49 protein-coding genes (2 of these 49 running past the window's edge) are annotated in these 57,671 nt (G+C 69.0%); 32 read left to right on the top strand and 17 right to left on the bottom strand.

Features of this window, described 5'->3' with window-relative positions:
* Positions 1-1,007, top strand: the 3' portion of a protein-coding gene (locus OG555_RS09165) for an NAD-dependent epimerase/dehydratase family protein (RefSeq protein ID WP_329482381.1). 1 nt of this gene lie to the left of the window's left edge; the window shows 1,007 of its 1,008 coding nt (coding positions 2-1,008); its start codon straddles the left edge of the window (only 2 of its three bases are visible, at positions 1-2); its stop codon occupies positions 1,005-1,007.
* The gene (locus OG555_RS09160) at positions 1,000-2,094 is read left to right on the top strand and encodes a lysophospholipid acyltransferase family protein (RefSeq protein WP_329482380.1); all 1,095 of its coding nucleotides are present in this window, start codon (positions 1,000-1,002) and stop codon (positions 2,092-2,094) included. The genes OG555_RS09165 and OG555_RS09160 overlap by 8 nt, the downstream gene beginning before the upstream one ends.
* Before the next feature lie 522 nt (positions 2,095-2,616).
* Here OG555_RS09160 and OG555_RS09155 read toward each other — a convergent pair.
* The 3 genes from OG555_RS09155 to OG555_RS09145 form a co-directional block, all read right to left on the bottom strand.
* Positions 2,617-3,426 carry a MerR family transcriptional regulator gene (locus OG555_RS09155; protein WP_329482379.1) on the bottom strand — a complete coding sequence of 270 codons (810 nt, stop codon included), beginning with the start codon at positions 3,424-3,426 and terminating at the stop codon, positions 2,617-2,619.
* 89 nt (positions 3,427-3,515) lie between these two features.
* The gene (locus OG555_RS09150; protein ID WP_329482378.1) at positions 3,516-4,559 is read right to left on the bottom strand and encodes a DUF5667 domain-containing protein; all 1,044 of its coding nucleotides are present in this window, start codon (positions 4,557-4,559) and stop codon (positions 3,516-3,518) included.
* A gap of 253 nt (positions 4,560-4,812) precedes the next feature.
* The gene (locus tag OG555_RS09145) at positions 4,813-5,385 is read right to left on the bottom strand and encodes a sigma-70 family RNA polymerase sigma factor (protein ID WP_329482377.1); all 573 of its coding nucleotides are present in this window, start codon (positions 5,383-5,385) and stop codon (positions 4,813-4,815) included.
* Positions 5,386-5,739: 354 nt separating this feature from the next.
* On the opposite strand from OG555_RS09145, the gene OG555_RS09140 reads away from it, so the two are divergent.
* From OG555_RS09140 to hemB, 7 genes are all read left to right on the top strand, one after another.
* Positions 5,740-7,185: a class I adenylate-forming enzyme family protein gene (locus OG555_RS09140; protein ID WP_329482376.1), complete on the top strand. Its 1,446-nt coding sequence runs from the start codon at positions 5,740-5,742 to the stop codon at positions 7,183-7,185.
* A complete protein-coding gene (locus OG555_RS09135; protein WP_329482375.1) occupies positions 7,182-7,421 on the top strand; it encodes a glutaredoxin family protein in 240 nt (79 codons plus the stop codon). Before OG555_RS09140 ends, OG555_RS09135 begins: the two co-directional genes overlap by 4 nt.
* A gap of 114 nt (positions 7,422-7,535) precedes the next feature.
* Positions 7,536-8,291: a redox-sensing transcriptional repressor Rex gene (locus OG555_RS09130; RefSeq protein ID WP_328525889.1), complete on the top strand. Its 756-nt coding sequence runs from the start codon at positions 7,536-7,538 to the stop codon at positions 8,289-8,291.
* Entirely contained in the window at positions 8,288-9,604 is a 1,317-nt protein-coding gene (locus OG555_RS09125; protein ID WP_329482374.1) for a glutamyl-tRNA reductase, read from the top strand. The genes OG555_RS09130 and OG555_RS09125 overlap by 4 nt, the downstream gene beginning before the upstream one ends.
* The gene (hemC, locus tag OG555_RS09120; protein ID WP_329482373.1) at positions 9,601-10,485 is read left to right on the top strand and encodes a hydroxymethylbilane synthase; all 885 of its coding nucleotides are present in this window, start codon (positions 9,601-9,603) and stop codon (positions 10,483-10,485) included. The genes OG555_RS09125 and hemC overlap by 4 nt, the downstream gene beginning before the upstream one ends.
* Positions 10,482-12,239 (top strand): uroporphyrinogen-III synthase, encoded by a 1,758-nt coding sequence (locus OG555_RS09115; protein ID WP_329482372.1) that lies wholly within the window; start codon positions 10,482-10,484, stop codon positions 12,237-12,239. Before hemC ends, OG555_RS09115 begins: the two co-directional genes overlap by 4 nt.
* Before the next feature lie 3 nt (positions 12,240-12,242).
* Positions 12,243-13,229: a porphobilinogen synthase gene (gene hemB / locus OG555_RS09110; RefSeq protein ID WP_329482371.1), complete on the top strand. Its 987-nt coding sequence runs from the start codon at positions 12,243-12,245 to the stop codon at positions 13,227-13,229.
* A gap of 153 nt (positions 13,230-13,382) precedes the next feature.
* On the opposite strand, the gene OG555_RS09105 is transcribed toward hemB, so the two are convergent.
* The 3 genes from OG555_RS09105 to OG555_RS09095 form a co-directional block, all read right to left on the bottom strand.
* Complete coding sequence (locus OG555_RS09105; RefSeq protein WP_329482370.1) at positions 13,383-13,907, bottom strand: dihydrofolate reductase family protein; 525 nt, start codon at positions 13,905-13,907, stop codon at positions 13,383-13,385.
* Between the two features lie 25 nt (positions 13,908-13,932).
* Positions 13,933-14,772 carry an alpha/beta hydrolase gene (locus OG555_RS09100; RefSeq protein ID WP_329482369.1) on the bottom strand — a complete coding sequence of 280 codons (840 nt, stop codon included), beginning with the start codon at positions 14,770-14,772 and terminating at the stop codon, positions 13,933-13,935.
* Positions 14,773-14,965: 193 nt separating this feature from the next.
* Positions 14,966-16,717 (bottom strand): hypothetical protein, encoded by a 1,752-nt coding sequence (locus tag OG555_RS09095; RefSeq protein ID WP_329482368.1) that lies wholly within the window; start codon positions 16,715-16,717, stop codon positions 14,966-14,968.
* A 190-nt stretch (positions 16,718-16,907) separates the two neighbouring features.
* Here OG555_RS09095 and OG555_RS09090 point away from each other — a divergent pair, with 190 nt between their 5' ends.
* Genes OG555_RS09090 through OG555_RS09070 form a run of 5 tightly spaced genes read left to right on the top strand, consistent with a single transcriptional unit; the run spans position 16,908 to position 22,153 of the window.
* Entirely contained in the window at positions 16,908-17,867 is a 960-nt protein-coding gene (locus OG555_RS09090; protein WP_329482367.1) for a carbohydrate ABC transporter permease, read from the top strand.
* Positions 17,857-18,741, top strand: a complete 885-nt coding sequence (locus OG555_RS09085) for a carbohydrate ABC transporter permease (RefSeq protein WP_329482366.1) — start codon at positions 17,857-17,859, stop codon at positions 18,739-18,741. The genes OG555_RS09090 and OG555_RS09085 overlap by 11 nt, the downstream gene beginning before the upstream one ends.
* 19 nt (positions 18,742-18,760) lie before the next feature.
* Positions 18,761-20,086 (top strand): ABC transporter substrate-binding protein, encoded by a 1,326-nt coding sequence (locus OG555_RS09080; protein WP_329482365.1) that lies wholly within the window; start codon positions 18,761-18,763, stop codon positions 20,084-20,086.
* A 25-nt stretch (positions 20,087-20,111) separates the two neighbouring features.
* On the top strand, positions 20,112-21,242 hold the full coding sequence (locus OG555_RS09075) for a Gfo/Idh/MocA family protein (protein ID WP_329482364.1): 1,131 nt from the start codon (positions 20,112-20,114) through the stop codon (positions 21,240-21,242).
* Positions 21,239-22,153, top strand: a complete 915-nt coding sequence (locus OG555_RS09070; protein ID WP_329482363.1) for a PmoA family protein — start codon at positions 21,239-21,241, stop codon at positions 22,151-22,153. The genes OG555_RS09075 and OG555_RS09070 overlap by 4 nt, the downstream gene beginning before the upstream one ends.
* Positions 22,154-22,253: 100 nt before the next feature.
* On the opposite strand, the gene OG555_RS09065 is transcribed toward OG555_RS09070, so the two are convergent.
* Complete coding sequence (locus tag OG555_RS09065) at positions 22,254-23,678, bottom strand: sensor histidine kinase (RefSeq protein ID WP_329482362.1); 1,425 nt, start codon at positions 23,676-23,678, stop codon at positions 22,254-22,256.
* Between the two features lie 64 nt (positions 23,679-23,742).
* Positions 23,743-24,660 carry a phosphotransferase enzyme family protein gene (locus OG555_RS09060; protein WP_329482361.1) on the bottom strand — a complete coding sequence of 306 codons (918 nt, stop codon included), beginning with the start codon at positions 24,658-24,660 and terminating at the stop codon, positions 23,743-23,745.
* 202 nt (positions 24,661-24,862) lie between these two features.
* Here OG555_RS09060 and OG555_RS09055 point away from each other — a divergent pair, with 202 nt between their 5' ends.
* The gene (locus OG555_RS09055) at positions 24,863-25,348 is read left to right on the top strand and encodes a hypothetical protein (protein WP_329482360.1); all 486 of its coding nucleotides are present in this window, start codon (positions 24,863-24,865) and stop codon (positions 25,346-25,348) included.
* A gap of 3 nt (positions 25,349-25,351) precedes the next feature.
* Positions 25,352-26,323, top strand: coding sequence for a hypothetical protein (locus OG555_RS09050; protein WP_329482359.1), 972 nt, complete (start codon positions 25,352-25,354; stop codon positions 26,321-26,323).
* A 58-nt stretch (positions 26,324-26,381) separates the two neighbouring features.
* Here OG555_RS09050 and OG555_RS09045 read toward each other — a convergent pair whose 3' ends face one another.
* From OG555_RS09045 to OG555_RS09035, 3 genes are all read right to left on the bottom strand, one after another.
* Positions 26,382-26,957: a cytochrome P450 gene (locus tag OG555_RS09045; protein ID WP_329484790.1), complete on the bottom strand. Its 576-nt coding sequence runs from the start codon at positions 26,955-26,957 to the stop codon at positions 26,382-26,384.
* The gene (locus OG555_RS09040; protein ID WP_329482358.1) at positions 26,900-27,445 is read right to left on the bottom strand and encodes a hypothetical protein; all 546 of its coding nucleotides are present in this window, start codon (positions 27,443-27,445) and stop codon (positions 26,900-26,902) included. Before OG555_RS09040 ends, OG555_RS09045 begins: the two co-directional genes overlap by 58 nt.
* 302 nt (positions 27,446-27,747) lie before the next feature.
* Entirely contained in the window at positions 27,748-28,833 is a 1,086-nt protein-coding gene (locus OG555_RS09035; protein ID WP_329482357.1) for an aldose epimerase family protein, read from the bottom strand.
* 154 nt (positions 28,834-28,987) lie between these two features.
* Between OG555_RS09035 and OG555_RS09030 the strand changes: the two genes are divergently transcribed.
* The 3 genes from OG555_RS09030 to OG555_RS09020 all read left to right on the top strand — a co-directional run bounded on the left by OG555_RS09030 (position 28,988) and on the right by OG555_RS09020 (position 32,771).
* Positions 28,988-29,587, top strand: coding sequence for an isochorismatase family protein (locus OG555_RS09030; protein ID WP_329482356.1), 600 nt, complete (start codon positions 28,988-28,990; stop codon positions 29,585-29,587).
* Between the two features lie 7 nt (positions 29,588-29,594).
* Positions 29,595-30,521 (top strand): GlxA family transcriptional regulator, encoded by a 927-nt coding sequence (locus OG555_RS09025; RefSeq protein WP_329482355.1) that lies wholly within the window; start codon positions 29,595-29,597, stop codon positions 30,519-30,521.
* 108 nt (positions 30,522-30,629) lie between these two features.
* Entirely contained in the window at positions 30,630-32,771 is a 2,142-nt protein-coding gene (locus OG555_RS09020; RefSeq protein ID WP_329482354.1) for an MMPL family transporter, read from the top strand.
* Between the two features lie 4 nt (positions 32,772-32,775).
* Here OG555_RS09020 and OG555_RS09015 read toward each other — a convergent pair whose 3' ends face one another.
* Positions 32,776-35,916, bottom strand: coding sequence for a glycoside hydrolase family 3 N-terminal domain-containing protein (locus tag OG555_RS09015; protein WP_329482353.1), 3,141 nt, complete (start codon positions 35,914-35,916; stop codon positions 32,776-32,778).
* Between the two features lie 96 nt (positions 35,917-36,012).
* Positions 36,013-36,681, bottom strand: coding sequence for a hypothetical protein (locus tag OG555_RS09010; protein ID WP_329482352.1), 669 nt, complete (start codon positions 36,679-36,681; stop codon positions 36,013-36,015).
* A gap of 173 nt (positions 36,682-36,854) precedes the next feature.
* Between OG555_RS09010 and OG555_RS09005 the strand changes: the two genes are divergently transcribed.
* The 3 genes from OG555_RS09005 (at position 36,855) to OG555_RS08995 (ending at position 44,373) form a co-directional block, all read left to right on the top strand.
* Positions 36,855-38,708, top strand: coding sequence for a S8 family serine peptidase (locus tag OG555_RS09005; protein WP_329482351.1), 1,854 nt, complete (start codon positions 36,855-36,857; stop codon positions 38,706-38,708).
* A gap of 127 nt (positions 38,709-38,835) precedes the next feature.
* Positions 38,836-39,798 carry an LLM class F420-dependent oxidoreductase gene (locus OG555_RS09000; protein WP_329482350.1) on the top strand — a complete coding sequence of 321 codons (963 nt, stop codon included), beginning with the start codon at positions 38,836-38,838 and terminating at the stop codon, positions 39,796-39,798.
* Positions 39,799-40,734: 936 nt separating this feature from the next.
* The gene (locus OG555_RS08995; RefSeq protein WP_329482349.1) at positions 40,735-44,373 is read left to right on the top strand and encodes a S8 family peptidase; all 3,639 of its coding nucleotides are present in this window, start codon (positions 40,735-40,737) and stop codon (positions 44,371-44,373) included.
* A gap of 107 nt (positions 44,374-44,480) precedes the next feature.
* On the opposite strand, the gene OG555_RS08990 is transcribed toward OG555_RS08995, so the two are convergent.
* On the bottom strand, positions 44,481-45,821 hold the full coding sequence (locus OG555_RS08990; protein ID WP_329482348.1) for a lytic transglycosylase domain-containing protein: 1,341 nt from the start codon (positions 45,819-45,821) through the stop codon (positions 44,481-44,483).
* Between the two features lie 244 nt (positions 45,822-46,065).
* Between OG555_RS08990 and hemL the strand changes: the two genes are divergently transcribed.
* From hemL to OG555_RS08945, 9 genes are all read left to right on the top strand, one after another.
* On the top strand, positions 46,066-47,388 hold the full coding sequence (gene hemL, locus OG555_RS08985) for a glutamate-1-semialdehyde 2,1-aminomutase (RefSeq protein ID WP_329484789.1): 1,323 nt from the start codon (positions 46,066-46,068) through the stop codon (positions 47,386-47,388).
* A 43-nt stretch (positions 47,389-47,431) separates the two neighbouring features.
* Positions 47,432-48,055, top strand: coding sequence for a histidine phosphatase family protein (locus OG555_RS08980; RefSeq protein ID WP_329484788.1), 624 nt, complete (start codon positions 47,432-47,434; stop codon positions 48,053-48,055).
* Positions 48,055-48,624, top strand: a complete 570-nt coding sequence (locus OG555_RS08975; RefSeq protein WP_329482347.1) for a TlpA family protein disulfide reductase — start codon at positions 48,055-48,057, stop codon at positions 48,622-48,624. The genes OG555_RS08980 and OG555_RS08975 overlap by 1 nt, the downstream gene beginning before the upstream one ends.
* 17 nt (positions 48,625-48,641) lie before the next feature.
* Positions 48,642-49,385, top strand: a complete 744-nt coding sequence (locus tag OG555_RS08970) for a cytochrome c biogenesis CcdA family protein (protein WP_329482346.1) — start codon at positions 48,642-48,644, stop codon at positions 49,383-49,385.
* A gap of 1 nt (position 49,386) precedes the next feature.
* On the top strand, positions 49,387-50,970 hold the full coding sequence (gene resB / locus OG555_RS08965) for a cytochrome c biogenesis protein ResB (protein WP_329482345.1): 1,584 nt from the start codon (positions 49,387-49,389) through the stop codon (positions 50,968-50,970).
* The gene (gene ccsB, locus OG555_RS08960) at positions 50,967-51,947 is read left to right on the top strand and encodes a c-type cytochrome biogenesis protein CcsB (RefSeq protein WP_329482344.1); all 981 of its coding nucleotides are present in this window, start codon (positions 50,967-50,969) and stop codon (positions 51,945-51,947) included. Before resB ends, ccsB begins: the two co-directional genes overlap by 4 nt.
* Position 51,948: 1 nt before the next feature.
* Positions 51,949-52,200: a DUF4229 domain-containing protein gene (locus OG555_RS08955; protein WP_329482343.1), complete on the top strand. Its 252-nt coding sequence runs from the start codon at positions 51,949-51,951 to the stop codon at positions 52,198-52,200.
* A gap of 395 nt (positions 52,201-52,595) precedes the next feature.
* Positions 52,596-53,201, top strand: a complete 606-nt coding sequence (locus OG555_RS08950; RefSeq protein ID WP_329482342.1) for a TetR-like C-terminal domain-containing protein — start codon at positions 52,596-52,598, stop codon at positions 53,199-53,201.
* A 59-nt stretch (positions 53,202-53,260) separates the two neighbouring features.
* The gene (locus OG555_RS08945; RefSeq protein WP_329482341.1) at positions 53,261-54,844 is read left to right on the top strand and encodes an MFS transporter; all 1,584 of its coding nucleotides are present in this window, start codon (positions 53,261-53,263) and stop codon (positions 54,842-54,844) included.
* Positions 54,845-54,914: 70 nt separating this feature from the next.
* Here OG555_RS08945 and OG555_RS08940 read toward each other — a convergent pair whose 3' ends face one another.
* Genes OG555_RS08940 through OG555_RS08930 form a run of 3 tightly spaced genes read right to left on the bottom strand, consistent with a single transcriptional unit; the run spans position 54,915 to position 56,772 of the window.
* The gene (locus tag OG555_RS08940; protein WP_329482340.1) at positions 54,915-55,397 is read right to left on the bottom strand and encodes a GNAT family N-acetyltransferase; all 483 of its coding nucleotides are present in this window, start codon (positions 55,395-55,397) and stop codon (positions 54,915-54,917) included.
* Positions 55,397-56,419: a M48 family metallopeptidase gene (locus tag OG555_RS08935; protein WP_329482339.1), complete on the bottom strand. Its 1,023-nt coding sequence runs from the start codon at positions 56,417-56,419 to the stop codon at positions 55,397-55,399. Before OG555_RS08935 ends, OG555_RS08940 begins: the two co-directional genes overlap by 1 nt.
* Positions 56,416-56,772 carry a hypothetical protein gene (locus OG555_RS08930; protein WP_329482338.1) on the bottom strand — a complete coding sequence of 119 codons (357 nt, stop codon included), beginning with the start codon at positions 56,770-56,772 and terminating at the stop codon, positions 56,416-56,418. Before OG555_RS08930 ends, OG555_RS08935 begins: the two co-directional genes overlap by 4 nt.
* A gap of 82 nt (positions 56,773-56,854) precedes the next feature.
* Here OG555_RS08930 and OG555_RS08925 point away from each other — a divergent pair, with 82 nt between their 5' ends.
* On the top strand, positions 56,855-57,671 hold the 5' portion of the coding sequence (locus tag OG555_RS08925) for a PLP-dependent cysteine synthase family protein (protein ID WP_329482337.1). 308 nt of this gene lie beyond the right edge of the window; 817 of the gene's 1,125 nt are visible here — the first part of the coding sequence; the start codon lies at positions 56,855-56,857; the stop codon falls past the right edge of the window.

Here is a 57,671-nt window from a genome sequence, read left to right as displayed (position 1 = left end):
TGGCACAGGTAGTGATGGTGACCGGCGTCTCCCGGGACGCCGGCGCTCGCTGTGCGCGCAGGCTGGCCGACGATCCGTCGATCGGCACCGTGCTCGGCATCGACGTGGTGCCGCCGCGCGCCGAGCTGGGCCGGGTCCGGTTCGTCCGGGCCGACATCCGCAACCCCGTGATCGCCAAGGTGATCGCCGCCGAGGACGTCGACACGGTCGTCCACACCGGCGTCGTGGCCACCCCGGGCAGCGCCGGCGGCCGGTCGTCGATGAAGGAGATCAACGTCATCGGCACCATGCAGCTGCTCGCCGCCTGCCAGAAGGCACCCGGCGTGGCCAAGCTGGTGGTGAAGTCGTCGACCACGGTGTACGGCGCGGGTCCGCGGGATCCGGCCATGTTCACCGAGGAGATGGCGCCCCGCGCGATCCACCAGACCGGGCTGAGCAAGGACGCGGTCGAGGTCGAGGGGTACGTGCGCGGCTTCGCCCGGCGCCGCCCCGATGTCTGCGTCACCACGCTCCGGATGGCGAACTGGATCGGCCCCAAGACCGACTCCCCGATCACCCGGTACTTCGCGATGCCCGTCGTACCGACTGTGTTCGGGTTCGACGCCCGCCTGCAGTTCCTGCACGAGGACGACGGCGTCGAGGCGATCCGCCACGCCACCGTGAACGATCTGCCCGGGACCTTCAACCTGGCCGGCGACGGCGTACTCACGCTGTCCCAGGCGATCCGCCGGCTCGGCCGGCCGACGCTGCGGCTGCCCTCGTTCACCGCGGCCAGCACGGCGGCCGTCGTACGGCGGGCTCGGCTCGCGGACTTCTCGCCGGACCAGATCACCTTCCTGACGTACGGGCGGGCCGTGGACACGACGCGGATGCGGACGGAGTTCGGGTTCGAGCCCGGGTACACGACGGCATCGGCCTTCGACGACTTCCAGACCTCGCTCGGGCCGGGTGCGGTCACGCGGGCGTCGGGGTTGCTGTCGGCGGGGCTGGGAGCGCTGCGTGGCTGACGCCGACGTGATCCCGATCGGTGCGGGCGGTCGCCCGGGTCGCGGATCAGGACGCCGTACGACGCCTTCCGCGGCGGCGCGTGCGCTGGCCAGACCTGGTGCTCGCTCGAAGAAGACAGCCAAGGCCGGCAAGCCGGCTGTGGAGACGCCGGTGGAGCCGGTCGAGGTGGTGGCCGCTGAGGTCGACGTACCCGCTGCTCCCGCCAGTCTGGATTACGCGGGGTTCGAGCGGGTGGTGCGCGAGCTGTTCGGCGAGGACGGCGAGCGGCGGGTCGCGCAGTGGCTGGCGTTCCTGCGGCGGCGGTTGAGCGGGGGCTACGACGTCGACGAGTTCGGGTACGACCCGGATCTGACCGACCAGGTGCTGCTGCCGGTGCTGCGGCCGCTGGCGGAGAAGTGGTTCCGGGTCGAGGTGCGCGGGGCGGAGAACATCCCGTCCGGCGGCGGTGCGCTGATCGTCGCGAACCACTCGGGCACGATGCCGCTCGACGGGCTCGTCACGCAGCTGATCGTCGCGGATCACGCGCATCGGCCGTTGCGGACGCTGGCGGCGGACCTGGTGTTCCAGACGCCGTTCGTCGGTGAGCTCGCCCGCAAGGGCGGGGCGACGCTGGCGAGCAACGACGACGCCGAGCGGTTGCTCGGGCGGGGCGATCTGGTCGGGGTGTGGCCGGAGGGGTTCAAGGGGATCGGGAAGCCGTTCGCCGAGCGGTACAAGCTCCAGCGCTTCGGCCGGGGTGGTTTCGTCAGCGCCGCGATGCGGACCGGCGTACCGATCGTCCCGTGCTCGATCGTCGGCGCGGAGGAGATCTACCCCCTGGTCGGCAACATCGCCTCCCTCGCCCGCCTGCTCGGCGTCCCGTACATCCCGATCACCCCGTTCTTCCCGCTGCTCGGACCCCTCGGCCTGATCCCGCTCCCCTCGAAGTGGCTGATCGAGTTCGGCGAGCCGATCCGCACCGACGAGTTCCCCGACGGCGCCGCCGACGACCCGATGCTCGTCTTCAACGTCACCGACCAGGTCCGCGAAACCATCCAGCAGACCCTCTACACCCTCCTCATGCAACGCCGCAGCGTCTTCTTCTGACCGCACCGCCTCGGACACGTTCTGGGGAGCGCGGACACGTGGTGCGGTGTCCGAGGTCCCGGTTTGGGTGTCCGAGCTCTCGTCGCGCCAACCGTGTTCAGCCGGCCCACGCCGCACGGGATAACCACCTCTAGGTACTGGATGTGGGGGCGGCCGTCGGCCCGGGTGTGCTCCTGCCAGGACTCGGTGGTCCGGTTGCCACTGAATCGAGTCGGCCACCGCATTCCCTACCGTGGGGAGGCGGGTGCTCGCGCGGTGGGGATGGAACTGGTGCAGCTAGACAGGAGGTGTCGGCTCGGGTCCGGCCCCGCCGGCCGGTTTCACGCCTGAGCACGCCGACCACCACCACCCGCGGACCGACACATCCTGTCGAGCTGCACGCCAACGGCGCCCCCAGCAGAACCTGCGCCAATCAGGCCACCGCCAACCCACACCCCGGACAACCCCTCGGACGTCGGCTGGGCTCCGCCCGGGCGGAGCCGTGTGCGAGCGGATATCCCCGCCGGGGGGCGTTGGGGTGGGTCAGGTGAGTTCCAGCTGGAGTTCGATGATCCAGTGGGTTTCGTCGGTTCCGTGTGCTTCTAAGTAGTGCTCTCGCCAGCGCGGTGACTCGAGGGCGTCGTGGTGGCCCTCGGCTTCGGCCCATTGCGCGAGGGTCTGGTAGGCCGCGGCGATGCCCGACATCGGACCCTGGTGAATAGTCGAGGCCACTGCGGCAGCGGGGAGGTCGTAGGTCTGCAGGCCCGGCACCGAATCGGCGGGTACGGCGAAGCCGGCCGCGACCTGGATCTCGTCGCCGGAGCTCGGCACGTAGTGAGCCACCGGTGTGGTCCGATCGGCCGCGACGGCCTCCATCCGGTCGATCACCTGGCCGAACAACGACTGCACGACGGCGCCGGTGCTCTGGCGACTGGCGTCCTGAGCGGCAGCCGAGAGTACGGCGAGGGTCAACGCGTCGACCTGCTTGGTTTCGATGTGGGTGGTCACCTGGGTCTCCTGTTCGATCAGTCGGAGACGCGCTCGCACCCGGCCGAGGGCGTGCTGGTCCTGCCGCACCCGGCGTTCGAACTCGGCCTGCCGCAGGCGCAGCATGCCGTGCAGCTCGGCCGGATCCACGCCTTCGCTGAGCAGTGCGCCGACCTCGTCCAGGCTGAAACCGAGCCCCTTGAGGGCGACCAGCCGGTTGAGCATGGGCAACTGCGCCACGTCGTACGAGCGTCGTCCGCTGAACGGATCGACGTCGGCGGGCTTGAGGACCCCGATGGCGTCGTAGTGCCGCAACATGCGCGTCGAGACACCACCGAGGCGAGCGAATTCTCCGATATTCACCATGACCCCCTCACTGTCCGGGTTGACACCGTGTCAACTGCAACAAGAAGCCCGGCGCAGGGTGTGCGCCGGGCTGCTTGGGGGGCTGGGCCCTACTTCCAGGGTGGAAGAAGGGTCTGGATGACGCCGGGGATGTTGATGATCGGCGTCGGCAGGCTCAGGGTCGGGAACGGCCAGGGCCACGAAGTGGTGCCTGGGGTGGGGATGGTCGGGACCCCGGTCGACGTTGTCGTCGGCTGTGAGGACGACGGCTTCGGCGGGGTCTTCAGGCTTGGTGGGGGAGTGTTGGATTCCTCCACGATCGTGGTGTTCGGCAGCTTCGTCGGCGCTGTCGTCGGCTGTCCGCTCACGGACGCACCGGGGGTCGGCGCCGTGGACGGCTTCGTCGTCGGTCCGTCGCTCGGCTCGGTGCCGACACCCGGACGGTTCGGCTGGTTGCCGCCGCTCTTGGCCGGCTTCGGTGCGTCGCACTTCGGGCAGGCGACCGTGGTGTGCTGGGCCAGCTGCTCGACCGTGGCCAGCGCCTCGACGGCGGACTTCAGGGACTCCGGCGGGAGTTTCGGCGCGAGTTCACCAAGAGCCTGGCGGGCGTTCGTGATGAAGGTCGTGATCGCCGTGATCGAACTCTCGTCGCCGTCCTGCTGGTACGACGCGACCAGGCGGGACACGCCCTTGCGTGCCTGCACCGAGAACACGTCCAGCGTGCCGTTGATGGTGGCCACGTCGCCGCCGGACTCGGCCAGCTTGTCGACCTCGGACAACCGGGTCATCGCGTGCTCGAGATCGCGCCGGCCGCGGGAGTCGTCCCCGATGCCGACGTTGGTGGAGACGTTCTCGATGCTGCGCTTCATCCCGTACAGCGTGTCGCCGGGCATCGCCTGCTGAGCGGCGGCGGCGGAACCGATGCCACCTCCGAGCAGGACCAGCGCGGCGGTGCAGGCCACGAGCCGGATCCGGCGGCCGTGACGATGGCGGATCTCTGTCACGGACGCGTCGACGTCCTCGCCACCCGGCGGGTCGTCGGAGCTGTCCGGAAGGCTGCGCACCATCGTCGGAGTCGTCGTCGCCGCGCGGGCGGCCGCCTGCTCCAGCAGGCGGTGCCGTAGCTCGGCACTGAACTCCGGACGCGGTGCCACTGCGCCGGCGGTCCTCAGCCGTCCGACCAGTTCCACAGCTTCCACAAGCTCCGGGTCATCGCTGTGTCGCGAAGAGTGACGGGGCCCGTGATCGACGGCGTGCGCGAATGCCTCCGCGCGCGCTCGAGCCCTGTGTAGGTCACTCATGAGTTCTCGTTCTCCTCAATGGCCAGCCGGGGTCACCGACAGGTCCTCACCAGGCAAACGAGGAAACTCCCTGACGGGTTACGAAAGACATTCGTTGTCATCCTCCTCACCTCAAGTCCTTGGGGATAACCTTCGCCAAGTGCCGTACGGCCCTCAGTTGCAGTTGCTTGACGGCGCCTTCGGACTTCTCCAGCGCTTTGGCCGTTTCCGCGATCGACAAACCGGCGAAGAATCGCATCGTCAGGCAGTCGCGTTGCTCGTCGGGCAAGCTCGCGACGGCGTCCCGCAGCACCTCGGCGGTGGCGGCGGCCAGTACGTCGACCTCCGGCCCCTCGGTCTGCCGGTCGTGCGTCTCGATCTCGTCCGTGACCACCTCGAGCCGGACCCGGCCGGACTTGTAGTGATCGGTGATCAGGTTCCTGGCGATGGTCACCAGCCAGGCCCCGAAATCCCGGCCCTGCCAGCGGAACGAGTCCAGCGCGCGCAGCGCCCGGACGAACGTCTCACTGGTCAGGTCCTCCGCGAGTGCCGACGACGACACCCGCGCGTAGATGTAGCGATAGACGGTGAGCGAGTACTCGTCGTACAGCTCACCGAAGGCACCGACGTCCCCGGCCTGGGCGCGATCGACGAGCTCCGCACGTCTCATCCCGTCCGGGCTTGGCTCCGGCGTCGTCAAGTTCTCTCCCCGTTCAACTGACACGTCTTCTGACACATCCGCGAATGGCCACAGCGGCTGAGGCAGCACCGAGCGTTACCTGAGAAACACTCGCTGTCAACAGCCTGAGGCGTGCCGCCTTCCGTCCGGTCCGATGGGTCACGAATGCGCCAGCGGGCTGCTTCCGCGAACGGCGCAGCCTGCTGTCGGGGATATCGCGCATGGTCTCCCCGGCGCGGACGGTTTCTGCAGTGTGAGGTTCGGCAGAAGGTCGCCCACGAGTTCACCTGTATATATGTCGTCACGCTCTGCTGCAACCGTTCCGAGCGAGCCGGTCGATCCCTGGTGCCTCCGCACGCATGACAGACTCACCTGGTGAACTTCAATTTCGCGGACATTCTTCGTGACACAGCGCAACGTCACGGCGAACGTGTCGCGCTGGTCGACGGGGATCGGCGGCTCACCTGGGACGAGCTCGACCAGGCCGTCGACCGGACCGCGCAGGGGTTCGCCGCGGCCGGCCTCGTGCCCGGGTACCGGGTCATGCTACTCGTTGCCAACAGCATCGAGTTCGTCACGTCCTACCTGGGGATTCTCCGCGCCGGCCTGGTCGCCGTGCCGCTGAACACCGGGCTCACGAAGCCCGAGATCGCGGCCGTCGTGCAGCACTCCGGGGCCCGCCTCGCGGTCGCCGGGGCCGACCTCGCGGACAAGATCGAGGGCCTGCGGACGGTTGCGCCGGATGAGCTCGAAGGTCACGCTCCGTTACTTCCGCAGCTCGACCCGGAGATGCTCGCGGTCCTGCTGTACACGTCCGGGACGAGTGGAGATCCGCGCGCCGCGATGCTCACCCATCGGGCCCTCGCGGCGAACGTGACGAACCTTTCCGAGCTCGGCGAGGACCGGATGGGCCCCGAGGACGTCGTCCTGGGCGTGCTCCCGATGTTCCACGCCTTCGGCCTGAACGCCGTCCTGGGCTGGACCGTCGCGACCGGCGCGGCGCTGATCATCGACCAGCGGTTCGACACCGCGCACACCTTGGACCTGATCGCCAAGTACGGCGTCACCCGCCTGCCGCTCGCCCCGCCGGCACTGCACGCACTGCTGGCCCGGCCGAATCTGCGCGAGGCGCTGCAGTCGGTCAAGGTCGTCCTGACCGGCGCGTCGGCCCTGGACCGGGCGCTCGCGGATCGCTTCGAGCAGGCCAGCGGCCTGTTCGTGCACCAGGGCTACGGCCTGACCGAGGCGTCCCCGGGAGTCACCGCGACCCTCGGTGAGGCCGAGCCGAAGCCCGGTTCGGTCGGGCGCGCACTGCCGAACGTCGAGCTCCGGATCGCCGACGAGCAAGGCGAGGACGTCGAGGGCGACGACCCCGGCGAGATCCTGATCCGCGGCCGCAACCTGTTCTCCGGCTATTGGCCGGATGGCGCCGACGGCCCCGATCTGGACGGCTGGTACCGGACCGGCGACGTCGGCTACCTCGACTCCGACGGCGATCTCTTCCTGGTCGACCGGTTGCGCGAGCTGATCATCGTGTCCGGCTTCAACGTCTTCCCGAGCGAGGTCGAGGAAGTGCTCGTCGCGGCTCCGGGTGTCCGGGAGGCCGCCGTCATCGGCGTACCGTCCGAGGAGACCGGCGAGGCCGTGAAGGCGTTCGTCGTACCCAGTCCTGATGCGACCGTGGAGGCCGCGGCGGTCCGCGAGTACGCCGGGACCCGGCTGGCGCGGTTCAAGTGCCCGGTGGAGATCGAGGTCGTCGACCACCTGCCGCACTCGGTCACCGGCAAGGTCGCCAAGGGCCGGCTCCGGGCGGACCGATGAGCAGCCGGGTCACGCTGTACGGCAAGCCCGGCTGTCACCTCTGCGACGACGCCCGGGCGATCGTCCAGACGGTCTGCGCCGAGCTCGGGGTGGAGTGGACCGAGGTCGACATCACACAGGATGACCGGTTGTTCACGGAGTACGGCGAGCAGATCCCGGTCACCTTCGTGGACGGGAAGCAGCACGATTTCTGGCGGGTGGACCCGGTCAGGCTCCGGAAGGCCCTCGCCGGTTAGTGCTCTCGGTCACGCCGTGGTCCGCCGATTTTGTTCTCACGTTCACAAGCTCCTAGAGTAAGAACGGCCGCCGGCCGTCAGACCGCGGCCTGAACTACCGTTCCCAGGAGAATTGTGACGCGTGCCAGCAGCCGTCGCCCCGGCCCGCCGACGAGAACCGAGCGCGGCATTCCCGAGGCGACTGTCGCGCGCTTGCCGGTGTACCTGCGGGCCCTGACCGCCCTGTCGGACAGCGGCATCGCCACCGCGTCGAGCGAGGACCTGGCCACCGCCGCCGGGGTGAACTCGGCGAAGCTGCGCAAGGACCTGTCGTACCTGGGCTCCTACGGCACCCGCGGCGTCGGGTACGACGTGGAGTACCTGCGCTACCAGATCGCCCGCGAGATCGGCGTCACCCAGGACTGGGCCGTGGTCATCGTCGGGATCGGAAACCTGGGTCACGCGCTGGCGAACTACTCCGGCTTCGGTACGCGCGGTTTCCGGATCGTCGCCCTGCTCGACGCCGACCCGAACCTGGTCGGCGAGCGGATCGGCGACATGGAGGTCCGCGACTTCGCCCAGCTCGAGGACATCGTGAAGGCCGACCGGGTCTCGATCGGGGTCATCACCACTCCCGCCGGTCCGGCCCAGGAGGTGTGCGACCGGCTGGTCGCCGCCGGGGTGACCAGCATCCTGAACTTCGCGCCGGTGGTGCTGTCCGTGCCCGACGGCGTCGACATCCGCAAGGTGGACCTCTCGATCGAGTTGCAGATCCTGGCGTACCACGAACAACGAAAGTCCGGAGAGGCGGCGCTCCCCCAGGTGCCCGAGCTACCAGCGATGAACGGTCTGACCGATCTGCCGAGCGTCGGCGGGGGTGTCGGCGCATGAGTTACCTGGTCGTCGGGATCTCCCACCGTTCTGCGGACATCAACGTCCTCGAGCGGGTGGCACTCGACCCGGACGCGGCGACCAAGCTGGCCCTGGCCGTGAAGCACGCGCCGGCCGTCGGTGAGTCCGCGGTGATCGCGACCTGCAACCGGACCGAGGTCTACGCGACCGTCGAACGGTTCCACGCCGGCATGGACGAGGTCACCGCGATCCTGTCCGACGTCACCGGCGTACCGCTGCTGGATCTGGCCGAGCATCTCTACGTGCACTTCGAGGAAGGCGCCGTCGCGCACCTGTTCCAGGTCGCGGTCGGGCTGGACTCGATGATCGTCGGGGAGAGCCAGATCCTCGGCCAGGTGAAGGAGACGCTGCGGGTCGGCCAGGACCTGGAGACGATCGGCACCGACCTCAACGCCCTGATCCAGCACGCGTTGCGGGTCGGCAAGCGGGCCCGCGCCGAGACCGGCATCGACTCCGCCGGCCGTTCGGTCGTGTCGGCCGGACTCGAGGCGGTCGGCGGCTTCGAGGGCCGCCGTGCGCTGGTCGTCGGCGCCGGCTCGATGGCGTCGCTGGCCGCGCAGACCCTGCTCAACGGCGGCGCGCAGAGCGTGACCATCGCCAACCGCAACCACGACCGCGCGGTCGCCCTGGTCCAGCGGATCGGCGGTACGGCGATCCAGCTCGCGGCCGTCCCGGACGCCCTGGCCGACGCCGATCTGGTCGTGTCCTGCACCGGCGCGCGCGGCGTCGTACTGACCGAGGAGATGATCCGGAACGCGGCAGACGGGCGACCGTTCGGTGTCCTGGACGTCGCCCTGCCGCGGGACGTGGCGCCCGAGGTGGCCCGGATCCCCGGGGTCAGGCTGGTCACCCTCGCCGACCTGGCCGGGACGGCCGGCGGCAGCGAGCACGACATCGACGAGGTACGCCGGATCGTCGGCGAGGAGACGGGTTCGTTCGAGGCCACCCGCCGGGCCGCGTCGGTCGCGCCGACCGTGGTCGCGCTGCGGACGATGGCGACCGAACTGGTCGACTCCGAGCTGGCGAGGCTGGAGCGCCGGCTGCCCGGCCTGGACGAGAACCAGCGTCACGAGGTCGCGCGGACGATCCGCCGCGTGGTCGACAAGGTGCTGCACAACCCGACGGTCCGGGTGAAGGAACTCGCGGCCGATCCGGGCGGTCCGACGTACGCCGACGCCCTGCGCGAACTGTTCGCACTCGACCCGGCGACGGTGGACGCCGTCACGGCCGCGAAGGCGCCGGCCGAGACCAGCCACACCCGCGCCGACGCGACCGGAGGTGAGCACGCATGATCCGGCTGGGCACCCGGCGGTCAGCGCTGGCGACCGCGCAGGCGACGCTCGTCGCCGACGCGCTCCGCAATCTCGGTCACGAGGTCGAGGTGGTCCCGATCATGACCACCGGCGACGCCGACAAGGTCGCCCCGGTGGAGCAGATCGGTGGCACCGGCATCTACGTCAGCGCGCTGCGCGACGCCTTGCTGGCCGACGAGATCGACATCGCCGTGCACTCGCTCAAGGATCTGCCGACCGGGCCGGTCGACGGCCTGGCCATCGGCGCGATCCCGGTCCGCGAGGACCCGCGCGACGTGCTCGTCGCCCGGGACGGCCTGACCCTCGGTGAGCTCCCGGCCGGCGCCCTGGTCGGCACCGGCGCGCCACGCCGGGTCGCGCAGCTCGAGGCGCTCGGCCTGGGCCTGGAATGCACCGGGATCCGCGGCAACGTCGACACCAGGATCGCGATGGTGGCCGAGGGCAAATTGGACGCGGTGGTGCTGGCAAGGGCAGGGTTGTCCCGGTTGGGACGGCTCGCCGAGGTGACCGAGACCCTGGATCCGATCCAGGTGCTGCCCTCGCCGGGACAAGGTGCCCTGGGCATCGAGTGCCGCGCGGACGACACCGAGGTGCTGGCCGCCCTGGCCCCGCTGGACGACCCGGCCACGCGTGCGGCGGTGACGGCGGAACGGCAGTTGCTGGCCACGCTCGAGGCAGGGTGCACGGCTCCGGTCGGCGCGCTCGCCGAGGTGGTCGACGGCGAGGACGGCCCTGAGCTCTGGCTGCGGGGCGCGCTCGGCCAGGACGACGGCGTACGGCGGCTCTCCGCGAACGGGCCGGTGGACGACCCGGTGTCCCTGGGCAAAGCGCTGGCGAACGAGTTGCTGGAGCGGACATGACACCGGCACGGGGAACGACGGCCGCCCACAAGACGGCCCATGACACGGCGCACAAGACGAGCAGGACGAGGACGAGGGCGAAGGCAGACGTGAGCAGCGCGAAGACAGCCACCGCAGCATCCACGACACCTCAGAAGGTGCCGGCGAAGGCCGCCGCCACCAGTACCGTCAAGACCAGGCCACTCGGCCACGTCACGTTCGTCGGCGTCGGCCCCGGTGACCCGGCCCTGCTGACGCTGGCCGGCCGCGACGTGCTGGCCAACGCCGACGCCGTCGTGGTCGAAGGCCCCGAGCACGATCCGTTCCTGGCGTACTGCAAGCCGGGTGTCGAGGTGATCGACGGCTCCGGCGCCGAGGGCAGCCGGGCGCTCAAGGTCGCCGCCCGGGCCCGGCTCGTGGTGAAGACGGCCAAGACCGCGGCGAACGTCGTCCGCCTGCTGACGGGCGACCCGTTCACCTTCTCCAGCGGCGCCGAGGAGGCGGCCGCGTGCAAGAAGGCGGGCATCGGCTTCAACGTCGTCCCCGGTGTCAGCGAGGTCTCCGCGGTTCCGACGTACGCCGGGATCCCGCTGACGATGAAGGGCGACCGCGAGGTCACCGTGGTCGACCTGGCCGAGGCCAAGCTCGACCTGACCCGGCTGCACCCGAAGCAGACGCTCGTCCTGCTGAACGCGACCGAGGTGTTGAAGGATACCGTCGCCGCGCTGCTCGAGGCGGGCTTCGACGCGTCGACTCCGGTCGCCGCGACGGTCGGTGGTACGACGACCGCGCAGACGAGTGTGGTCGGCACGGTCGAGACGATCGTCGCCGACCTGCGCGCCGCCAAGGTGACCGGCGAGGCCGTGATCGTGGTCGGCGCGGTGGTCGAGCAGCGCGAGGCGCTGTCCTGGTTCGAGACCAAGCCGCTGTTCGGCTGGCGGATCCTGGTGCCGCGCACCAAGGACCAAGCCGGCCCACTGATGGACCGGCTCCGCCGGTACGGCGCGATGCCGGAAGAGGTCCCCACGATCTCGGTCGAGCCGCCGCGCAACCCGCAGCAGATGGACAAGGCGATCCGCGGCCTGGTCGAGGGCCGGTACGAGTGGGTCGCGTTCACCTCGGTCAACGCGGTCAAGGCGGTCCGGGAGAAGTTCGACGAGTACGGGCTGGACGCGCGGGCGTTCTCCGGGCTGAAGATCGCCGCGGTCGGCGACAAGACCGCCGAGGCGATCGGTGCCTGGGGCATCCGTCCGGACCTGGTCCCGTCCGGTGAGCAGTCCGCCGCCGGGCTGGTCGAGGACTGGCCGCCGTTCGACGAGGTGCTCGACCCGATCAACCGGGTGTTCCTGCCGCGCGCCGACATCGCGACCGAGACGCTGGTCGCGGGGCTGACCGATCTCGGCTGGGAGGTCGACGACGTCACGGCGTACCGGACCGTGCGGGCCGCCCCGCCGCCGGCGCCGACCCGCGAGGCGATCAAGTCGGGCAAGTTCGACGCCGTCGTGTTCACCTCGTCCTCGACGGTGCGCAACCTGGTCGGCATCGCCGGCAAGCCGCACGCGTCGACGGTGATCGCGGTGATCGGCCCGGCCACGCTGAAGACGGCCGAGGAACACGGGCTGCGGGTCGACGCGATGGCCGAGTCGCCGTCCGCCGAGGAGCTCGCCGACGCACTGGCCCGCTTCGGTGCGGACCGGCGTGACACCATGGTCGAGGCCGGTGAACCGGTCACCCGCCCGTCCGAGCGGCGCTCGGGCTCACGCAGGAAGAGCTAGTCCATGTCTGGTGGTTTCCCGGAGGTCAGGCCGCGGCGGCTTCGGTCGTCGGCGGCGATGCGCAGACTGGTCGCGGAGACCACCCTGGAGCCGCGGCAGCTGATCCTGCCGATGTTCGTCCGGGAAGGCGCCGGCGAGCCGATCGCGATCAAATCCATGCCAGGCGTCGTGCAGCACACCCGCGACACCGCGCGGAAGGCGATCGCCGAGGCCGCTCAGCTGGGACTCGGTGGCGTCATGCTGTTCGGCGTACCCGAGGTGAAGGACGAGGTCGGATCCGGTGCGCTCGATCCGGACGGCATCCTGAACGTCGCTATCCGGGACGCGGTCTCCGAAGTCGGCGACGAGTTGCTGGTGATGTCGGATCTGTGCATCGACGAGTTCACCTCGCACGGGCACTGCGGCGTACTCGACTCCGAGGGCCGGGTCGACAACGACGCGACACTGAAGATCTACGCCGAGATGGGCGTCGCGCAGGCTTCGGCAGGTGCGCATGTCGTCGGTCCGTCCGGGATGATGGACGGTCAGGTCGGCGCCGTGCGTACGGCGTTGGACGCTGCCGGTCATCTGGACACGGTGATCCTGGCGTACTCCGTGAAGTACGCGTCGGCCTTCTTCGGTCCCTTCCGGGAGGCCGTGGGCTCGTCGCTGCAGGGTGATCGGAAGACGTACCAGGAGGACGGTGCGAACGCCCGCGAGGCTTTGCGCGAGGTCGATCTGGACGTGGCCGAGGGTGCCGACATCGTGATGGTGAAGCCGGCGCTGGCGTACCTCGACATCATCCGCCAGGTCCGCGACCACGTGGACGTGCCGGTCGCGGCGTACAACATCTCCGGCGAGTACGCGATGGTCGAGGCCGCCGCCGCCAACGGCTGGATCGACCGCGACCGCGCCGTCCTGGAGACCCTGACCTCCATCCGCCGAGCCGGCGCCGACACCATCCTCACCTACTGGGCCGCGGACGCAGTTCACCTCCTCAACCACCGCTGAGGTCCTCACCACGGCGCGCCTGGTCCGAAGAGCGCGACATCAATCGCTAGTTGGCGTTGGCTGGGACACGGGCTCGGGGCTTACAACAGGTTATTTCCTGGCGTAGGGCCCCAGTTCCTGTCTCAGCCATCCACTCCCGGCCGGACGAGTGCCCTAGCGGTGGATGGTGTAGTCGGATTGGGTGAAGCCGGCTTTCAGGGTGCGGGTGGCGTTGTGGGTAAGGGGGATGTCAGCGTCGAGGTCGCCGAAGAGGCGGATGCCGGCGCCGAGGAGGACGGGGACGGTGGTGATGGTGAGCTCGTTCAGGAGGCCGGCGCGGAGGAAGGTCTGGATGACCGCGCCGCCGTCGGCGTAGACGCGCCGGGCGCCACGGTCGTTCAGCGTCTCGACCAACCCGTCGAGGGTCCGGTGCACGATGATGCGCTCGTCGGCGTCCGCGGCGAGCGTCGTACTGAGCACCTCGACCTGCTTGCCCTCGTAGGGCCAGAAGTCGAAGCTCAGCACCAGTTCGTAGGTCTTGCGCCCGAGTACGACGGTGTCGATCGACGCCATGAACTCGTCGTACCCGGTGTCGCCCGCTTTCTCGCCGCGCTCGGTGAGCCAGTCGATCGATCCGTCCGGCCGGGCGATGTAACCGTCGAGACTGGTGGCGATGAATACGGCCGCGTGGAAGCTCACCTGCCCATTTTTCCACGCGGGACGTTCAGGCGTGGTACTTCTGCACGAAGGTGAGCGCGGCGTCGGCGACCTCTTCCCAGCCGGAGTCGATCACCAGTGAGTGCCCGCGGCCGGGCAATTCCTCGATCTCGGTGACGGCCGCGTTGCCGCGCTGCTTCTGGTATGCCGCGTTCGTGATCGCCCACGGGACCGTGTGGTCCTTCTCCCCGGACAGGAACTTCATCGGCCCGCGGTCCGGATTCGCCCGGTCCACGAGGGTCTCGCTCTTCGGATTGAAGTTCGCGACCGCGGCCTGGAACAGCGGCAACCCGGCGCCCGGCACCGGGAACTCGTCGTACAGCCGTCGTGCCTCGTCCTCCGGTACGGCGTTCACGAAAGCGAACCGGAACTGGTCGTAGGTCAGCATCACCGCCTTCTTCCGGTTCGCCGGATTCCGCAGCGCCGGGAAGGATGCCCGTAGCGCGGACAGCGGCAACGGCAGCACGCCGCGACCGGGCGCCGGGTCGATCGGGACCGACACCGTCCCGAGGCCCATCCCGGCCAGCTTCTGCGTGATCAGTCCACCGAACGAGTGCCCGACGATGCCCGGCTTCCGCTCCAGCCGTGCGATCACGTCGGCGTAGTACGCCGTAATCGCCCCGACCGACTTCCCCGCGAACACCGAAGGATTCGCCCGTCCCTCGCCGACGGACTCCGGTTCGTCCGGCCAGCCCGGCGCGACGGTCGCGAACCCGGCCGCTTCGAACTTGTCCTGCCAGACCTGCCAACTTCCCGCCAGCAACCACAGCCCGTGCACGAACACCACCGGCGGACGCCCCGATGTGTTCGCGATCTCGATCTCGCCCAACTCACGTGCTGTGGCCATCAGGCACCCCTCTCCCAGCGCAGTAGACCACAGCACGCGCGGCCGGGTCAGTAGCCAGTGACGTTCGGCCAGCCGCCAGGAGCCCGGCAGACTCGCTGGTGGACCTGCAGGCCATCACGATCGCGCTGACGTGGCGAGGCTGAGCGCGCACCCCGGTCGCCGACCGCGATTGTGATGGCCTGGGGGTCCGGTCCTACGAGGTGCGCAGTGTCAGGGTCTGACGGTTCGGAGTGCGGCCGGTGAGATAGACGCGGAGGCCGTCGGGGGTGAGGCTGCCGTTCAGGTACGTGAACCGTTCGCCCGGGTCCATCGTCACCCGGGTGGCGCCGTTGCCCGGGCCGAACTCGATCCGGTCCGTGCCGACGGTGTAGCTCCCGGTGCCGGACACCAGTTGGTAGTTGCCGGGGGCATCCAACGCCTCGACGCCGGCGAGCGTGCCGCCGGGACGGAAGCAGAGCTCGATCGCGTACGCCGTCTCGTCACCGTCCAGCTCGAAGGTCAGGTCGAACCCGTTGCCGACCTCGGTCACGGTGATCTCGGTCCGGAGCGAGCGGTACTGCTTCGGCCGGTGCGGGAAGTCCATCGACGCGTAGAACCGGCCTTCCAGCGTGAGCGCATAGCGGCCGTCCGCCCGCCGGTACCGCTTCGGCAGCGGCAGGTGATACGGCACCTTCACCTCGTCGGCGAGCTCGAACGTGCCCGGTCCGGTCCGCCGCAGCCCGTCGCTGCGGAAGTGGCCGGTGCTGAAGAACTGCGGGGACAGCCGGACGGAGTCGAGGATCGCCGCACCCTGCCGGAGCTTGAAGAAAGTCGGGTTGGTGGACAGTCCGGAAGCGATCACCGGGATGTCGTGGAAGTCCGTGCCGCCGAAGACCGTCGCCGTCCGCGCACCGCGCCGGATCCGGGCCGACGCCTGCGAGGGGAAGGGCTGGACGAAATCCGTCGGCACAGGTTGTGCGGCCGGGAGTACCGCGGCCAGTTCGGGTCGCTCGAGCACCTCGGCGAGGAAGTCGCCGAGCTCGCCGGTCCCGCGCTGTTCGATGCTCTTGGCAACAGTCGTGAACCGACCGTCCTTGCCGTGCAGGGCAAGCTCGCGGAACTGGGTCAGGTACCACCAGACCTCGCGGATCCCCTTCTGATCCTGCCGCCGGGACGCCACCGTGTCGACCTCGCCGTTCGGCTCCAGGAAGTACAGCGTCGCGTCCAGGTTGCGCCGGACGTCCTCGAGCAGCTCCGGCTTGCCGCGCAACCACGCGATCGTCAGCAGCGAAGGGTTCGTCACCTCCGCGGCGTACGTCGAACTCCGCTCGCTGTAGATTCCGTCCGGGGTCGCGTCGATGCCCTCGTCGAGCCAGTCGTCGATCCGCGCGACGTACCGGCGGTCCGGAAACAGGTGATGGGTGCGCGCCAGCGCGGCGGAGACCTCCCAGCGATGGTTCGGCGTGTGCACTCCGCCGGCCGCTAGCGCCGGTCCGGCCTTCTTGATCACGCTCGCGAGGATCGCGCGATGCGCTTCAGTGTCCGGCCGGCCGTCGGCGTCGAGCAGGGCATAGAGCATGCAGACATCCTGGACCGCGAAGGCGCTGTCCGGCGGCGAGTGCAGGTTGCCGACGTCGTACGTCCCGTCCTCGTGCTGCCGTGCGGCGAGCTGCTCGACCAGCCAGCGCAGCGGCGCGAGCAGCGACGCGTCATGGTGGTACGAGGACCGGCCCCAGACGTACCCGGAGATCAGTCGCCGGGCCTTGCGGGCGACGGTGCGCACGCTGTCGGAGGCGTTCTGGTACGAGCTCAGCACCAGCGGGATCTGGGTCTGGTTCGCGTTGGTCAGCACGGTCAGGAAGTCGTCGTCCACAGCAGCTACCTCAGCATGCGCGGTGGCGGCCGGGTACAGCGCGCCGACCGTCAGCGTGGTCAGTGTGCCGGCCAGGAAGGTACGACGCTGCATCGGGATCTCCACTCGGTAAGCGGTTGCCAAATGTCCAGTACTGTCGCCGGGTGACTTTGTCCTGTCAACAGCTCGCAACGAGTCCGCATCTGGTCAGCCCGCGGCCGCCCGAACCCTTGCATAAACCGGTTTCTCGTACTAACTTGACCGGCCAAGGCAAGCGCTTTCCAGTCTCCGGAGGTCATGAAACATGAGTGCGCTGGGCGAGCTCGGCACCCTCCGGGGAAAGAAGCCGGCGGGCCAGAAGCCAGACCGGGGCGGTGGGGCGGGCAAAGCAGGCAAGAAGGACAACCTGGCTGCGTACCTGTTCCTGACGCCGTGGTTGCTGGGGCTGTTCCTGATCACGATCGGGCCGATGCTGGCCTCGCTGTACCTGTCGTTCACTGACTACAACCTGATCCAGGCCCCGAAGTGGATCGGACTCGAGAACTTCACCCGGATGCTGTCCGACGAGCGGCTGCACAACTCGCTCCGGGTGACCTTCACCTACGTGTTCGTCTCGGTCCCGCTCCAGCTGTCGATCGCCCTGCTGCTGGCCGTCGTCCTGGACCGCGGCGTCCGCGGCATGGCGTTCTACCGCTCGGTCTTCTACCTGCCGTCGCTGCTCGGCTCGAGTGTCGCGATCGCCGTCTTGTGGCGCCAGGTGTTCGGCACCGAAGGTCTGCTCAACCAGGTGCTCGCCCTGGTCGGCATCGACGGCAAGGGCTGGATCTCCGATCCGAGTACGGCGCTGGGCACGCTGGTGGTGCTGAACGTGTGGACGTTCGGGTCGCCGATGGTGATCTTCCTGGCCGGCCTGCGGCAGATCCCGACGATGTACTACGAGGCCGCGTCGGTCGACGGCGCCGGCGTGCTGCGCCGGTTCTTCAGCATCACGCTGCCGCTGCTCACGCCGATCATCTTCTTCAACCTGGTGCTGCAGATCATCCACGCGTTCCAGTCGTTCACGCAGGCGTTCGTCGTCTCCGGGGGCAGCGGCGGGCCGTCGGACTCGACCATGTTCTTCACGCTCTACCTCTACGACCGGGGCTTCGGCAATTTCGACATGGGCTACGCGTCCGCGATGGCGTGGTTCCTGCTCGTGATCATCGGGGTCTTCACCGCGGCGAACTTCTTCGCCTCGAAGTACTGGGTGTTCTATGACGACTGAAACGCTCCGAACCACGCTGGCCGCGCGGCGGCCGGCCGTCATCAGCTGGTCCCGGGTCCGGCCGGTGCTGATCCACGTGGTGCTGGCCGGGTCGGCCCTGGTGATGCTCTACCCGCTGATCTGGATGGTGGTCAGCTCACTGCGGCCGGGCAACGAGATCTTCCGCGACCCGGGCATCCTGGTGAAGGACCTGCAGATCAGCAACTACCGGGTCGGCTGGCACGCGCTGACCGAGCCGTTCACCCGCTACCTGCTGAACTCGGCGGTGGTGGTGCTCGGCGCGATCCTTGGCAACCTGGTCTCCTGCTCGATGGCGGCGTACGCGTTCGCCCGGCTGGAGTTCAACGGGAAGAAGTTCTGGTTCGCGATCATGCTGCTCAGCATCATGCTGCCGATCCACGTCGTGATCGTGCCGCAGTACATCCTGTTCTCGCAGATGGGCTGGATCAACACGTTCCTGCCGCTGATCGTGCCGAAGCTGCTGGCCACCGACGCGTTCTTCGTCTTCTTGATGGTGCAGTTCATCCGCGGCATTCCACGCCAGCTGGACGAGGCGGCCCGGATCGACGGCTGCGGCAAGGCCGGGATCTTCCTCCGGATCATCCTGCCGCTGATGGTGCCCGCGCTCGCGACCACTGCGATCTTCACGTTCATCTGGACCTGGAACGACTTCTTCAGCCAGCTGATCTACCTGACCGACCCGCACATGTACACCGTCCCGGTAGCACTGCGGGGCTTCGTCGACTCGACCTCCAGCTCGTCGTGGGGATCGATGTTCGCGATGTCGGTCGTCTCCCTCGTCCCGGTCTTCCTCGCATTCCTGCTCGGCCAGCGGTTCCTGATCAAGGGCATCGCGACCACCGGCATCAAGTAACCCCTGAAAGGTGCACAGCATGAGGCACATCCCCCGTCCCGCGGGCCCGCGCCTGCGGGCATTCGCCGCAGCCGCTATCGCCGCCAGTCTGCTGGTCGCCAGCGCCTGTGGCGGCAACTCCGGTGGTCCCTCGTCGTCGTCGGCCGACGGCGGCAAGGTGACGCTCCGCTTCACCTGGTGGGGCAGCGACACCCGGACCAAGCTGACCCAGCAGGTCATCGACGCGTACCAGAAGGACCATCCGAACGTCACCATCAAGGGCGAGTTCGGTGAGTGGGCCGGCTACTGGGACAAGCTCGCCACCACGGTCGCGGCGAACGACGCCCCGGACATCATCCAGATGGACGAGAAGTACCTGCGGGAGTACGCCGACCGCGGCGCGCTGCTCGACCTGAAGAAGGCCGACGGTCTCGACACCGGCAAGTTCGAGCCGGACACCCTCGGCGCCGGCGAGTTCGACGGCGGCCTGTACGGGCTGAACGCCGGGATCAACTCGTTCGCCGTGGTCGCGAACCCGGCCGTGTTCAAGGCCGCCGGCGTCGCGATGCCGGACGACACCAAGTGGACCTGGGACGACTTCGCCCGGATCTCCGCCGAGGTCTCCGCGAAGATGAACGGCAAGGCCTGGGGGACCGGAGCCATCGGTACCAACGAGGCCGGCCTGAACCTGTGGGCCCGGCAGCGCGGCGAGTCGCTCTGGACCAAGGACGGCAAGCTCGGCGTCTCGCCGGAGAAGACCACGGACTTCTTCAAGTACGTGCTGAAGCTGCGGGACGCGAAGTCGATCCCGTCGGCCGAGTTCACCGCGCAGGACATGAACGCGCCGCTCGACCAGTCCGCGATGGCGACCGGCAAGCTGGCGATGAGCTTCATCTGGAGCAACCAGCTGGTCGCCTTCACCAAGGCGTCCGGGCAGCCGCTGAAGCTGCTCCGGATCCCGAGCGCCGACGGCACCGCGAAGGACAACGGCTCCTACTACAAGGGCTCGATGTTCTGGTCGATCTCGTCGCGGTCGAAGCACCAGAAGGAGGCCGCCGAGTTCGTCAACTACCTGGCCAACAACACCGCGGCCGGCAACATCCTGCTCGCCGAGCGGGGCGTCCCGCCGAACACCGAGGTCCAGGCCGCGGTGACGCCGAAGCTGCAGCCGGCCGACGCCGCGTCCGCGAAGTTCATCAAGGACATCGGCACCGAGCTCGGCGAGCCGTCGCCGGCCCCGCCGGTCGGTGGTGGTCAGGTGGAGAAGATCATCCAGCGCTACACCACCGAGGTGCTGTTCGGCCGGCAGGCACCGGACGCGGCGGCGAAGGCCTTCCTGGACGAGGTCAACGGGGAGCTCAAATAGTGTTGCTACCGGCAACTGATTGCCGATGACGGGGCCTCGGGTGGCCGTGGCTGGTGTCCACGGCCACGGGGCCTCCCATGTCCGCAACGTCGCCCGGCTGGCCGCGGCCGGCCGGGCCGAGCTCGTCGCCGTGGCCGATCCCCAGCCGGCGGCGGACCTGACCGCCCCGGCCTTCGCCGGCCTGGCGGAGCTGCTCGCGGCGACCGAGGTCGACGTGGTGATCATCAGTACGCCGATCCAGACGCACGTACCGCTGGCCGAGCTGGCGATGCGGGCCGGGGCCGACGTCCTGCTGGAGAAGCCGCCGACCGCGTCGCTGGCCGAGTTCGACCAGCTGTCCGCGATCGTCGCGGAAACCGGGCGGGCCTGTCAGGTCGGCTTCCAGGCACAGGCTTCCCAGGCCACGCTGACGTTGGCGAAGCTGGTGGCCGACGGCCGGCTCGGCGAGCTCCGCGGGATCAGTGCCGTGGGCAAGTGGGTGCGGACGGCGCGGTACTTTCAGCGCGCACGGTGGGCCGGTCGCCGGACGCTTGACGGTGTGGCAGTCGTCGACGGTGCGGTGACGAACCCGCTGGCTCACGCGACCGCTGCCGCGTTGCTGCTGGACGGGTCGACCGGGGTGGGCGACGTACGGTCCGTCGAGACAGAGCTCTTCCGGGCGAACCCGATCGAGTCCGACGACACCTCCACGGTCCGGATCGTCACCGCCCGCGGTACGACGATCCTGATCGCGGTCACGTTGTGCGCGACGGAACATCTCGAACCGGCTGTGATCGTGGACGGCTCCGAGGGGCGCGCCGTACTGCGGTATGCGTCGGACACGCTCGAGACCGACTCGGGGACCACGACGTACGAACGAGAGGATCTGCTGGAGAATCTGCTCGCGCATCGCGCGGATCCCGCCGTACCGCTGTACTGCCCGCTGGCCGCGACGGGTGGGTTCACCCGGGTCGTCGAGGCGGTGCGGACGGCGAAGGATCCGGCCGGGATTCCGGACGAGCTGATCCGGTGGGAGGGCGAAGGACTCGAACGGCATCCGGTCGTGCTCAATGTCGAGCGATGGATCGACCGGGCCTCGGACGAGCTGGCGTTGTTCAGCGAGATCGGGGCGCCCTGGATGTCACAGCGTATTCAATCGACACGGGAGAATTCATGACGCAGAACCTCGGCTGCAATCATGCTGTCGGCCGATCGATCCAGGTGACGGCGGGCGACGCAGAGCTGTTCACCTATGTCTACAAGGCCACCGATCCGCAGTACGAGTCGCCGCGGCCGTACTTCCATCCGATCCGGACGCTGACCGGCGACCTGATCAGCGTGTACCGGCCGTGGGACCACTTGTGGCACAAGGGCCTGGCCTGGTCGTTGCCGCACTTCGGGCACGACAACTTCTGGGGCGGACCGACCTTCACGAAGGAGAACGGCTACAAGCCGCTGGACAACAACGGCTCGCAGGATCATGACCGGGTCGACGCTCTCGACGTGTCGGACGATCTGGTCCGGTTCGCCCACCACCTGTCGTGGCACACACAGGCCGGCGCTCACGTCGTCGACGAGTCGCGAACGGTGACCACGCGGCTTGCGGATGACGGCTGGGTGCTCGTGTTCGAGACCGCGATGACGAACGTCTCGGGCGCGACGGTCCAGATCGGCAGCCCGACCACTGCCGGCCGGCCGAACGCCGGCTACGGCGGTCTGTTCTGGCGTGGCCCGCGGGAGTTCACCAACGGCACCATCCTCGCCCCGCAGGGCAAGGGCGGCGACGAGCTCCGCGGCCAGCGCGCACCCTGGATGGGCTTCACCTCCCGACAGGACGAGACCGACACCGCCTCCACGATCATCGTCGCCGACGCAGGAGACAACGTTCGCCACCCACCGGAGTGGTTCGTCCGCTCCGAGGACTTCGCGGCCGTCTGCCCCGCCCCCTTCTTCTCCGAAGAACTCGCCTTCACCGCCGGCGAGACCCTCCGCCTCAGGTACGCCGTACTGGTCGCCGACGGCCTCTCCGACGACCAACGTGCCAAGACGCTGGCCGCCCAAGCCCAGAAGGCCTTGGCTGCTGGGTAGCGGATCGCCAGGCCATCACAACTTGGCATCCGGACCCACGCCGAGCGGGGCGCCGGCGATGTGCGGCCGATTGCGATTGCGATGGCCTGGCGGTTCGGCACTACCTTGGCAGGGCCAGCGTGAAGCACGTGTCGCCCGGGTGGGACGTGACCGTGACGATGCCGCCGTGGGCTTCGGTGATGGATTGAGCGAGGGACAGACCGAGGCCCGAGCCGCCGGAGTCGCGGGTGCGTGAGGTGTCCGCGCGGGTGAAGCGTTTGAAGACGTTCGGTTGCAGGTCGGCCGGGATGCCGGGGCCGTTGTCGTGGATGGTGAGTACGGCCGTATGACGGTCGTCCGCGATCAACTCGACGGTCACCGTGGTCCCGGCCGGCGTGTGTCGGCGGGCGTTGCTGAGCAGGTTCGTGACGACCTGGTGCAGGCGTTGCTCGTCGCCCGTGACGACCACTGGTTCAGGCGGCAGGCTCAACGCCCAGTGGTGATCCGGGCTGACGATCTGGGCGTCGGTGACCGACTCCCTCGCCAGCCGGGTGAGATCGACCGGCCTGAGGTCGAGCGGTCGGCCTGCGTCGAGGCGGGCCAACAAGAGCAGGTCTTCGACCAAGGCGGCCATTCGGGTGGCCTCGACCATCACCTTGCCCATGGCGTGGCTGAACAACTCGTGGTCGCCTTGCCGCAGGCTCAGTTGTGCGTAGCCGTGGATGGTGGTGAGCGGCGTACGCAGTTCGTGGGATGCGTCGGCGACGAACTGGCGGACCTGTTGCTCACTGCGGTGCCGCGCGTCCAGGGCGTTCTCCATGTGGCCCAGCAAGGTGTTGAGTGCGACCGCGACCTGACCGACCTCGGTCCGTTCGTCGGTGAGCTGATCCGGCACCCGCGCGGTCATCCCGATCTCACCGGTGTCCAGGGGGAGGCCGGCCACCTCGCGGGCGGTTTGTGCGACGCGGCGCAGTGGCCGCAACTGACGTCGTACGACGAACACCGCCACGCCACCCGCGGTCAGCACACCCACCCCGCCGAAGAGCACCTCCCAGCCGATCAGGCTGTTGATGGTGTCGGCGATGTCCTTCGTCGGCAGCGCGGTGACCACCGTGATCGGGCCGATCTGTGACGCGTGTGCTCGGTACTGGCCCAGCCCTGGCAGGTCGACGGTGCGGTTCCCGTCGCCGGCGGGGACCTCGTCGAGTGCGGCGACGGCCGGGTCCGAGAGCGTCGCGAGTACGCCGTCCGGGGTGATGACGTTGCCGGTGGCACCTGACGAGGTGAGATAGGCGGTCACCGTGCCCGCGTCCTGCCCGTGCGGCGTGTCCGGCGGTGGCCGGCTGCCGTCGCCCTTGGTCAGCGCCATGATCGTCCGCCCCTGCGAGGCCGCCACCTTGCTGTCCAGCTGCTTGGTCAGGTACGAACTGATCGCGGCCGTCGTCAGCACGCTGATCACGACACTCACCACCGCGACCAGCAGCACCATCGCCGCCGCGACGCGCACGCTCAGCGAGCGCACCGCGAATCCCCGCCAGGACCTCATGACCCCAGGATGTGCACCCAGCCCTGGGACTCCCTCCGGTTTTCCTGGCACCTTGCTGTGAGAGTCAGAGCAGTTCGCCGGCCGCCCGGCGGAGAGCGCCGAGCTCATCGGCGGCCCACCCCTCGGCGCGGGACTCGGTGCCGCGGAACAACGGCTTGTCGACAAGGTGGAACCGCAGGTTGAAGATCCGCCCGACGATCTGGAGATAAGGGATCGCCGCGAGGTCGGCGTCGGTGACCGGGCGTCGGGTGGTGTACCCGGTCCTGAAGGCATCCCAGTACGGCGTGGTCGCGACGCCGGCGAAGTCTGCTGCCCGCGGACCGACCGCGGTGAGGTCGAAGTCGAGTAAGAGGAGTCCCTGCTTCGTCAATAAGATGTTGTCCAAGCTGACGTCGCCATGGCAGATGCCGGTATTCGAGTACTCCGCGAGGTTGTTCCGTACCGCGGCCGCGAGGTCGCGGAGCAGGTTTTCCTCCGCGCGGTCGACGGCCAGGATCTGTTCGAGTGGTTCGTGAAGCCGATCGGCGATCTCGGCCGGGCGTCGCGCGTACGTCGAATGGTAGTTGTCGGCGGCATCGTGGAATGCCGCGAGTTGCCGGCCGAATGCGTCGTACAACTCGTCGTCGAAAGGCGGCTGCGGTTTGGTGCCCTCGACGAAACCGGACACGATGAACGGCCGGGGCCCTTCAGGTGTCTCGAGCAGTCCGACGGGTTCTCCGTCCGACAACAAGACCGGCGGGACTTGTAATCCGGCCGTCTGCAAATGCGCCCAAAGCCCTGCCTCCCAACGGATTTCGTCCGGATCGCGGCCGTCGTGGCGGTACAGCTTGAGGACGTAGCGGGCGTCGCCGGTGGTGAGCTCGTAGACGTCGTTCACGAGCGATCGAAGCAGCGTGCACCCCGTGAAGCCGAGGCCGTAGCGGTCGGCCAGGTGAGCGCTGAGAGCGTGCGGGGCGGGCAGCGATCGCATCGTCGGGATCATGACACCGACCCTAAGTGTCGCTGGAATCGGCAGGTGTGAAACGGTGCCGCGGTGGGGAGGTTCGAGACGTTTCCGGATTCGCCTCCCCTATCGGGGCCGGAAACCGGTAGCCTCGTGCAGCGCCCTTCAGGGGGAGGGGGCCGCCGTACCACCATTCCCGACGAAACTGCCGGAGAGCCCAAACCGGTCAGGAGACCACGTCTTGCAGGAGAACACCAGCAATCCCAGTACTGGCGAACTGGCGAACGTACCCCTTACCGGTGCGGACAAGGTCGCCTACGCCTTCTACGCCACTGCGGCCGCGGCCGCACTTGTCGGCCAGGTCTGGGCCGGCGTGACCCACATCCCCTGGCCGGACACCGGCTTCTCGACGTTCCTCAAGATCATCCTCGTCACCCCGGCGGTGGCCGTGCTCGAGCTCGGTGGTGTCGCCACCGCCGCGCTCGCCGACCTGCGCCGGCGCAAGGGTGAGCAGGCCTACGCCTACCGCGCGATGTCGTTCTTCGCGGCTCTGGTCGCGGTCGTCTTCAACGTGGTCGGCCACTGGCGGCCGGAGGAGCGGTTCCTGGCCTTCGGCTTCGGCGGCCTGTCCGCGTTCGCCTATGTGCTGTGGCTGATCCACAGCTCGGCCCGCCGCCGCGACGCGCTGCGCCGGGCGGGGCAGATGCGCGAGACCGGCCCGGTGTAGGGCGTGATCCAGTGGGCCCGCGAGCCACGGGTCACCTGGCTGGCCCGGTCGCTGGCGATCGAGCACGGCTACGGCCTGTACGAGAGCCTCCGCGCGGCCCAGCACCAGATCCGGAACCGGAGCCGCCGCGAGGCGATCGCCGGAACCGTTGCCGAGTACATCCGGTCCGAGCACCAGGACGAGCGGCTGGCGAAGATCGCCGAGACGACGTACGACCCGGACCGGCTGGCCGGGATGCTCGAGGAGCGGATCAACTACGAGGTCATCACCAACAAGCTCACCAAGGCGATCTCGCCGCCCCCGGAGCCCGCGGAGATCGAGGAGCGCGGTGACCTGCGCGCGGCGGTCTGGGTGCTCGAGGGCGGGCAGCCGCGACGGGCGGACGGCGCCGGGATGTCTCTCCGCGACGAGGATGCCTGGACCGGCGAGCTGATGGCCATCGTCGACCAGCAGCCCGACAGCGACGAACCGGTCGCCGAGGCGGTCGTCGTCGAGGACGAGAGCGAGCCGCAGCACGTCGTCCAGCCGAACGGAGCCCAGAGCAACGGTGTCCAGAGCAACGGTGTGAAGGCCTCGGCGGCCAAGTTGCGGCCGCTGGCGCCGCAGCCGAAGGCCGAGCCGGTGGTGCAGAAGCCGCAGGGCCCGTCGCCGTTCGCCGGACCGGCCGACCCGCAGCCGCCGGCGCTCATCACGACACCGAAGGCCGAGCCGGCCGCGCCGAAGTCGGTCGTGGACGAGTCGGTGGTGGACAAGCCGGTGATGGAGTCGGTGAAGATCGACGAGCCGGCCGTCGAGCCGACGGCGCTGGAGAAGAAGCGGATGCGGGCGTGGGCGCTGCTGTCCGACTGGCCGGAGGGTCACGAGCGGACGGCGAAGAAGCTGGCCGACGCGATCGCCTCCAGCGAGCCGATGGCCGCGCGCTTCATCGAGCAGTACGAGGCCGAGCACGGCCTGGCCTTCAGCTCACAGAACTGACGCGTTACGTCCGAAGAAGTGAGGGTTATCGCCCACACTTCTTCGGACGCAACGGTTCTCAGGTGAGGTTGACGGGGAGTTCCGCCAGGCCGCTGACCAGGACGCGACGCCATTCGAGGTCCTCGGCCGGCTTCGCGAGGCGCAGGCGCGGGAAGCGTCGTACCAGGGCCAGCAACGACTCCTGCAGCTCGATCCGGGCCAGTTGCGCGCGGAGGCAGAAGTGCGGACCGAAGCCGAACGACAGGTGCTTGTTGTCCGGCCGATCCAGCCGCAGCTCGTCGGGTGCGTCGTACGCGCGCGGATCCCGGTTGGCCGAGTTGAGCGCGGCCATCACGCCTTCGCCGGCTTTGATCTGTACGCCGTGCAGCTCGACGTCCTCGAGTGCGACGCGGAGCTGACCTACCTCGCTGAAGCGGTTGAACCGCAGCAACTCCTCGATCGCCGACGGGACCAGGTCGGGGTTGTCGACGAGTCTCGCCCAGTTCTCCAGCCGGCGCAGCAGGGTCGCGACGCAGCTCGAGATCTGGTTCGCCGAGGTCTCGTGGCCGGCGACCAGCAGGTTCACCCCGAAGGCGATCAGCTCCTCCTGACTGAGCCGGTCGCCTTCCTCGCGGGCGCGGACGAGTTCGTCCAGCAGGTCCTCGGCCTGTCGGTGTTCGCCAGCTTCTTCGTGACCAGGTCCTCGATGTACGCGGTCAGGCTGGTCATCGCGTCCTCGACCAGATCCTTCTCCGCCATCTCCATGCTGTATCCCAGCTCGGTCCACTCCCGGAACTGCGCGCGGTCGTCGTACGGTACGCCGAGCAGCTGGCAGATCACCTGGATCGGCAGCGGCAACGCCACCAACTGCCGGATGTCGGCGCCGTCACCGGCGCGGGCCACGTCCTCGGCCAGCTGGGCGGACAGCTCCGCGACCCACGGTGGGGTCCGCTCGATCCGCCGGTGCGCGAACGTCGACGACACCAGCTTGCGCAACCGGGTGTGCTCGGGCGGGTCGGTCGTGGTCAGGCTGTTCGGCATCGGCTTGGCCAACGCGACCCGCGGCGCGCCCTGCTTGACCACTGCGGCCCGCGAGAACCGCGGATCCGCGAGCACCAGCCGTACGTCGTCGTACCGCGTCACCAACCACACCTCGGCCCCCGCCAACGTCCGCACCCGAGCCACGGGACGTGTCTCCCGTAGCTCGGCGAACGTCGGCGAAGGATCAAACCGAAACGCATCATCAAACGGAATCTGCGGCACAGGCTCTTCCGGCATATCCCAAACCTAGGTGGTTAGGTAACCCTTCGCTCACGTCATCTGCGCGTCGCGACCGGAACTGTGTACCGAAGAACGGGTGGTGGTCCCGTCTCGCCGGGACCTCCACTCCGCCGGCACGCTCAACTGAAGGCTGCGGGTCGACTACTACCCGTTCTTCGGTTCGGCTAGTTGGTGCCGAAGGTGTAGATGGTGGTGGATTGGTAGGTCTCACCGGGGCGGAGGACTGTGGACGGGAAGTTGGGGTGGTTCGGGGAGTCGGGGAAGTGCTGGGTTTCGAAGGCGAAGGCGTCGCCCTGGCGGTAGGCCTTGTCGCCGATACCGAGGAACGTGCCGTCGAGGAAGTTGCCGCTGTAGAACTGGGCGCCGGGCTGGTCGGTGTGGACCGTGACGGTGCGGCCGTGCTCGGGTTCGGTGAAGCGGGCGGCGAAGCGGAGGCCGTCGTCGTCCGGCTCGCCGCCGAGGACGAAGTTGTGGTCGTAGCCGCGGCCGACGATCAGCTGCGGGTGGTCGTGGCGAAGCCGGGCTCCGATCGCGGTCGGCTTGCTGAAGTCGAACGGCGTACCGGCGGTCGGTGCGAGCTCGCCGGTCGGGATCAGGCCGGCGTCGACCGGGGTGTACTTCGGCGCGTTCAGCTGCAGCACGTGGCCGTCGATCGAGCCGCTGCCCTCACCGGCCAGGTTGAAGTACACGTGGTTGGTCAGGTTGACGATGGTCGGCTTGCCCTTGACGGTCGCGTGGTAGTCGATCCGCAGATTGTCCCGCCGGTCGAGCGTGTACGTCACCGTGCTGGTCAGCTCACCGGGGAAGCCCATCTCGCCGTCCGGGCTGACGTAGGTGAAGGCGACGCCGACGGCGTTGTCGCTGCGGACGACCACCGCCTTCCACACCAACTTGTCGAAGCCGATGGTGCCGCCGTGCAACGCGTTCTCGCCATCGTTGATCGGGATCTGGTACGTCGTCCCGTCGAGCATGAACCGGCCCTTCGCGATCCGGTTGCCGTAGCGGCCGATAGTGGCACCGAAGTACGGGCTGAGCGCCGCGTAGTCGGGCAGGTTGTCGAAGCCGAGGCTGATGTTCGTGGTCCGGCCGCGCCGGTCCGGGGTCTCGACCCGCTGGATGGTGGCACCCCAGGTCAGCATCGAGATCGTCATCCGGCCGTTGGTGAACGTGTAGACGTCCACCTGCTGACCGTCCGGGGTGGTGCCGAACGGGTCCTTGCGGATCTCGAGCTTGCCGTGATGTTCGCCCATGCGGGCCAACTTATCCGGCGTGCCGGCAGCCCGCGTGGCGGCCCCGATCTCTGCAGCAGGATCGAAAGGCTCCCCGCGGCCTGACCAGATCGGTCCGGTGCCAGCCTCGATCGGGACTTCTCCGGTGCGCCGTTCCGCCGCCAGGATGAGCGGTATGAGCCGCACCGCACTGATCGTGATCGACGTCCAGGAATCGTTCCGGGTCCGCGCGAACTGGAAGGCCGTGAACCACCCCGACATCGCCGACCGGGTCAATCGCCTCGTCCGCGCGGCCCGGGACAAGGGTGATCTGGTCGTCTGGGTCCTGCACAGTGAGCCGGGTACCGGCGGGGCGTTCGACCCGGCCGAGGGCCACGTCCGGCTGATCGAGGGACTCGAGCCGCTGCCCGGCGAACCCCTGATCACCAAGACGTCTCACAACGCCTTCACCACGACGAATCTGCAGCAGCTCCTGACCCAGCACGGCGTCACCGAGCTGGTGATCAGCGGCATCCGCACCGAGCAGTGCTGCGAGACCACGACCCGGGTCGCGTCGGACTTCGGGTACGACGTCGTGTTCGTCACCGAGGCGACCGCGACGCAGCCGATCCCGCACTGGACGATGCCGGCGGACGCGACGCTCGAGGAGATCCTGGCCGATCCCCGGACGCTGAGCCCCGAGCAGATCACCGAGCGCACCGAGTACGCCCTGGCCGGCCGGTTCGCCACCATCCGGACACTCGACGAACTCACCGGCGTACCCGTGCCATCCTGACTGGATCATGCCTACGAAGGTCGTCTTCCTGCTGGTGCCGAAACTGCACCTGCTGGATCTGGCCGGTCCGGCGCAGGTCTTCTCCACCGCGAACGACCTCGGCTACGGCTACGAGCTGAGCTATGTGGCGGAGGTCGACGAGATTCCCACCGCACAGGGTGTGCCGGTGAAGGCACGGCTGGAGTGGCCGGATCTCGGTCCGGACGACCTGATCGTCGTACCGGGGTGGCGGTCGCCGCGGTTGTCGCCGGTGCCGCCGATCGGGCCGCAGACCAAGCAGCGGCTGCGCAGTCACCATGCGGCCGGTGGATCGGTGGCGAGCGTGTGTTCCGGCGCCGACGCGCTCGGCGCGGCCGGGCTGCTCGACGGGCACCGGTACACCACCCACCACGACCTGACCGACGAGCTCGCCGCGCGGTATCCGAAGGCGACGATCGTGCGGGACGTCCTGTACGTCGTGGACGACCGGGTGATCACGTCCGCCGGGATCGCGAGCGGGATCGACCTGGCCCTGCACCTGGTCGCGGTCGAGCGTGGTGCCGAGGCGGCGGCGCGGGTCGCGCGGGAGATGGTCGTGTACGCGCGGCGCAACGGAGACGAACTGCAGGACAGCGCGATGCTGCGGCACCGCGGTCACCTCAGCGATCTGGCCCATCGCGTGCAGGACGTGATCGACGCCCGGTACGCCGACCGCCTGCTGCTGACCGACCTCGCCCGGGAGATCGGGGTCAGTGAACGCACCCTGACCCGGATCTTCACCACCGCGACCGGTCTCACCCCGCTGCGCTACCAGCAGCTCCTCCGCCTCGAACGCGCCGAACACCTGATCGGCCACGGCAGCACCATCGAGGCGGCCGCCCGCGCGGTCGGCTTCGAGGACGCCCGCATGCTCCGCCGCCTGCGCGCCCGGACGATCGAGCCCGTCGCCGGGTAGGCCTAGCTCCACCCCGGCGGGGGTTCCAGGACTCCTGAGATCCGTTCCCGATCAGGTCAGGCTCGTCCTGACCGGGCAGGGCGTCCGGTCGCTGGAGAGGTGGGGCAAATGACCAGGGGATCGGTGACCGTGCGCGTTGCGCGCTGGAGTGCTGTCCATCCATGGCGGGCGATCGGCCTCTGGCTGCTCCTCGTCGTCGTCGCGGTCGGGATGTCGGTGGCCATCCCGAAGCAGCAGACACAGAGCAAGGACGAGTGGGTCGGCCAGTCCGGTCAGGCCGCGGAGCTGATCGAGAAGGCGGGTCTCGGCGATCGGCCCACCGAGACAGTCCTGCTGACCGACCCCGACGGTCCGCTCGACAAGGCCGCCGCGACTACGGCGATCACGCAGCTTCAGCAGAAGCTCAGGGCGCTCGACCCGGTCCAGGCCGTCGGGCAACCGGTCTGGTCGGACAACGGCAAGGCCGCCCTGGTGCCGATCGAGTTGAAGGGTACGGCGGACGACGCGGCCGACTCGATCGACAAGGTCGTCGCCGCCACCGCCGACGTACAGAAGGCGAACCCCGGCCTGACCATCGGCCAGGCGGGCAACGCATCGGTGAACGCCGGTGTCTGGAAGCAGGTCGGCTCCGATCTCGCGAAGGCCGAGAAGCTCAGCCTGCCGATCACCTTCGCCCTGATGCTGATCGCCTTCGGGGCCTTGATCGCGGCCGGGATCCCGGTCCTGCTGGCGTTCTCGGCCGTCGGCGCCGCCCTCGGCTTCTACGCGCCGCTGTCCTACTTGTTCCCCGACGGTGGCTCGGTCGCCAACGTCGTCCTGCTGATCGGTATGGCGGTCGGCGTCGACTACTCGCTGTTCTATCTCAAGCGCGAACGCGAGGAACGCCGCAAGGGTCGCAGCACCCTCGACGCCGTGGAGATCGCCGCGGCCACGTCCGGTCACTCCGTGGTCGTCTCCGGCCTCGCCGTGATCGTCTCGATGGCCGGCCTGTACGTCGCTCAGGACGCGACGTTCGCCTCGATGGCAACGGCAACGATCGTGGTCGTCGCGGTGGCGGTCCTCGGCTCGCTGACCGTGTTGCCCGCGCTGCTGGCGAAGCTGGGTCACCGGGTCGACCGCCCGCGTGTCCCGCTCTTGTGGCGGCTCAACCGGCGCATCGGTCCCGGCGGGATCAGCCGCCGCATCCTGGCGCCCGTACTGCGCTATCCGCGGGCCGCGCTGACGATCTCGGCCCTCGCCGTGGTCGCGCTCGCCGTACCGGCACTGGGGATGAAGACCGAGTCGGCCGATCTGAACACGCTGCCCCAGAGCATCCCCGAGGTGCGCACGCTGAAGGCACTGCAGGAGAACTTCCCGTCCCAGGGCAGTCTTTCGTACGACGTTGTCGCGCAGGGTGACGGTGCGGCCGCGGCGTTGACCGGGCTGCAGGAGTCCGCCGTACGAACCGGGAAGTTCGTCGTACCGGCAGGCGACGCGATCCGGCAGGCGGGCGGAACCGCTGTGCTGACGTTGGTCTCGGTGTTGCCGGACAGCAGTGCGAACGGCGAAGCCGCGCTGCATCAGTTGCGTGGGGAGCTGGCGCCGGCCGCGTTGGGATCGACGACCTGGGCGGTCGGTGGGGACTCGGCCGAGTCGGTTGACTACGGCAACAATCAGCGGGACAAACTGCCGTACGTGATCGCGTTCGTGCTGGCGTTGACGCTGGTGATGATGGCGTTCACCTTCCGGAGCCTGGCGATCGCGCTGGTGACGACGTTGCTCAACCTCGCCTCGGTGGGTGCCTGCTTCGGGGTGCTGGCGCTGGTGTTCCAGCACTCGTGGGCGGAAGGGATCCTGGGCTTCACGTCAGCCGGGTTCGTCGTGTCGTGGATTCCCCTGTTCCTGTTCGTGATCCTGGTCGGGCTGTCGATGGACTACCACGTCTTCGTGCTCGGTCGCATCCGTGAAGGAGTGGCCGAGGGGCTGACCCCACAGGAGGCGGTCCGCAAGGGCATCACCGAATCGGCCGGCGTGGTGACCAGCGCGGCGGCGGTGATGGTGTCGGTCTTCGCCGTCTTCGCCACCCTCGGCATGCTCGAGATGAAGCAGATGGGCGTCGGCCTGGCCATCGCCGTCCTGATCGACGCCACGCTGGTCCGCATCGTGATGCTCCCGTCGATCATGGTCCTGCTGGGTCGCAAGGCCTGGTGGCCCAACCGCCTGCACCGGCAGACGCCGGAGCAGGCGGAACGGGAGCTGGTCTCGGTCTGAGCCGTCACCCGAGCTTGGAGGCCGCGGTCAGCTTGCTGACCGCGGCACTCAGGTTCCCGGTCAGGAGCAGGTGATCGGCGTCCGAGGTGAGTTTCGAGGTGGGCTCGGTAACGTTCTGGCCGATGTGGTTCTGGGCGATCCAGCGGGCCGTGCCGACGACCGCGTCGTCCTCGGCGAACGTGTCCACCGTGGTGCGCTCGAGGAACTTGGCGGACTGGGCCACGGCAGCCAAGGCAATAGTTGCCTGCGGCCCTGACCAGTCCTTGACCTGGAGTGCCACTCCGGCGGCGATCCCGGCCGCCAGGGCGTACGGGTCGTGCTGGCGGAGCAAGGTGTTGCGGGCGTCGGTCAGCTTCTGCCTAGCTGCCGCCTGGGTGGTCAGACCCCACCCGAACGGATACTGCGGATCGTAGGAAGCGTCACCGACGTTCAGTGGCTGCTGAGCTTCCGACCGCGGCCAGCTGACCGGGAGCCGGCCACTGAACGGGCGCTTGCCGAACAGGACGTCGGCAACACCGGCACCCTCGGTGCCGGGCAACCACGACGCCACCAGCGCGTTGATCTTGCCGAGTTGGTCGGCGACCGCCTGCGGCCGGCCGGAGACGATCAGGACGACGCACTTCATCGCGCCGCACACCTTGTCCACGGCCGCCTTGTCGGCGTCGGACAGCAGCAGGTCGTGACCGTTGCCCACGTCACCGATCCCTTCGGCGTACGGGCGTTCGCCGACCACCACGACTCCGACGTCGTGACCCTCGAGCGGTGCCGATGCGTCGGCGCTGAAGGTTGCCGTCGGCACCACCTGCTTGATCCCGTCCAGGATCGTCGTACCGGTCGTCGTCGCACCGGAGCCGCCCTGCCAGGTGATGCTCCAGCCGCCCATCTGGTTGCCCAGGTCATTGGCGTTGCTGCCGGCGACGTACACCTTGGAGGTGGGTGCCAGGGGCAACAGGTTGCTGTCGTTCTTCAACAGCACCTGAGACTTCGCGGCCGCCTCCCGGCCGACCGCCCGGTGGGCGGCCGACCCGATCTCGGCGCTGCGCGACGTGTCAGCGTACGGGTGCTCGAAGAGGCCGAGCTTGAACTTCTCGGTCAGGATCCGCCGGACGGCGTCGTCGACCCGGGTCATCGGGATCCGGCCCGCGGTCACCTCGTCGGTCAGACCCTGGGTGAAGCCCTGGTAGTTCGTCGGCACCATGATCATGTCGAGGCCGGCGTTGATCGACGTCCGGATGTCGCTCGCGTAGTCGCCCGGCAGCTGGTCGATCGCCTGCCAGTCGCTGATCACGAAGCCGCCGAAGCCCATCCGCTGCTTCAGCACCCCGTTGATCAGCTCGGCGTTCCCGTGCATCTTCACCGGAGCCGCGCCGTCGATCGCGACACTCGAGTACGACGGCATCACGGTGCCGACGCCGAGATCCACGGCGGTCTGGAACGGCGCCAGGTGCAGTGTCTCCAGCTGGGCCCGGGTGACCTCGGTGATGCCCTGGTCGATCTTGTACGAACCCGTGGTCGAGGAGCCGTACGTCGTACCGCCGTCGCCGACGAAGTGCTTCGCGGTCGCCAGTACGTGGTTGTTCTGCCCGAGCTGGCTGCCGTCCGCCTTGCCCTGCAGGCCGGTGATCACGGTCGCCATCGACTGGACGAGCGCCGGATCCTCGCCGAAGCCCTCGTAGGCCCGGCCCCAGCGGTCGTCGCGGACCACGCACACGCACGGCGCGAAGTCCCACGGGATGCCGGTCGCGCGGACCTCGGTCGCGGTCACCTCACCGGTCCGCTTGGCCAGGTCGGGATCGCGGGTCGCGCCCATGCCGATGTTGTGCGGCAGGATCGTCGCGCCGACCACGTTGTTGTGTCCGTGGACGGCGTCGACGCCGTAGATCAGCGGGATCTGCAGCCGGGTCGCCTGCGCGTTCAGCTGGAAGTTGTCGATCATCGCGGCCCAGGCGGCCGGCGTGTTCGGCGTCGGCACCGAGCCGCCGCCGGACAGCAGCGAGCCGAGCGCGTACGACGCGATGTCGCTGCGGGACCGGAGCGCGTTGCGCTCGGCCTGGGTCATCTGGCCGACCTTCTCGGCCAGGTTCATCCGGGCGAGCAGGTCGTCGACCCGCTTCTTCAGCGGGAGCTTGGGGTTGAGATACGGGAGGTCGTGGGCGTTGATCACCACGACCGGCTGGGTCGAGGGAGCCTTCGCGCCGGTGACGGTGAGTTCCAGCGGGATCGTCTCGGCGGCCTCCGCGGTGTGGTCCTTGCGGGTGGTGACGGCCACGGTGTGAGAGGTGCCGGACGCCGTACCGGCCGGGAAGGTGAACGTGCCGGAGACCGGGTCGTAGTCGTCCGTGCCGGCGGTTCCGGTGCCGGTGCGGTAGTCGACGGTGACTGGTTCCTCCAGCGGAGTGCTGCCGGTGGTCGCGACGGAGATCTTGACCTGTGCGGTGCCGCCCTCCTTGACCGGATAGACGCCGGCGTCGGTGACGACGCTCGCCTTCAGCGCGGGATCGGCCTTGCCGTAGACCTCGACCTGGTCGATCGCGAACTCGCCGGGGGAGCCGACCGGCATGGTGATCGCGTAGCCCGACATCTGGGTCAGGTTCAGCACCTGGTCGATGCCGCCGACCGGCTGGTAGTCGCTGCGGTAGACCAGTTCGCTGAACGGGATCTCGACCAGGTGCCAGCCCTGCCAGTCGTCGGTGAAGCTCGTGTTCCACAGCTCCGACGCCTCGGCGTTGGCGCCGCCGTCCTTGATCTCGAAGAAGATCCGCTTGCCGGAGCCGGGCGGGAGTGGTGCGGTGTTCTGGCCGTACCACCAGAACCGGATGCCCTTGTGTGCGGACCAGTCGCCGGGGTTCTGGTCGAAGGTCACGTCGTGGCTGAAACCGCCGTACCCGCTGATGTTGTAGGTGCCGTGCAGCACCTTCTCGCCGGACGGGGCGTCGGCGCGGGTCTGCAGCTCCATCGTCGGCGGGTCGTCGGCGTCACTGCCCCAGCCGAAGATCCCCGCGTTCGGCGGCGAGGCGAACGGCTCGGCCCCTTCGAAGGCCGCCAGCACGATCGGCGCCGGATCATCGGCCGCCGCCTGCAACGGTAACAGCCCGGTGATCAGCGCTGCCGCCGCGAAGAGCGCTGTCTGACGAAAACCACGCATGGCCGACTCCCCAGCTCCGCGCGAGCCTCACACCCACGTCCGGCCCCGACTCTCAGCTCTCCCCACCTCCAGGTCAACCCCTCGCCGGTTCCGGAACTAGAGCGCTCTCATCACCTCGGGCCGCATGTGCGGCCGCGGGCCGGCGCAGTACCGGAACCGGACCAGCTCAGGCGCCGGGACGGTGACCGCGCCGAACTCGGTCTCACGGTGGGCGGCGACCCAGTCGATCAGTTTCCCGGGCTGCGTGATGGCGGTGGTGAAGTGCAGGAGGTTCAGGTACCAGATGTCGCGGCGACCGTGCGGCCGCTCGAACCAGTCGTCGGGCCCGAGCTCGACGGCGAAACGATCCATGAGGTCGTCGGCGTTCGAGTCGAGGGGGAACGCGCAGGCCATCACGGTCCCTGGGGTGAGCGTGAGCCCGGCGACGCGGAAACGGGTCGGGCCCGCCCCGGCGCGGTCGAGAGCGGACTGGTAGCGCTGGATTGCGGGGTCATGCGGCTCGATGACCGCGCGATGGCCTTCCAGAGCGCGGACGGTGAGGTGGGCGGAGCCGAGGCGGCCGGTGTGCCAGTGATCCGGGCCGGCGAGGTCCGCGGCCTCGGCGGTCAGGTCGTCGAGATGGCGGCTGAGCAGGTCGTCCATCGGTGGGCGGAGAGCGACGGAGACCGGCCAGCGGCCGCCGTCTCGCGGGAGAGCGTCGCGCTGGTGGTCGCCGGCGGCGATGAGTGGGGCGGCTCGATCGAACAGCTGGTCGAACTTCTGCAAAATCCCTCCCTGGGCGTCGGTTGGATACGACGCCGCGGCATCGCGGTGGGTTGGGTAAAAGCTGGACAGCGGGGAGTTGGTGGGTGAGGGTGTGGCTGCGGGGTCGGGTTGGCGCTTGGGGGCTGGCTTCCGTGGTGTCTGGGTTCTCCGGTGTGTGAGGCTGAGGAGGAACTGTGAGGAAGCTGGCCAGTCTGCTGAGTGGTGTGGCGTTGATCGTCCCGCTGGCGATCGTCGCCGCCGTCCAACCCGCAACAGCGGCGCCGGCCGCCGACGCGGCGTCGGGCGCTCCGTCCAAGGTCCCGACCCTGCTGCGGCAGAGCGCGGAGCTGGCCAAGGCCGCCGCCGCGTCCGCCAAGGCGAAGGTGTCCGGTCCAGAAGCCCGTTCGCTCGGTGTCGACACCAGCGGCCGGATCGGCGTCCAGGTGTACGCCGCGGCGCCCGTGACCGCGGCACAGGAAGCCGACCTGTCGACGCTCGGAGTGACGGTCCTGAAGAATTCGGCGGACTTCAAGGCTGTCCCCGGTGCCGACCTGCCCAGCACCGGCCTGGTGTCCGCCTCGGTGCCGTCCGACAAACTCGACGCCGTCGCCGCGCTCGGCTGGGTGACCGCCCTGCGACCGTCGCTGCGCCCGGCCGTCGACGTCGGCGCGATCACCGCCGAGGGCGTCCAACTGCACCAGGCCGACAAGGCCCAGGCGCGCGGCTTGACCGGACGCGGCCAGAAGGTCGGCGCGATCTCCGGCGACGTCGACCACATCGCCGACTCGATCGCCGCGGGCGAGCTGCCGGCGGACGTGCAGGTGCTGCAACAGGCGGCGTACGACGATGACGAAGGCACCGCGATGCTGGAGATCATCCACGACATGGCGCCGGGCGCGAAGCTCGCCTTCGCCAGCACGCAGGACACCACCGCACAGTACGTCGAGGCATTCCACACGCTCGCCAACGCCGGCGTCACGATGATCGCCGAGGACATCGCGCTCGACGACGAGCCGGCCTTCCAGCAGGGCATCGGCGCGGCAACCGCCGAGGGCCTGGCCAAGCACGGCATCTGGGTCAGCTCCTCGGCCGGGAACCTCGGTGGCCGGCACGCGCCGAGGGTGACGGCGACGGGTACCGGCAAGGGCCCGGACGGCGTCGTGGGTCCGTTCAACGGCTGCCCGAACGCACCCGACAACGTGGTGAAGCTCCGGGGCGCAGACACGACGTACGACCTCAACCTGCTGCCCGGCGCGGCGATCCTGCCGACCCTGCAGTGGAGTGAGCCGCGCGCGGTGTTCCCGACCGCCGGGCAGGGTGGATTCACCGACCTCAACCTGTACTTGATGGACGCCTCCGGTACGACGTGCCTCGCCGCCAGCAACGCGGTTCAGGCGAACGGGGTCGGCGACACCATCGAGCAGTTCATCTACGAGAACACGACCGGTGTCGCGCAGCCCGTCAAGCTGGTCGTCGACGTCCAGGGCACCTCGACGGCCCGCAAGGCCCCGATCCTGGATCTGCGCTGGCGTGCACTGTCGGCCGGCGTCCAGACGATCGACCCGCCGGAGCGCGCCGGCTCGATGAACCCGGACTCGAACTACCTGGGCTTCGCAACCAGTGCCGGCGCCGTCAACGCCAGTCTGTCGGTCGACCCGGCGACGATCGCGCTCGAGCCCTACAGCGCGGCCGGCCCGACCCAGATCCTCTCCACCACCCGGTGCCCGGGCGGGAAGCCCGGTCCGTGCAAGGGAGTCCCCGGTGGTTCGTCGCGGAGCTTCCCGGCCCCGTACTGGGCCGCCGCCGACGGCGTCTCCGTCAGTGGTGCCGGCGGCTTCGGATCCGGAACCTGCCCGACCACCGTCCAAGGCGCCTGCCGCTTCTTCGGTACGTCAGCCTCCGCGCCGACCGCGGCCGGTGTCGCGGCCCTGACGCGGCAGGAGTTCGGCGGCCGGTTGGCGCCGGTCGCACTGAACCAGATCCTCGCGCACCGGGCTGTCGACCGGTCCGGACCTGGCTTCGGAGCGGGTGTCCTGAGCGCGCGCTGACGGTCTGCTCCGGCTGCCTCCCGCAGGCACCCGGAGCAGCATTCAGAAGTTCTAGTGGTCCGATTAAGCACGAATTCAGTAGTCGGAGTGATGGACCCTGCCGGTCGCGGCCGGAAAGGATGTCAGCATGACTACACGTTTCGGGATTTTCGTTCCGCAGGGCTGGAAGATGGATCTCGCGCAGATCGCGGATCCGATAGAGCAGTGGGAAGCGATGACGTCGGTCGCCAAGCGGGCCGACGACCAGTCCTGGAACTCGATCTGGCTCTTCGACCACTTCCACACGGTGCCGGAGCCCAGTGACAACACCACCTTCGAGTGCTGGAGCGCGACGGCCGCGCTGGCCCGCGACACCGAGCGGGTGAACATCGGCCAGATGGTCGGCTGCAACGGCTACCGCAACCCGGCGCTGTACGCGAAGATCGCGTCCACCGTCGACGTCGCCAGCCACGGCCGCCTGTACGCCGGGATCGGCGCGGGCTGGTACGAGCACGAGTGGAAGGCGTACGGCTACGAGTGGACCGACATTCCGCCGCGGATGGCCGCGTTCCGGGAGGCCACCGAGATCATCTACAAGATGTGGACCGAGGACAAGCCGGTCTACAACGGCAAGTACTACTCGATCGACGCGCCGATCAACGAGCCGAAGGGTGTCCGCAAGCCGCACCCGAGCTTCTGGATCGGCGGCGGCGGCCCGAAGGTCACGCTGAAGCTGGTCGCGGAGTACGGCGACGCCGCGAACATCGGCGGCGGTAACCCCGAGGTGATCAGGGAGAAGTGCGACATCCTCCGGGAGCACTGCCAGAAGGTCGGCCGCGACTACGACGAGATCATCAAGTCGACGTCGTTCAACGTGTTCCCGATCGACAAGGGTGACGACCCGCAGCGGGCCACCGAGAAGGCCCTCGGCCCGATGGACCGGGAGAAGTTCGACCGGGACAACCTGATCGGCACCGAGGACGAGATCGCGGACAAGGTCGAGGCCTCCCTGGAGGCCGGCGCCGACTACGTCATCTTCTACGTCCCCGGCGTCGCGTACGACCTGGACCTGGTCGACCGGGTGGAGCAGGTAGCCAAGCGCTTCGCCTGACCACCACCTCGCCAGGCAGGCTCCATTCGAGGGGATATCCGGCTCGTCTGATGTATCCGTCGGTGGGTGGTTGGTTCGCCTGCTTCGCGTCCCGGCGGTCGGCCGTGTTGTGTCGGTTGCGGCACGGGGGTGGGGAGGATCTCGTCCCGGATCGGGTGTGTGATCCTCCCCAGCCTGGCCCGGGCAGCCCGGCCGGCGCGGACGAACCACGCGGCCGCGACACCGATCGCCACCATCACACCCCGGGCCCGCGGTCTCGGCCTGGGCGGACGTGGCGTACTCACAGCCCGGTCCGTCCGGCGCGGAGTGCTCGCGGTCGAGCGTCGCATCTGTGGCATCGCGTTGCTTGGAGTGGTGCAGGTCCGGTCAGCGGCACCGGCATCGCCCAACCCGCCACCACCGCCGGGGCCGGGTATGGCGGACTCCCAGGCCATCACAATCACCCAGACGCTGCGATCGTCCGTGGGAGGTCTTCGTCGTCGCCTGGTTGTGATGGCCTGGCGGTCCGGCCGACGGTGCGGGCAGCACCCCCCCGGAACCGACCCGTGCCCGGCCCCGTAATGCCCGTGCACCGAACGGTCGAGGCTTCCGGCTGACCGCGCCCGAGCACTGGATGGGATAACCCCTCGAAGGGAGCAGGAGCAGCGGGCTCAAGGGGTGGTTGCAACACTTTCGTTTGAAGCGGTGTTGTGATGGGTGCTCGTGGTGGTCGTCCTCGGTTGCCTGTGGAGTTGGAGTGCAGGTTGTGGCGGGCGTACGTGGCGCGGTGGGGTGACCGGTATCGGCCATGGCGGGTGTAGGTCAGTAGGAGTGGTGGACCGGGGCTGAGGGTGACTGTCAGGCTCCCGAAGATGGCCTCGCGTGGGTCGGGGCATCGGGAGGTGTCCGCCTGTGTTTGCCCGATCATCCCGTTGCGCGACGAGCCTGCTTGCGACGGTGGTCGCCAGTTCCCTGCTGCTGGCGACCACCTCCGCGCAGGCCTCCGGCGGCGGCGGTTCCAGCGCGGCCGCGGCCGGTCAGCCGACCCCGGGCGCGAGCACGCGCCGGATCACGCTGGTGACCGGCGACGTCGCCGAGCTGACCACGAGTTCGAACGGCCAGGTCTCGGCCCGGCTGACGAGCGACGAGCCGTACTACTTCGGCACCTTCGACGGTGACCTCAGCCTGGTCCCGGCCAAGGCCTACCAGCTGCTGAGCGACGGCCGCCTGGACAAGCAGCTGTTCAACCTCACCGACCTCGTCGCGCAGGGGTACGACGACGCCGGTAGCGACCAGTTGCCCCTCCTCCTGACCGCGCCGGCCACTCTGCGCAGCGCCCCGTCCACGCCGGCGGCCGCGACTCTGCGCCGTACGCTTCCCAGCGTCGACAGCAGCGCGGTCACCGTGCGGAAGGCTGACGCCAAGACCTTCTGGGACAGCATCAGCGGTCCCGCGGCCTTCAAGAGCGGTAGCCAGGTCAGCAAGATCTGGCTCGACGGCCGTACCCACGCCACCCTCGACCAGTCCACCCGGCAGATCGGTGCGCCGGCCGCGTGGAAGGCCGGGTACGACGGACGTGGCGTCAAGGTGGCCGTGCTCGACACCGGGTATGACGCCGGGCACCCCGACCTCGCCAAGCAGGTCGTGGCGTCGGAGAGTTTCGTCCCGGGTGAGGCGGTCCAGGACCAGTTCGGCCACGGCACGCACACCGCGTCGATCGTCGCCGGCCTCGGTACGGCGTCCGGCGGGAAGGAGAAGGGCGTCGCGCCCGGCGCCGGCCTGCTGATCGGCAAGGTCCTCGACAACAAGGGCGGCGGGTACGACTCCGAGGCGATCGCCGGGATGGAGTGGGCCGTCCAGCAGGGTGCGAAGATCATCAGCATGAGTTTCGGCGGCCGGCCGACAGACGGTACCGACCCGATGAGCCAGGCCGTCGACGACCTGTCGAAGTCGAGCGGCGCGCTGTTCGTGATCGCGGCCGGCAACTCCGGGGCCGAGGAAACTGTCGGTTCTCCCGGTGCCGCGTCCGAGGCGCTGACTGTGGGCGCGGTCGACGGCAACGACAAGCTCGCGTACTTCTCCAGCCGTGGCCCGCGCCTCGGCGACGGTGCGATGAAGCCCGAGGTGACCGCGCCCGGCGTAGAGATCCCGGCCGCCCGTGCCGCCGGCACCGAACAGGGCCATGTGCTCAGCCAGTACTACACGGCGATGAGCGGCACCTCGATGGCGACCCCGCATGTCGCCGGCGCCGCCGCGATCCTCGCGCAGCGCCACCCGGACTGGACCGGCCAGCAACTGAAGGCCGCGCTGGCCGCGACGGCAGTGCCCGCCAAGGACGCGACTCCTGCTCAGCAGGGCCTTGGCCGGATCGACATCCCGAAGGCGCTCGACCCGACGATCCTGCCCGACACCGCGAACCTGTACTTCGGTGACGTCTCCTGGTCCGGGCCGACGCCGCCGGCACCGGTCGTCCGCAAGTTCTCCTACCGCAACACGTCGGGTCGTCCGGTGATCCTCGACCTGAGCGTCACCGCACAGTCCCCGAGCAAGGTCGACGCGGCCATCACGGTGACTCCGGCGCGGATCACGGTTCCGGCCCACGGGGTGGAGTCGGCCGCCGTCATCCTCGATCTCGCGAAGACCCAGCCGGCCAAGTACTCCGGTGTCGTCACGGCACGTTCCGGCAGTACGTCGTACCGGACCGGGCTCGGGTTCGCGGCCGGCGGGCGGCTGAACCAGGTGACCGTGAAGGCGATCGGCCGTGATGGTCAGCCCGCCACCACGAAGGCCGGGGCGAGCGGTGTGCAGCTGTGGAACCAGGACACCGGCGACGTGGACGGGATCGCGTTCGACCAGACCGGCAGCCGGACCCTCGAGGTGCCGACCGGGCGGTACAGCGTGATGGCGTACGCGATGGGCGGCGACGAGGCCAACTGGGCGAACTCGGTCACCCTGCTCGGCGATCCGGACGAGTGGATCGACGGCGACCGGACGTACACCTTCGACGCCCGCAAGGCACACAAGGTGACGGTGAAGACGCCGCGGCCGGCCGATGCGCAGAGCGTCGGCATCGCGTGGCATCGCAAGGTCGGCGACCGCGACGCGGTGTCCGGCTGGGCGTACAACGGCCGGGTTGCCAACGGCATCTACGTGCAGGATTTCGGGAAGGTTGCCAATGGCACCTTCCAGGTCGTGCAGCGCTGGGATCTCGCTCAGCCGATGCTGACCGTCGACGTCAGCGGCGCAGGCAGCAGCTTCCGGCTCCCGACGCCGGGCTCCGGCTCCAGCCGGACCGTGTACGTCGGCAACGAGAAGCTCCCGCTGGTGAGCGGCGGCGACGGTACGCCGGCCGAGCTGACCGGGGTCAAGGACAAGGTCGCGCTGATCCGGTGGGTCTCGTCCGACCAGGTCACCCCACAGGTCAAGGCGGCGAAGGACGCCGGCGCGAAGGCAGTCTTCCTGTACAAGGAGGCGCCGGGCTACTGGTCGACCGGGACGGAGCAAGGCGTCCCGTTGTACCTGCTGCGGTCCGAGCAGGGGAAGCAGCTTCTCGACCTGCTGGCCGAGGGCCCGGTTTCCCTGCAACTGAACGGCTTGCGGGACAGCACCTACCGCTACGACCTGGCTGTCGGGCCGTCGATAGTGAACGGCCCGCTCACGTTCGACGTCGCGAAGATGCGGCCGGCCGTGGTGACCATGGACTTCGCACGCAACCAGGCCTTCCCGCTGCACAACGATCAGCGGATCGCGCACCTGCCGGGGATCTCCACCGGGCTGTCGTCGACCCGCGGGGTGACCGGACCGGTCACTCGCACCGACTATCTGGTCACGGACCTCAAGGGTGTCACCTGGGACGAGAAGACAGCCGCGGGCGAGTGGAACGAGAGCGGCTTCACGTCCACGGTGGCTCGCGGCTACCGGCCGAACGAGAAGGCCGGCCGCAGTTGGTGGGAGCCACTGACGCGGCCGGCTGTTCCGGTGGCGACGAGCGCCGAAGAAGCGGGCGGCTGGCCGCCGGCCCGGTTCGAGAATGCGCTGCGGATCGCGATCCCGCAGTACGTGAACGGCGATCGCACCATCTTTGGCTGGGGCGATCGAGGCGACGTGACGAGCATGACGCTGAGCAGCAACGGCGTCGAACTCGGCCGCGAGGCCTGGTCCGTTGGTCAGTTCGCGGTCCCGGCGAAGGCGGCCTGGTACGACCTGACGCTCGACCAGCAGCGTGGTCCGAACAGCTGGGCGACCACGTCGACCGCCACCCACACCGAGTGGCACTTCCTGTCCAAGCCGACGAAGACGCGGTCCGTCCTGCCGCTCGTGCAGGTCGACTACCAGCACGCGGACGGGCTGCTCGAGCTCGAACCGGCGTACCAGCCGGGCGTCCGCGGCGTCGGGGTCTTCCGGACCACCGCCGAGATCTCGTACGACGGGACGACCTGGCGGCAACTGGCGTTGCGGGGATCCGGTGGCGCGGTGCGGGCCCAGTTGCCGGCCGCTCCGGTGGACGCGTCGTACGCGAGCATCCGGGTGACCGCGACGGATCTGATCGGCAACAAGATCAGCCAGACCATCGAGAAGGCCTGGGCCGTGAACTGAACTGAACGTTAAAAAGGGCGACGCCACGAAGCCGGGGGGAGTGCTCCGTGGCGTCGCCGGGGGCGCGCCAAGGGAGGGGTGGGGGCTGGCGCGCCGGTCTTGGAGGGTCAGTTCCCGAGCAGGCCTCCGCCGAGAATGCCCAGCAGTCCGAGCACGGACAGCAGGTTGCGGATGACCTGGTCGACGGCCTTCGTGCCGCCAGTCTGGTAGGCGGTCACACACTTCTGCAGCTGGTCCTGGGTCGGCTTGGTGATCGTCACCCTCGCCATCTCGGACTGGCAGTACTGCGTCGCCTTGGTCAGCTCACCGACCGTGCTGCCGACCGTGCCGACGATCAGGCCGGCCGCCGTCTGCAGCGTCGCGAGGCCCGGCGCCGGCGGCGTGGTGGTCGTGGGCGGCGTGGTCGTCGTCGGCGGCTTGGTGGTGGGATCGTCCGACGGCTTGCCGGTGGTCGGCGGCCGCTTGGTCGGGTCGGTCGTCGGCTTGCCGGACTGGTCCACGACCGTCGGCGTCGGCTTGACCGACGGGTAGGTCTCCTGGTTCGTCGCCTGCGGCAAGTTGTTGTCGGCTGGGGCGTCGATGGTCGGATCGCCGACCTGGTCACCGGCCCGGTCGACGCCCTGCTCGTCGTCCTCGGTACCGTTGCCGACCGCGATCCAGCTCCCGCCGGCGTACGCCTTGGCGATGCTCACGACCAGGTCGACGTACTGCTGGGAGTGGTTGTAGCGCAGGACGGCCGAGTCCAGGTCGCTCGCCTTGGAGAGGTCCGTCTTGCCGGAGCACAGGTAGACAGCGGTCGACATGGCCGCGTCGTCGATGTCCTGTGGGTTCCGCACGCCGTCGCCGTCGCCGTCCACTCCCATCGACCGCCAGGTGCCCGGGATGAACTGCATCGGGCCGACCGCCCGGTCGAACGCGCCGTCGCCGTCGAACGCACCGGCGTCGGTGTCGGCGATCTTGGCCGTGTTCACACCGTCGAGCCGCGGGCCGTAGATGCCCGGCACGGCGACGCCCTGCGAGTTCAGCGCGTTGCCGCCGAAGCGGCCGTGGTTCGACTCGACGCGGCCGATGGCGGCCACCAGCGTCCAGGGCAGATGACAGCCCGGGTCCACTTGGGCCAGCACCTGCTGGGCCCGCGAGTACGCCTTCAGCGCCGCGTGGGGGATGCCGTTGCGGGACAGGCCGGACACCACCTGGGTCGGCTGCTCGCCGGGATCGACGCCGTGGCCGACCACACCCGGCACCGGCACGTTGGCCGGCTCGGCGATCGGCCGCTTCGGTACGACGACCGGACTGTTGCCGGACAGGCCCTGCTCCAGCGACGCCGTGGCGATCGCCGGATCATCCGTGGCACTGACGGTGAACGCGCTCGCGAACAACGCCAACGGGATGAGCGGCGCCACCTGACGCCAGCCTCCACTCGTGGCGCGGCGCTTGCCCTTCGCCATCGATGATCCCCTCCGTGACTCAGTGACCTGCCCGGCCCCACGCCGCGGACACGTCATTTCGTCGTTCTCGGTTGCCGTCGTAATTGGTCTAACGTCCGCCCCGTGCGTGGGTTACGCGCCGGACTCGGACCATCTACGTGCGGTGACGAGGTACCCATACTGGCGCGTAACAACACTGCTTGTGAACCCCCGGCGGGGCATTTGCCCCTGCCCGCCCACCTGATCCGTAGGTCCGTCGGGGACAATAGCGGCCGTGCCCGACCACACAGAACAGTCCGCCGCGCTCTTCGACAGAGCCTCCGCAGTCACTCCGGGCGGGGTCAACTCTCCCGTCCGCGCGTTCCGCGCCGTCGGCGGCGTGCCGCGCTTCATGGCATCGGGTGACCGATGTCACATCACCGACGTCGACGGGAACCGCTACCTCGATCTGGTCTGCTCCTGGGGGCCTATGCTGCTCGGCCACGCCCATCCGGAGGTGACCGCCGCCGTCCAGGCCGCGGTCGCCCGCGGGACGTCGTACGGGACTCCGACCGAGACCGAAGTCCTGCTCGGTGAGGAGATCGTCGGCCGGACGCCGGTGGACAAGGTCCGGCTGGTGTCGTCCGGCACCGAGGCGACCATGTCCGCGCTCCGGCTCGCCCGCGGCTTCACCGGGCGCGCCAAGATCGTCAAGTTCGCCGGCTGCTATCACGGGCATGTGGACGCGCTGCTGGCGCAGGCCGGTTCCGGCCTGATCACCCTCGGCATCCCCGGTACGCCGGGCGTCACCGAGGCGACCACGGCCGACACGATCGTGTTGCCGTACAACGACCAGCCCGCCGTCACCGCCGCCTTCGCCGAGTACGGCGACCAGATCGCGGCCGTGATCACCGAGGCGTCGCCCGGAAACATGGGCGTCGTCCCGCCGCGCGACAACTTCAACGCGTTCCTCGCCAAGGCGTGCACGGACAACGGCGCACTGTTCATCTCCGACGAGGTGATGACCGGCTTCCGGATCACCCGCTCCGGTTGGTACGGCGTCGACGGCGTCCAGCCGGATCTGATGACGTTCGGCAAGGTGATGGGCGGTGGCTTCCCGGCCGCGGCGTTCGGCGGGCGGGCCGACATCATGGCCCACCTGGCGCCGGAGGGCTCGGTCTACCAGGCCGGGACCCTGTCCGGGAACCCGATCGCCACCACGGCCGGACTGACCACGCTGCGGCTGGCCACCGACGAGGTCTACGCGCGGCTGGACGAGACCTCGGTCACCATCCAGCGCCTGGTCGCGACCGCGCTGGACAAGGAAGGTGTGCCGCACGTCATCCAGGCCGCCGGGAACCTCTTCAGTGTCTTCTTCGTGGAGTCCTCGGAGGGATCTGCCGAGATCCGGGACTTCGTCGGTGCGAACGCCCAGGTGCTGCCCCGGTTCGCGGCGTTCTTCCATGCGATGCTGGACGCTGGCGTCTACCTGCCACCGAGTGCGTTCGAGGCCTGGTTCGTCAGCGCCGCGATCGATGACGACGCGCTGGCGGAGCTCGAGTCCGCCCTCGCCCCGGCTGCTCGTGCGGCAGCCGCAGTACAGAACTGAGAAGGGAACGGCAGCGGTGACCGAAACGACGGTCGTGCATCTGATGCGTCACGGCGAGGTGCACAACCCGACCGGTGTGCTCTACGGCCGGATCCCCGATTTCCACCTGTCCGAGCTCGGCCGGAAGATGGCGGACCGGGTGGCCGAGCACGTGGCCGGCCGGGACATCGTCCACCTGGTCAGCTCGCCGCTGGAGCGGGCCCAGGAGACGATGGAGCCGATCGCGAAGACGTTCGGGCTGACCGCGGACATCGACGAGCGGGTGATCGAGGCGGCGAATCTGTTCGAGGGCAAGAAGTTCGGCGTCGGCGACGGCGCGCTGAAGAACCCGAGCGCCTGGTGGCTGCTGCGGAACCCGTGGAAGCCGTCCTGGGGTGAGCCCTACCAGCAGATCGTGCGGCGGATGCGGGACGCGATCGAGACCGCTCGGCAGAAGGCCGCCGGGCACGAGGCGCTGATCGTGTCGCACCAACTGCCGATCTGGACCGTCCGGTCCGCGATCGAGGGCCGCCGGATGCTGCACGACCCGCGCAAGCGGCAGTGCAGCCTGGCCAGCCTGACCTCGTTCACCTTCCACGGCGAGACAATCGTGTCGGTCGGCTACTCAGAACCGGCGAAGGATCTTCTCCCGGTCAAGAACCCGAAGAAGTTCGTGGGCGGCGCGTGATGTTCCGCCGTACGACGCTCCTGGTCGCCGGGCTGTTGCTGATCGCAGGCTGCAGCTCCGGCCAGCAGGCCGCGCAGAACCGGGAGGGGCAGGCCGGGTTCGTCAGTGGCACCGGGAACGTCTCCTTGTTCGCCCGGGCGGATCGCAAGCCGGCGCCCGCGCTGACCGGTACGACGCTGGACGGCAAGCCGTGGAGCCTGGCCGACCAGACCGGCAAGGTGGTCGTGCTGAACGTCTGGGGCTCGTGGTGCCCGCCCTGCCGCAAGGAAGCACCGGACCTGGTCGCGGCCGCCAAGGAGCTCGGCCCGACGGTGCAGTTCATCGGGCTGAACACCCGTGACCTGGACCCCGCGCCGGCCCGCAAGTTCGTGCAGGAGTTCGGCGTGCAGTACCCGAGCATCTACGACCCGAACGGCAAGGCGCTGCTGCGGTTCCGCGGCCAGATCTCGCCGAAGGCGATCCCGACCACCCTGGTGATCGACAAGTCCGGCAAGGTCGCGGCGCGGGTGGTCGGCGAGGTCTCCAAGGACACCTTGCTCGGCATGGTCCATGATGCTGCCGCCGGCTGACCGAAGGAATCAGCGCCGTGGGTGAGTGGTTCGCCGAGTCGATGACGGGTTCGATGCTGGTGGCATTGCCGATCGCGGTGCTGGCCGGTGCGATCTCGTTCTTCTCGCCCTGCGTCGTACCGCTGCTGCCCGGCTACCTCTCCTACGTCACCGGACTGTCCGCGGCCGAGCTCGGATCGGACAAGCGCGGCCGGATGCTGGCCGGGACGGCCTTGTTCGTGGCCGGGTTCTCCGCGGTCTTCATCCTGACCGGGGTGGTGTTCGGCAAGGCCGGCGACCTGCTGATCGATCACCAGACCGCGATCACGCGAGTACTCGGCGCGCTGACCGTCGTACTGGGTCTGGTCTTCCTCGGCGGGTTCGGCTTCCTGCAGAAGGACATGCGGGTGCATCGGGTGCCGGCAGTCGGGATCGCGGCGGCGCCGCTGCTCGGCGTACTGTTCGGATTCGGCTGGACGCCGTGTATCGGGCCGACGCTCGGGACCGTGATGACGCTGGCCACGACCGAGGGCAGCACCGCGCGGGGTGCGATGCTGGCCCTGGTGTTCAGCCTCGGGCTCGGTATCCCGTTCATCGTGGCGGCGCTGGCGTTCCGGCGGATGCTGGGCGCGGTGGCGTGGGTCCGCAGGCACCAACTGCTGGTGATCCGGATCGGCGGCGTACTGATGATCGCGGTGGGGCTACTGCTGCTGACGGGAGTGTGGGATGCGATGACCGCGGACCTGCGGCAGTGGGTCGCCAACTTCGGGTCGGCGGTGTGACGTGACCGAGGTCAAGGACCACATCACCGCACCGACCGGGGGCTCCGGCAACGAACCGCCCGCCCTCGGCCTGGTCGGCTGGCTGCGCTGGACCTGGCGGCAGCTCACCTCGATGCGGACCGCGCTGGTGCTGCTGTTCCTGCTCGCGCTCGGCGCGGTGCCGGGCTCGCTGATCCCGCAGACGGCGATCGACCCGATCAAGGTGTCGGACTTCCTCACGGCGCACCCGAAGCTCGGGCCGTTCTACGACAAGCTCGGGCTCTTCGACGTCTACAAGTCGCCCTGGTTCTCGGCCATCTACCTGCTGCTGTTCATCTCGCTGATCGGGTGCGTGGTGCCCCGGCTCGGCGTGTACCTGAAGGCGATCCGGGCCAGGCCGCCGAAGCCGCCGCGCAACCTCAACCGGCTGCCCGGGTACGAGCGCTTCACCGTCGACTCCGAGGGCGACGTCCTCGAGCTCGCGACCCGGGAGCTGAAGCGCCGCCGCTTCCGCGTCCAGGCGTACGACGGTGCCGTCGGGGCGGAGCGTGGTTACCTGCGTGAGGCGGGCAACCTGCTGTTCCACTTCTCGCTGATCCTGGCGCTGGTCGGGGTCGCGTGGGGTTCGCTGTTCGGCTACCGCGGCACCGTCCTGGTTGTCGTGGGCAACGGTTTCTCCAACACGGTCGCGCAGTACGACGACTTCACGCCGGGGCGGGCGTTCAGCGGTGATCAGGATCTGCCGCCGTTCTCCCTGACGGTGAAGGACTTCCAGGTCAAGTTCCAGGAGGACGGGCCGCAGCGCGGTGCGGCGCGGGAGTTCAAGGCCCAGCTGTCGTACCAGGAGACACCGGACGCGCCGGAGAAGTCGTACGAGCTGCAGGTCAACCACCCGCTCAAGCTCGACGGCAGCAGCCTCTACCTGCTCGGCCACGGCTACGCGCCGCGGGTGACCGTGCGGGACGGCAACGGGCAGGTCGCGTTCTCCGGGCCGGCGCCGTTCCTGCCGCAGGACAGCAACTTCTCGTCGTTCGGCGTGATCAAGGCGCCGGACGCCCGGCCGATGACGCTGGGCTTCGAAGGCTTCTTCCTGCCGACCGCGGTGATCGACCAGCGCGGTCCCGCCTCGGTGTTCCCCGACGACCTGAACCCGATGCTGGTGATGACCGGGTACTACGGCCGCCCGCAGCCGGAGACCGGGAAGCCGGAGTCGGTGTACCAGCTGGACAAGACCAAGCTCACGCAGTTCGAGCAGAACGGCGACAAGTGGCGCTTCCAGCTCGCGCCGGGCCAGACCCAGGCGCTACCGGACAAGGCCGGCACGATCACCTTCGACGGCTACAGCCGCTGGGTGAAGCTGCAGGTCAGCCACACTCCCGGCACGGATCTCGCGCTCGCGGGCATCCTGCTGGCCATCCTCGGGCTGATGGGCTCGCTGTTCGTGCATCCGCGCCGTACCTGGGTGCGGGTCCGGACCGAGGACGGGCGTACGGTGGTCGAGGTAGCAGGGCTGGACCGCGGACCCGAGCGTGGCCTCGGGGACGAGATCCGGGCCATCGGTGCGGTACTCAGACCTGATCGATCGAGCACGCAGGAGACATCATGAGCCCGGAGACCTACGCGCACGTCTCCAACCTGCTGATCCCGACCGCCACCGTGATCTATGCCCTGGCGATGATGTCGCACGCGATGGAGTGGGCCCTCGGCCGCTCGGCGATGGCGAACACGGCCGCGGTGAAGGAGGAGGTCCTGGTCGCCTCCGACGGCGAGCAGGTCACCGCGGGCTCGACTGACGTACCTGACGCCACCGGGAGCATGGAGCGGCTTGAGGCAGCCAGCAGGATCGGGCTGCTGCTGACCTGGCTGGCGTTCGTCTTCCACCTCGGCGGCGTGGTCACGCGCGGCCTGGCGGCCGGCCGGGTGCCGTGGGGCAACATGTACGAGTTCTCGATCACGGCGTCGCTGGCCGTCGCGATCGTCTACCTGATCTTCGTGCAGCGCTACAAGCTCCAGTGGCTGGGGCTCGGCGTGACCCTCGTGGTCGCCGCCGTACTGGGGCTCGCGACGCTCGCGCTGTACACGCCGGCCGGTCCGCTCGTGCCGGCGCTGCACTCGTACTGGCTGGTCATCCACGTGTCCTCGGCCGCGATCTCCGGTGGTGCTTTCACCGTCGGCGGACTCATCTCGGTGCTCTACCTGATCAAGGCCCGGGCCGAGCGGAAGGTGCTGGCCGGCGGCACGATGTCGGCGTCGCTGCGCCGGCTGCCGAGTGCGGAGTCGATGGACAGTACGGCATACAAGGTGTTGGCGTTCGCGTTCCCGCTGTGGACCTTCGGGGTGCTGGTGGCCGGGCCGATCTGGGCCGAGTACGCCTGGGGCCGGTACTGGGGCTGGGACCCCAAGGAGGTCTGGTCGCTGGTGACCTGGGTGGTGTACGCCGCCTACCTGCACGCGCGGGCGACCGCGGGCTGGCGGGGCCGCCGGGCCGCGACGATCGCGATCGTCGGCTGGTTCGTGTTCATCTTCAATTTCGTCGGGGTCAACCTGTTGGTCTCCGGTCTGCACTCCTACGCTGGGGTGTGAGATGAAGGAGTTCGCCATCTACACCGGCCTGCGGGCGGCGCTGTTCGCCGTCTGCTTCGCGGTGCTGTGGTTCGCGCTGAACACCTGGCTGAGCCTGTTCCCGCTGCTGCTGCTCGCGCTGATCGCCTCGTCGATCCTGTCGATCTTCGTCCTCCGCGCCGCCCGCGACCGGCTGGCCGGCAAGATCGAGCACCGGGCCGAGAGGATCTCGCACCGGATCGAGCAGGCCCGCACCGCCGAAGACGACGACTGACCCCACGGCCGCCGACTGACCCCACGGCCGCCGACTGAGCCCACGGCCGCCGACGACTGAGCCCACGGCTGCCGAAGCCGACCGGGCTCACCGGCGTACGTCGCCTGCCCCACCGGCAGCTCGTCTCGGGGCAGAAGCCGGGGGCATGACCACCCACTGGTGGGTTTGGACAGGCAATAACTTGTCCCAGCCCACCAGTTGTTGTCTCAGCCCCCTGGACCTTGGTGGCGCGGCAGGCAGGTGTACCAGTGGAACAACTGGTACACAGAGTGACGTAGCCCACTCTTGATTCCTCCGGAAAATCCTTTGTGCATCCCTTCACATCAGTCGTAGTGTGGTTGATGAAACGAAACCGTTTCGTTCTATCAGCTACTAATGGCTTACGCAGGGTGATCATGGTCGAGACAGCAGGAGTGCGGCAGCGGCCGCGGGTCGAGGGTGGTCGCGAGGAGGAGATCCTCGACGCGACCGTCGCGGTGGTGGCCGAGCTGGGCTACGACCGGCTGACCATGGACGCGGTGGCGACGGCGGCGAAGGCCAGCAAGGCGACGCTGTACCGGCGCTGGACCACCAAGGCCGAGCTGGTCGTCGACGCGATCAGCCGGGCCAAGGGCTGCCCGATCCCCGAGGACGTCGACACCGGCAGCCTGCGGGGCGACCTGATCTCGATGTCGTGTGGTGACGGCGGCTTCACCGACGAACTGCCGATGTCGGTGATCGCCGGTCTGCTCACCGCCCTGCACCGCGACCCGGAGCTGCAGAAGGCGTTCCAGGAGCGCTTCCTCGCGCCCCGGCAGGACGTGGTCGCCACGGTCTACGCCCGGGCCGTCGAGCGGGGCGAGATCGCACCGGACGTCGACATCGAGCTGCTGTCGGTGACGCTGCCGGCGGTCGTCATCCACCACGCGTACATCCTCGGCGTCGAGCCCACGGACGACCTGATCCTCCGAGTGATCGACAACGTGATCCTGCCTGCGGCGCGGGGGTCGCAGGTGAGCTGACCGGTGAGGGGCCGGTTCGCGACAAGCAAGACAGTCTGCCCAAGAGGGGAAGTTTTCTTATGTCCGAAGAAGTCATCAACGCCGATCCGCCGGAGAACCGGCCGGTCGACTCGGTGACCGAGCCAGCTCTGTCCGATTCAGAGGCAGGCCACGGTCACCGCAACCTCGGCATCGCGCTCGCACTGATCTGCATGGCGCAGCTGATGGTGGTCCTGGACGGCACCATCGTCAACATCGCGTTGCCGCACATCAAGGACGATCTGGGCTTCAGCAACGCGTCGCTGCCGTGGGTGGTCAACGCCTACGCGCTGGCGTTCGGCGGCTTGCTGCTGCTCGGCGGCCGGATCGGGGACATCCTCGGCCGCCGCAAGGTCTTCGTCTTCGGGGTCGTGCTGTTCGGCCTCGCGTCGTTCGTCGGCGGTATCGCCCAGAGCGAGGAAGTGCTGCTGGTCAGCCGGATCCTGCAGGGCGTCGCGGCGGCGGCTGCTGCGCCGAACGCGCTCGCCCTCATCACCACCACCTTCCCGGCCGGCAAGGAGCGCAACCGCGCGATGGCCGTGTACGCCGCGATGTCCGGGGCCGGTGCGGCCGTCGGCCTGATCCTGGGCGGGCTGCTGACCGAGGCATCCTGGCGGTGGACCTTCTTCATCAACACGCCGATCGGCCTGATCGTGGCGGTGCTGGCGTTCCGGTTCCTGGGTGAGTCGGCCCGGCAGACCGGCAAGTTCGACCTGCCCGGTGCGATCACCGGCACGTTGGGGCTGAGCTCCTTGGTCTACGGCCTGACTCACGCTGCCTCGAACGGCTGGGGTGACGCGGCCACGCTGACCTACATCTTCGGCGGTCTGGCCCTGATCGGGATCTTCCTCGCCATCGAGGCACGCTCGCGGCACGCACTGCTGCCGTTCCGGATCCTCGCGAACCGGACCCGTGGGGTCAGCTTCTTCGTGATGCTGATCGTCGGTGCGGCGATGTTCTCGATGTTCTACTTCCTGGGCATCTTCGTGCAGAGCATCATGGGCTACAGCGCGCTGAAGACCGGTATCTCGTTCCTGCCGTTCAGTGTCGGCATCATCGTCGCGGCGCAGGTCGCTTCGACGCTGGTGGCCCGGATCGACCCGCGGTGGATCGCCGGCACCGGTGCTGTGCTGATTTCGGTCGGCATGTTCGGGTTCAGCCGGCTCGAGATCGACTCGACGTACCTGACCCATCTGCTGCCGTACATCCTGGTGCTGTCGTTCGGGATGGGCCTGATCTTCGTGCCGATCACGCTGACCGCGGTCAGTGGAGTCGCGCACGAGGACTCCGGTGTCGGCTCCGCGGTGCTGAACACGGTCCAGCAGATCGGTGGTGCGATCGGTCTGGCGCTGCTCGGCACGATCTCCACCAGCGCGATCAAGGACAAGTTCACCGAGCTGGCCCCGGGCCTGCAGAAGGCCGCCGAGGCCGGGCAGTCACCGGACCAGATCAAGCAGTTGCAGGGTCAGTTCACGGCGCTGGCGACGACCCACGGCTTCACCCGGGCCTTCGTCTGGTCCGCGTTCCTGGCGCTGGGCGCGGCCGTGATCACGCTGATCGGCTTGTCGATCAAGCACGAGGATCTGGCCACGGACAACGCTGACGGACCCGTCCACGTGGGCTGAGGCTCCGAAGAAGACCCGAAGGGCCCGCTTCCCGGGAGGGGGGAAGCGGGCCCTTCGTCGTACTCGAGGGTCAGAGCGGCTTGCGCATCACGATCTCGCGGTGGATACCGTCCGCCATCAGGTCGCCCAGCTCGTCGGTGTCGGCGAAACCGCTTCGGAGGTAGAGGTTGTGCGCCGGGTCGTTGCCGTCGACAACCGACAGCTTCAGGACCCGGGCGCCGGCGTCACGGGCCCAGTCCTCGATCGCGGTCATCAGTGCGTCACCGACACCCTGGCCGCGGCCGGCCGGGGCGATCCACATCGACACGAGCTCGGCGGCCTCGGGCTCCTCGGCAAGGAGTCCGCCGGCCATGCCGACCGGTGTACCGTCGAGCGAAGCGATCAGCTGATACGCGCCGGGCACGCTGAGCCGCTCACGCCACCGGTCCTCGGGCGCGTCCGCCCAGTCCGCGAGCTGAGAGCCGAACGCGTACGGCGCTTCCGTGAGCGCGGCCAGCCGGAGTTCGCGCCAGAGCTTCCAGTCGTCCGGCCCGATGTCTTGTAGCTCGATCATCAGGCGCGCGGCGGTGGGAACTTGGAGGAGACCCAGTCGCGGACGCCGCCCAGGCCGTCGCCCATGTCCCGCACCAGTTTGGCCAGCGGGTCCTGGGAGCGGTTGAAGGCGTCGGTGTACGACTTGGCCGCGTTCCTCGCCTCCTGGGACATGGACGCCGTGGCGTCGTCCTGGCGCTTCGGATAGTCGCCGGAGACGATCGTCGTGTACTCGCCGTCGTCGACCCAGCGCCGCAGCTCGTGCGCGCGGATCACGGCCATCGGGTGCGTCTGCGCCTCGAGCAGCAGCAGCTTCAGCACGCTGTCGCGCAGGTCGCCGGCGCTCTCGTACTCCGTCCCCTGCGCGAGGAAGGTCGTGGTGTCGAGCTCGCCGAGCTGACCGCCGCTGGCCAGCTTCATCTGGACGCGCAGCGCGACCGCCGGGTCCTGGACCGCGAGCAGGCCGGCCCGGTCGCCGGACAGCTCGGCCTTGCGGGACCACTCGTGCAGGGCGGCGATGATCGCGCGGAGGCCCAGCGCGCCGATCGGCATCCAGTTGATCGCGCCGGTCAGCCGCATCAGCCACAGCAGCAGCGACTGGTAGAGCGCGTGCCCGCTCTGTGCGTGGCCGAGCTCGTGACCGAGGATGAACCGCAGTTCCTCCTCGTCCAGGCCCTGCAGCAGGGCGCTGTTCACCACGATGAACGGACTGTCCATGCCGATCGTGACGGCGTTCCAGATCGGGCTGTTGGTCACGTACAACTCGGGCAGCTGCCGGACGTCGAGCGTCGTACCTGCCTCGGTGAAGAGCCGGTGCACGTCCGGGAACTGCCGCTCGTCGACCCGGATCGCCCCGCCGAGGAACTGCAGCCGGAAGGCCCGCTCGTTGATCATCCCGGACATCTTCCGCAGGACGTAGTCGAAGCCCTTCAGCTGCCGCAGGGCCACCAGCGCGCCCCGGTCCGCCGGGTGCTCCCACGCTCGCGAACTGATATCGGTCAGCGTCGTCCGATGCCGCGTCGGCCGATCGTCGTTCTCGCTCATCGCTCCCCCTGCCCAGTCGTCATGTCACCCCAACCTAGCTCGCCGCCGGGTCGCCGCGTCCTGGGAGTGAGTGCCCACGCGAGCAGCAGCGGGAGTGGCCAGCTCAGCGGGATCGACCACCATGAGAGGTGCAGGTAGAGGAAGGCGACCACGCTCCCCTGCGTGAGGGCGGTGCCCCATAACCAGTACCAGAACGCGTTCCATCCGCGGTGCTGCCCGCCGCGCCGGTGTCCGACCGCGGCGAGCGTGGCGGTCGCAGGCAGAGCCGTCAGTACGCCGAAGCCGATGACGACCACCGCGATCAGCACCACGTCACCGGTGGAGAAGTGCGGTTCGAATCCCAGGGGCACCATGGGTCCCATCCTTTCGGGCGGGAGCGGTGATTGCTGAGCGTAGGAATACTCAAATCGCGCTGTACGCCCTAGCCTGGCCCGCATGAGTGAGGTTGACGGGGTGTGTCGTGAGGTGGATCGCCGGGACGACAAGGCGCGGGCCTGGGTCTCGGAGGCGATCCGGATCGTGGACGCGGACGCGAACCGCAGCGCGGACACCCACCTGCACGTGTTCCCGATGCCGGACGGCACCGGCGTGGACCTGTACCTGAAAGACGAGTCCGTGCACCCGACCGGCTCGCTCAAGCATCGGCTGGCTCGCTCGCTGTTCCTGTATGCGTTGTGCAACGGCTGGATCCACGAGGGCACCACGGTGATCGAGGCGTCCAGCGGCTCGACCGCGGTCAGCGAGGCGTACTTCGCCCGCCTGCTCGGCCTGCCGTTCGTCGCGGTGATGCCGCGCTCGACCAGCCCGGAGAAGGTCGAGCTGATCGAGTTCTACGGCGGCCGCTGCCACTTCGTCGAGCGCTCCGGCCAGATCTACGGCGAGGCCAAGCGGCTGGCCGAGGAGACCGGCGGCCACTACATGGACCAGTTCACGTACGCCGAGCGCGCCACCGACTGGCGGGGCAACAACAACATCGCCGAGTCGATCTTCGGTCAGCTGAAGCTCGAGCAGCACCCGATCCCGGCCTGGGTCGTGGTCGGCGCCGGCACCGGCGGCACGTCGGCCACCATCGGCCGCTACGTCCGGTACCAGCGCTACGACACGTCGGTCGCGGTCGTGGACCCGGAGAACTCGGCCTTCTTCCCCGCCTTCGAAGCCGGTGACGACGACTACTCCACCGGTCGCCCGTCCCGGATCGAAGGCATCGGCCGGCCCCGCGTCGAGCCGTCGTTCGTGCTCGGCGTGGTCGACC

It is taken from the genome of Kribbella sp. NBC_01484 (assembly GCF_036227145.1).
In the GTDB taxonomy this organism is placed as follows: domain Bacteria; phylum Actinomycetota; class Actinomycetes; order Propionibacteriales; family Kribbellaceae; genus Kribbella.
This window is presented reverse-complemented; position numbering and strand designations above follow the sequence as displayed.

Coding starts and splice junctions, on each gene's coding strand:
- OG555_RS09155 (WP_329482379.1), bottom strand. CDS start 3,426: ATGGTGAATATCGGAGAATTCGCTCGCCTCGGTGGTGTCTCGACGCGC.
- OG555_RS09135 (WP_329482375.1), top strand. CDS start 7,182: ATGAGCAGCCGGGTCACGCTGTACGGCAAGCCCGGCTGTCACCTCTGC.
- OG555_RS09125 (WP_329482374.1), top strand. CDS start 8,288: ATGAGTTACCTGGTCGTCGGGATCTCCCACCGTTCTGCGGACATCAAC.
- hemC (WP_329482373.1), top strand. CDS start 9,601: ATGATCCGGCTGGGCACCCGGCGGTCAGCGCTGGCGACCGCGCAGGCG.
- OG555_RS09115 (WP_329482372.1), top strand. CDS start 10,482: ATGACACCGGCACGGGGAACGACGGCCGCCCACAAGACGGCCCATGAC.
- hemB (WP_329482371.1), top strand. CDS start 12,243: ATGTCTGGTGGTTTCCCGGAGGTCAGGCCGCGGCGGCTTCGGTCGTCG.
- OG555_RS09100 (WP_329482369.1), bottom strand. CDS start 14,772: ATGGCCACAGCACGTGAGTTGGGCGAGATCGAGATCGCGAACACATCG.
- OG555_RS09095 (WP_329482368.1), bottom strand. CDS start 16,717: ATGCAGCGTCGTACCTTCCTGGCCGGCACACTGACCACGCTGACGGTC.
- OG555_RS09090 (WP_329482367.1), top strand. CDS start 16,908: ATGAGTGCGCTGGGCGAGCTCGGCACCCTCCGGGGAAAGAAGCCGGCG.
- OG555_RS09085 (WP_329482366.1), top strand. CDS start 17,857: ATGACGACTGAAACGCTCCGAACCACGCTGGCCGCGCGGCGGCCGGCC.
- OG555_RS09080 (WP_329482365.1), top strand. CDS start 18,761: ATGAGGCACATCCCCCGTCCCGCGGGCCCGCGCCTGCGGGCATTCGCC.
- OG555_RS09075 (WP_329482364.1), top strand. CDS start 20,112: ATGACGGGGCCTCGGGTGGCCGTGGCTGGTGTCCACGGCCACGGGGCC.
- OG555_RS09070 (WP_329482363.1), top strand. CDS start 21,239: ATGACGCAGAACCTCGGCTGCAATCATGCTGTCGGCCGATCGATCCAG.
- OG555_RS09065 (WP_329482362.1), bottom strand. CDS start 23,678: ATGAGGTCCTGGCGGGGATTCGCGGTGCGCTCGCTGAGCGTGCGCGTC.
- OG555_RS09060 (WP_329482361.1), bottom strand. CDS start 24,660: ATGATCCCGACGATGCGATCGCTGCCCGCCCCGCACGCTCTCAGCGCT.
- OG555_RS09035 (WP_329482357.1), bottom strand. CDS start 28,833: ATGGGCGAACATCACGGCAAGCTCGAGATCCGCAAGGACCCGTTCGGC.
- OG555_RS09030 (WP_329482356.1), top strand. CDS start 28,988: ATGAGCCGCACCGCACTGATCGTGATCGACGTCCAGGAATCGTTCCGG.
- OG555_RS09025 (WP_329482355.1), top strand. CDS start 29,595: ATGCCTACGAAGGTCGTCTTCCTGCTGGTGCCGAAACTGCACCTGCTG.
- OG555_RS09020 (WP_329482354.1), top strand. CDS start 30,630: ATGACCAGGGGATCGGTGACCGTGCGCGTTGCGCGCTGGAGTGCTGTC.
- OG555_RS09015 (WP_329482353.1), bottom strand. CDS start 35,916: ATGCGTGGTTTTCGTCAGACAGCGCTCTTCGCGGCGGCAGCGCTGATC.
- OG555_RS09000 (WP_329482350.1), top strand. CDS start 38,836: ATGACTACACGTTTCGGGATTTTCGTTCCGCAGGGCTGGAAGATGGAT.
- OG555_RS08990 (WP_329482348.1), bottom strand. CDS start 45,821: ATGGCGAAGGGCAAGCGCCGCGCCACGAGTGGAGGCTGGCGTCAGGTG.
- OG555_RS08980 (WP_329484788.1), top strand. CDS start 47,432: ATGCGTCACGGCGAGGTGCACAACCCGACCGGTGTGCTCTACGGCCGG.
- OG555_RS08975 (WP_329482347.1), top strand. CDS start 48,055: ATGTTCCGCCGTACGACGCTCCTGGTCGCCGGGCTGTTGCTGATCGCA.
- ccsB (WP_329482344.1), top strand. CDS start 50,967: ATGAGCCCGGAGACCTACGCGCACGTCTCCAACCTGCTGATCCCGACC.
- OG555_RS08955 (WP_329482343.1), top strand. CDS start 51,949: ATGAAGGAGTTCGCCATCTACACCGGCCTGCGGGCGGCGCTGTTCGCC.
- OG555_RS08950 (WP_329482342.1), top strand. CDS start 52,596: ATGGTCGAGACAGCAGGAGTGCGGCAGCGGCCGCGGGTCGAGGGTGGT.
- OG555_RS08945 (WP_329482341.1), top strand. CDS start 53,261: ATGTCCGAAGAAGTCATCAACGCCGATCCGCCGGAGAACCGGCCGGTC.
- OG555_RS08940 (WP_329482340.1), bottom strand. CDS start 55,397: ATGATCGAGCTACAAGACATCGGGCCGGACGACTGGAAGCTCTGGCGC.
- OG555_RS08935 (WP_329482339.1), bottom strand. CDS start 56,419: ATGAGCGAGAACGACGATCGGCCGACGCGGCATCGGACGACGCTGACC.
- OG555_RS08930 (WP_329482338.1), bottom strand. CDS start 56,772: ATGGTGCCCCTGGGATTCGAACCGCACTTCTCCACCGGTGACGTGGTG.